The organism is Streptomyces sp. NPDC085524, from assembly GCF_044541755.1.
Classification (GTDB): domain Bacteria; phylum Actinomycetota; class Actinomycetes; order Streptomycetales; family Streptomycetaceae; genus Streptomyces.
Window position 1 is genome coordinate 1 of record NZ_JBITTH010000020.1, and the last position, 54,354, is coordinate 54,354.

Annotated in this window: 54 protein-coding genes (1 of these 54 only partly in view); 22 read left to right on the forward strand and 32 right to left on the reverse strand. The window is 74.4% G+C overall.

Going from position 1 to position 54,354, the window contains the following annotated elements; all coding sequences use genetic code 11:
- Positions 1 to 91: 91 nt before the first annotated feature.
- Positions 92 to 361 (reverse strand): hypothetical protein, encoded by a 270-nt coding sequence (locus tag ACIGFK_RS27545; protein ID WP_376655855.1) that lies wholly within the window; start codon positions 359 to 361, stop codon positions 92 to 94.
- A 79-nt stretch (positions 362 to 440) separates the two neighbouring features.
- Here ACIGFK_RS27545 and ACIGFK_RS27550 point away from each other — a divergent pair, with 79 nt between their 5' ends.
- The 5 genes from ACIGFK_RS27550 (at position 441) to ACIGFK_RS27570 (ending at position 3,345) form a co-directional block, all read left to right on the forward strand.
- Positions 441 to 782, forward strand: coding sequence for a thioredoxin family protein (locus ACIGFK_RS27550; protein ID WP_400053967.1), 342 nt, complete (start codon positions 441 to 443; stop codon positions 780 to 782).
- 130 nt (positions 783 to 912) lie between these two features.
- Positions 913 to 2,112 (forward strand): cytochrome P450, encoded by a 1,200-nt coding sequence (locus ACIGFK_RS27555; protein WP_376655853.1) that lies wholly within the window; start codon positions 913 to 915, stop codon positions 2,110 to 2,112.
- 20 nt (positions 2,113 to 2,132) lie between these two features.
- Positions 2,133 to 2,327: a ferredoxin gene (locus tag ACIGFK_RS27560; RefSeq protein WP_376655859.1), complete on the forward strand. Its 195-nt coding sequence runs from the start codon at positions 2,133 to 2,135 to the stop codon at positions 2,325 to 2,327.
- A gap of 96 nt (positions 2,328 to 2,423) precedes the next feature.
- A complete protein-coding gene (locus tag ACIGFK_RS27565; protein ID WP_386468027.1) occupies positions 2,424 to 2,777 on the forward strand; it encodes a DUF1304 domain-containing protein in 354 nt (117 codons plus the stop codon).
- A 4-nt stretch (positions 2,778 to 2,781) separates the two neighbouring features.
- Positions 2,782 to 3,345, forward strand: a complete 564-nt coding sequence (locus tag ACIGFK_RS27570; RefSeq protein WP_376655851.1) for a TetR/AcrR family transcriptional regulator — start codon at positions 2,782 to 2,784, stop codon at positions 3,343 to 3,345.
- Between the two features lie 88 nt (positions 3,346 to 3,433).
- Here the strand turns inward: ACIGFK_RS27570 and ACIGFK_RS27575 are convergent, their stop codons facing one another.
- Together ACIGFK_RS27575 and ACIGFK_RS27580 are read right to left on the reverse strand one after the other, a co-directional pair.
- Positions 3,434 to 3,640 carry a cold-shock protein gene (locus ACIGFK_RS27575; protein WP_376655850.1) on the reverse strand — a complete coding sequence of 69 codons (207 nt, stop codon included), beginning with the start codon at positions 3,638 to 3,640 and terminating at the stop codon, positions 3,434 to 3,436.
- A gap of 186 nt (positions 3,641 to 3,826) precedes the next feature.
- Positions 3,827 to 4,195 (reverse strand): HGxxPAAW family protein, encoded by a 369-nt coding sequence (locus tag ACIGFK_RS27580; RefSeq protein ID WP_400053969.1) that lies wholly within the window; start codon positions 4,193 to 4,195, stop codon positions 3,827 to 3,829.
- Positions 4,196 to 4,285: 90 nt separating this feature from the next.
- On the opposite strand from ACIGFK_RS27580, the gene ACIGFK_RS27585 reads away from it, so the two are divergent.
- Positions 4,286 to 4,780 carry a MarR family transcriptional regulator gene (locus ACIGFK_RS27585; RefSeq protein ID WP_376655848.1) on the forward strand — a complete coding sequence of 165 codons (495 nt, stop codon included), beginning with the start codon at positions 4,286 to 4,288 and terminating at the stop codon, positions 4,778 to 4,780.
- Between the two features lie 60 nt (positions 4,781 to 4,840).
- Positions 4,841 to 6,328 carry a DEAD/DEAH box helicase gene (locus ACIGFK_RS27590; RefSeq protein WP_400053972.1) on the forward strand — a complete coding sequence of 496 codons (1,488 nt, stop codon included), beginning with the start codon at positions 4,841 to 4,843 and terminating at the stop codon, positions 6,326 to 6,328.
- Positions 6,329 to 6,400: 72 nt separating this feature from the next.
- Here ACIGFK_RS27590 and ACIGFK_RS27595 read toward each other — a convergent pair whose 3' ends face one another.
- From ACIGFK_RS27595 to ACIGFK_RS27615, 5 genes are all read right to left on the reverse strand, one after another.
- The gene (locus ACIGFK_RS27595) at positions 6,401 to 7,330 is read right to left on the reverse strand and encodes a class I SAM-dependent methyltransferase (RefSeq protein ID WP_376655846.1); all 930 of its coding nucleotides are present in this window, start codon (positions 7,328 to 7,330) and stop codon (positions 6,401 to 6,403) included.
- A 151-nt stretch (positions 7,331 to 7,481) separates the two neighbouring features.
- Complete coding sequence (locus tag ACIGFK_RS27600) at positions 7,482 to 7,973, reverse strand: hypothetical protein (RefSeq protein ID WP_376655845.1); 492 nt, start codon at positions 7,971 to 7,973, stop codon at positions 7,482 to 7,484.
- A 156-nt stretch (positions 7,974 to 8,129) separates the two neighbouring features.
- Positions 8,130 to 8,813: a GNAT family N-acetyltransferase gene (locus tag ACIGFK_RS27605; protein ID WP_376655844.1), complete on the reverse strand. Its 684-nt coding sequence runs from the start codon at positions 8,811 to 8,813 to the stop codon at positions 8,130 to 8,132.
- Positions 8,814 to 8,935: 122 nt separating this feature from the next.
- Positions 8,936 to 9,439 carry an SRPBCC domain-containing protein gene (locus ACIGFK_RS27610; RefSeq protein ID WP_400053975.1) on the reverse strand — a complete coding sequence of 168 codons (504 nt, stop codon included), beginning with the start codon at positions 9,437 to 9,439 and terminating at the stop codon, positions 8,936 to 8,938.
- A 112-nt stretch (positions 9,440 to 9,551) separates the two neighbouring features.
- Positions 9,552 to 10,574 (reverse strand): NUDIX domain-containing protein, encoded by a 1,023-nt coding sequence (locus ACIGFK_RS27615; protein ID WP_376655842.1) that lies wholly within the window; start codon positions 10,572 to 10,574, stop codon positions 9,552 to 9,554.
- 272 nt (positions 10,575 to 10,846) lie between these two features.
- On the opposite strand from ACIGFK_RS27615, the gene ACIGFK_RS27620 reads away from it, so the two are divergent.
- Positions 10,847 to 11,302: a hypothetical protein gene (locus tag ACIGFK_RS27620; protein WP_400053978.1), complete on the forward strand. Its 456-nt coding sequence runs from the start codon at positions 10,847 to 10,849 to the stop codon at positions 11,300 to 11,302.
- A gap of 93 nt (positions 11,303 to 11,395) precedes the next feature.
- Positions 11,396 to 11,866, forward strand: a complete 471-nt coding sequence (locus ACIGFK_RS27625; protein WP_376655840.1) for a DUF2809 domain-containing protein — start codon at positions 11,396 to 11,398, stop codon at positions 11,864 to 11,866.
- Here ACIGFK_RS27625 and ACIGFK_RS27630 read toward each other — a convergent pair.
- Entirely contained in the window at positions 11,863 to 12,810 is a 948-nt protein-coding gene (locus ACIGFK_RS27630; protein WP_376655839.1) for a helix-turn-helix transcriptional regulator, read from the reverse strand. The genes ACIGFK_RS27625 and ACIGFK_RS27630 overlap by 4 nt on opposite strands.
- A gap of 126 nt (positions 12,811 to 12,936) precedes the next feature.
- On the opposite strand from ACIGFK_RS27630, the gene ACIGFK_RS27635 reads away from it, so the two are divergent.
- The 3 genes from ACIGFK_RS27635 (at position 12,937) to ACIGFK_RS27645 (ending at position 18,164) form a co-directional block, all read left to right on the forward strand.
- On the forward strand, positions 12,937 to 13,560 hold the full coding sequence (locus tag ACIGFK_RS27635) for a TIGR03086 family metal-binding protein (RefSeq protein ID WP_376655838.1): 624 nt from the start codon (positions 12,937 to 12,939) through the stop codon (positions 13,558 to 13,560).
- Between the two features lie 72 nt (positions 13,561 to 13,632).
- Entirely contained in the window at positions 13,633 to 15,372 is a 1,740-nt protein-coding gene (locus ACIGFK_RS27640) for an RNA ligase family protein (RefSeq protein ID WP_376655858.1), read from the forward strand.
- On the forward strand, positions 15,372 to 18,164 hold the full coding sequence (locus tag ACIGFK_RS27645) for a poly(A) polymerase (protein ID WP_400053981.1): 2,793 nt from the start codon (positions 15,372 to 15,374) through the stop codon (positions 18,162 to 18,164). Before ACIGFK_RS27640 ends, ACIGFK_RS27645 begins: the two co-directional genes overlap by 1 nt.
- Positions 18,165 to 18,534: 370 nt before the next feature.
- Here the strand turns inward: ACIGFK_RS27645 and ACIGFK_RS27650 are convergent, their stop codons facing one another.
- Together ACIGFK_RS27650 and ACIGFK_RS27655 are read right to left on the reverse strand one after the other, a co-directional pair.
- On the reverse strand, positions 18,535 to 19,452 hold the full coding sequence (locus ACIGFK_RS27650; RefSeq protein ID WP_376655857.1) for an NADP-dependent oxidoreductase: 918 nt from the start codon (positions 19,450 to 19,452) through the stop codon (positions 18,535 to 18,537).
- A gap of 127 nt (positions 19,453 to 19,579) precedes the next feature.
- Positions 19,580 to 20,656, reverse strand: a complete 1,077-nt coding sequence (locus tag ACIGFK_RS27655) for an RNA ligase (ATP) (RefSeq protein WP_376655836.1) — start codon at positions 20,654 to 20,656, stop codon at positions 19,580 to 19,582.
- A gap of 155 nt (positions 20,657 to 20,811) precedes the next feature.
- On the opposite strand from ACIGFK_RS27655, the gene ACIGFK_RS27660 reads away from it, so the two are divergent.
- Positions 20,812 to 21,555: an SDR family NAD(P)-dependent oxidoreductase gene (locus tag ACIGFK_RS27660; RefSeq protein WP_376655835.1), complete on the forward strand. Its 744-nt coding sequence runs from the start codon at positions 20,812 to 20,814 to the stop codon at positions 21,553 to 21,555.
- A gap of 165 nt (positions 21,556 to 21,720) precedes the next feature.
- Complete coding sequence (locus ACIGFK_RS27665) at positions 21,721 to 22,404, forward strand: alpha/beta fold hydrolase (RefSeq protein ID WP_400053982.1); 684 nt, start codon at positions 21,721 to 21,723, stop codon at positions 22,402 to 22,404.
- A 176-nt stretch (positions 22,405 to 22,580) separates the two neighbouring features.
- On the opposite strand, the gene ACIGFK_RS27670 is transcribed toward ACIGFK_RS27665, so the two are convergent.
- Together ACIGFK_RS27670 and ACIGFK_RS27675 are read right to left on the reverse strand one after the other, a co-directional pair.
- Positions 22,581 to 23,351 carry a peptidoglycan-binding protein gene (locus tag ACIGFK_RS27670; RefSeq protein ID WP_376655833.1) on the reverse strand — a complete coding sequence of 257 codons (771 nt, stop codon included), beginning with the start codon at positions 23,349 to 23,351 and terminating at the stop codon, positions 22,581 to 22,583.
- Positions 23,352 to 23,674: 323 nt separating this feature from the next.
- A complete protein-coding gene (locus ACIGFK_RS27675; RefSeq protein WP_400053984.1) occupies positions 23,675 to 25,012 on the reverse strand; it encodes an MFS transporter in 1,338 nt (445 codons plus the stop codon).
- A 199-nt stretch (positions 25,013 to 25,211) separates the two neighbouring features.
- On the opposite strand from ACIGFK_RS27675, the gene ACIGFK_RS27680 reads away from it, so the two are divergent.
- Positions 25,212 to 25,607 carry a hypothetical protein gene (locus tag ACIGFK_RS27680; RefSeq protein WP_400053986.1) on the forward strand — a complete coding sequence of 132 codons (396 nt, stop codon included), beginning with the start codon at positions 25,212 to 25,214 and terminating at the stop codon, positions 25,605 to 25,607.
- 94 nt (positions 25,608 to 25,701) lie between these two features.
- Here the strand turns inward: ACIGFK_RS27680 and ACIGFK_RS27685 are convergent, their stop codons facing one another.
- Positions 25,702 to 26,010: a hypothetical protein gene (locus tag ACIGFK_RS27685; protein WP_376655830.1), complete on the reverse strand. Its 309-nt coding sequence runs from the start codon at positions 26,008 to 26,010 to the stop codon at positions 25,702 to 25,704.
- Positions 26,011 to 26,124: 114 nt separating this feature from the next.
- On the opposite strand from ACIGFK_RS27685, the gene ACIGFK_RS27690 reads away from it, so the two are divergent.
- Together ACIGFK_RS27690 and ACIGFK_RS27695 are read left to right on the forward strand one after the other, a co-directional pair.
- Positions 26,125 to 26,580: a hypothetical protein gene (locus ACIGFK_RS27690; protein ID WP_376655829.1), complete on the forward strand. Its 456-nt coding sequence runs from the start codon at positions 26,125 to 26,127 to the stop codon at positions 26,578 to 26,580.
- Positions 26,581 to 27,014: 434 nt separating this feature from the next.
- Complete coding sequence (locus tag ACIGFK_RS27695) at positions 27,015 to 27,497, forward strand: GNAT family N-acetyltransferase (protein WP_376655856.1); 483 nt, start codon at positions 27,015 to 27,017, stop codon at positions 27,495 to 27,497.
- 67 nt (positions 27,498 to 27,564) lie between these two features.
- Here ACIGFK_RS27695 and ACIGFK_RS27700 read toward each other — a convergent pair whose 3' ends face one another.
- Positions 27,565 to 30,297 carry a DNRLRE domain-containing protein gene (locus ACIGFK_RS27700; RefSeq protein ID WP_400053989.1) on the reverse strand — a complete coding sequence of 911 codons (2,733 nt, stop codon included), beginning with the start codon at positions 30,295 to 30,297 and terminating at the stop codon, positions 27,565 to 27,567.
- Positions 30,298 to 30,442: 145 nt separating this feature from the next.
- The gene (locus tag ACIGFK_RS27705; RefSeq protein WP_400053991.1) at positions 30,443 to 31,090 is read right to left on the reverse strand and encodes a helix-turn-helix domain-containing protein; all 648 of its coding nucleotides are present in this window, start codon (positions 31,088 to 31,090) and stop codon (positions 30,443 to 30,445) included.
- Between the two features lie 77 nt (positions 31,091 to 31,167).
- On the opposite strand from ACIGFK_RS27705, the gene ACIGFK_RS27710 reads away from it, so the two are divergent.
- On the forward strand, positions 31,168 to 32,661 hold the full coding sequence (locus tag ACIGFK_RS27710; protein ID WP_400053993.1) for an MFS transporter: 1,494 nt from the start codon (positions 31,168 to 31,170) through the stop codon (positions 32,659 to 32,661).
- A gap of 5 nt (positions 32,662 to 32,666) precedes the next feature.
- Here ACIGFK_RS27710 and ACIGFK_RS27715 read toward each other — a convergent pair whose 3' ends face one another.
- Both ACIGFK_RS27715 and ACIGFK_RS27720 read right to left on the reverse strand, forming a co-directional pair.
- Positions 32,667 to 34,622, reverse strand: a complete 1,956-nt coding sequence (locus ACIGFK_RS27715; protein WP_400053995.1) for a helix-turn-helix domain-containing protein — start codon at positions 34,620 to 34,622, stop codon at positions 32,667 to 32,669.
- A 14-nt stretch (positions 34,623 to 34,636) separates the two neighbouring features.
- On the reverse strand, positions 34,637 to 35,482 hold the full coding sequence (locus ACIGFK_RS27720) for a class I SAM-dependent methyltransferase (RefSeq protein ID WP_400053997.1): 846 nt from the start codon (positions 35,480 to 35,482) through the stop codon (positions 34,637 to 34,639).
- Between the two features lie 212 nt (positions 35,483 to 35,694).
- On the opposite strand from ACIGFK_RS27720, the gene ACIGFK_RS27725 reads away from it, so the two are divergent.
- Both ACIGFK_RS27725 and ACIGFK_RS27730 read left to right on the forward strand, forming a co-directional pair.
- The gene (locus ACIGFK_RS27725) at positions 35,695 to 35,997 is read left to right on the forward strand and encodes a hypothetical protein (RefSeq protein ID WP_376655823.1); all 303 of its coding nucleotides are present in this window, start codon (positions 35,695 to 35,697) and stop codon (positions 35,995 to 35,997) included.
- A gap of 198 nt (positions 35,998 to 36,195) precedes the next feature.
- Entirely contained in the window at positions 36,196 to 36,657 is a 462-nt protein-coding gene (locus ACIGFK_RS27730; protein ID WP_376655822.1) for a Crp/Fnr family transcriptional regulator, read from the forward strand.
- Between the two features lie 13 nt (positions 36,658 to 36,670).
- Here the strand turns inward: ACIGFK_RS27730 and ACIGFK_RS27735 are convergent, their stop codons facing one another.
- Positions 36,671 to 39,139, reverse strand: coding sequence for an FtsX-like permease family protein (locus ACIGFK_RS27735; RefSeq protein ID WP_400054000.1), 2,469 nt, complete (start codon positions 39,137 to 39,139; stop codon positions 36,671 to 36,673).
- Positions 39,133 to 39,870 carry an ABC transporter ATP-binding protein gene (locus ACIGFK_RS27740; protein WP_376655820.1) on the reverse strand — a complete coding sequence of 246 codons (738 nt, stop codon included), beginning with the start codon at positions 39,868 to 39,870 and terminating at the stop codon, positions 39,133 to 39,135. Before ACIGFK_RS27740 ends, ACIGFK_RS27735 begins: the two co-directional genes overlap by 7 nt.
- 283 nt (positions 39,871 to 40,153) lie before the next feature.
- Between ACIGFK_RS27740 and ACIGFK_RS27745 the strand changes: the two genes are divergently transcribed.
- Entirely contained in the window at positions 40,154 to 40,633 is a 480-nt protein-coding gene (locus ACIGFK_RS27745; protein ID WP_376655819.1) for an SSI family serine proteinase inhibitor, read from the forward strand.
- Between the two features lie 84 nt (positions 40,634 to 40,717).
- Here ACIGFK_RS27745 and ACIGFK_RS27750 read toward each other — a convergent pair whose 3' ends face one another.
- Genes ACIGFK_RS27750 through ACIGFK_RS27760 form a run of 3 tightly spaced genes read right to left on the reverse strand, consistent with a single transcriptional unit; the run spans position 40,718 to position 42,991 of the window.
- A complete protein-coding gene (locus tag ACIGFK_RS27750) occupies positions 40,718 to 41,560 on the reverse strand; it encodes a GNAT family N-acetyltransferase (RefSeq protein ID WP_376655818.1) in 843 nt (280 codons plus the stop codon).
- Between the two features lie 21 nt (positions 41,561 to 41,581).
- Entirely contained in the window at positions 41,582 to 42,505 is a 924-nt protein-coding gene (locus ACIGFK_RS27755; protein WP_400054002.1) for an ATP-grasp domain-containing protein, read from the reverse strand.
- A gap of 42 nt (positions 42,506 to 42,547) precedes the next feature.
- Complete coding sequence (locus ACIGFK_RS27760; protein WP_386467991.1) at positions 42,548 to 42,991, reverse strand: hypothetical protein; 444 nt, start codon at positions 42,989 to 42,991, stop codon at positions 42,548 to 42,550.
- A 289-nt stretch (positions 42,992 to 43,280) separates the two neighbouring features.
- On the opposite strand from ACIGFK_RS27760, the gene ACIGFK_RS27765 reads away from it, so the two are divergent.
- Positions 43,281 to 44,006: an NAD-dependent deacetylase gene (locus tag ACIGFK_RS27765; RefSeq protein WP_376655815.1), complete on the forward strand. Its 726-nt coding sequence runs from the start codon at positions 43,281 to 43,283 to the stop codon at positions 44,004 to 44,006.
- 6 nt (positions 44,007 to 44,012) lie between these two features.
- Here ACIGFK_RS27765 and ACIGFK_RS27770 read toward each other — a convergent pair whose 3' ends face one another.
- From ACIGFK_RS27770 to ACIGFK_RS27810, 9 genes are all read right to left on the reverse strand, one after another.
- Positions 44,013 to 44,495 carry a VOC family protein gene (locus ACIGFK_RS27770; RefSeq protein WP_386467989.1) on the reverse strand — a complete coding sequence of 161 codons (483 nt, stop codon included), beginning with the start codon at positions 44,493 to 44,495 and terminating at the stop codon, positions 44,013 to 44,015.
- A 123-nt stretch (positions 44,496 to 44,618) separates the two neighbouring features.
- Complete coding sequence (locus ACIGFK_RS27775) at positions 44,619 to 48,200, reverse strand: CDP-glycerol glycerophosphotransferase family protein (RefSeq protein ID WP_400054005.1); 3,582 nt, start codon at positions 48,198 to 48,200, stop codon at positions 44,619 to 44,621.
- A 164-nt stretch (positions 48,201 to 48,364) separates the two neighbouring features.
- Positions 48,365 to 48,742, reverse strand: coding sequence for a hypothetical protein (locus ACIGFK_RS27780; RefSeq protein WP_376655812.1), 378 nt, complete (start codon positions 48,740 to 48,742; stop codon positions 48,365 to 48,367).
- A 110-nt stretch (positions 48,743 to 48,852) separates the two neighbouring features.
- Positions 48,853 to 49,272, reverse strand: coding sequence for a roadblock/LC7 domain-containing protein (locus tag ACIGFK_RS27785; protein WP_376655811.1), 420 nt, complete (start codon positions 49,270 to 49,272; stop codon positions 48,853 to 48,855).
- 86 nt (positions 49,273 to 49,358) lie between these two features.
- Positions 49,359 to 50,135, reverse strand: a complete 777-nt coding sequence (locus ACIGFK_RS27790) for a transcriptional regulator (RefSeq protein WP_376655810.1) — start codon at positions 50,133 to 50,135, stop codon at positions 49,359 to 49,361.
- Positions 50,132 to 50,536, reverse strand: coding sequence for a hypothetical protein (locus ACIGFK_RS27795; RefSeq protein ID WP_400054008.1), 405 nt, complete (start codon positions 50,534 to 50,536; stop codon positions 50,132 to 50,134). The genes ACIGFK_RS27790 and ACIGFK_RS27795 overlap by 4 nt, the downstream gene beginning before the upstream one ends.
- A 402-nt stretch (positions 50,537 to 50,938) precedes the next feature.
- A complete protein-coding gene (locus ACIGFK_RS27800) occupies positions 50,939 to 51,496 on the reverse strand; it encodes a TetR/AcrR family transcriptional regulator (protein ID WP_376655808.1) in 558 nt (185 codons plus the stop codon).
- A 142-nt stretch (positions 51,497 to 51,638) separates the two neighbouring features.
- Positions 51,639 to 53,564 (reverse strand): APC family permease, encoded by a 1,926-nt coding sequence (locus ACIGFK_RS27805; protein WP_400054010.1) that lies wholly within the window; start codon positions 53,562 to 53,564, stop codon positions 51,639 to 51,641.
- Positions 53,565 to 53,615: 51 nt separating this feature from the next.
- Positions 53,616 to 54,354: the end of a helix-turn-helix domain-containing protein gene (locus tag ACIGFK_RS27810; RefSeq protein ID WP_386467981.1), read on the reverse strand. Its footprint extends 743 nt past the window's final position; only the last 739 of its 1,482 coding nucleotides appear in the window; its start codon lies beyond the right edge, outside the window — the gene reads right to left on this strand; it ends in the stop codon at positions 53,616 to 53,618.

Sequence of the window (54,354 nt, forward strand, 5' to 3'; positions counted from 1 at the left end):
GGAGCCACTGCGGAGCATTGGCGACCGACGACAACGCGGCAAGCCGCGGTGCCAGGCGGGCCGGGCCCGGCCATGATCCGCCGGACACCCCCTAGCGGCTGTCGCCCGTCCAGTCCCAGTGGACCTGGTCCTGGGCGCGGCGGCGGTAGTGGGCGCGGCCGCCCGCCCCGTAGCGCCCTATCTCCGTCGGGAGGCGGGCCTCCTCGGCGAGCTGGGGCGCGCTCCAGCCCGTGATGTCGAGCAGGAGCCCGTCGAGCGGCCCGCCCACGAGCTCGCCGTAGACATGGCCGGGGCGCGGTCCGGGGTCGGGGTCTTCGTGGTCGGCGCCGTAGACCCGGCGCCGGAGCATCCTGTCGTCCATGGCCCCAGCTTCACAGGCACCACTGACAACGGGCGATGATGGCGCCGGAGGACACGCACGGACGAGGAGCGGAACGCACATGGCGGCACGTCGGGTACACCAGCCACTGGAGGACCAGGAGTTCGACTTCATCCTCTCGATGACGACGGGGCCGGTTCTCGCCTACTTCTGCGGGTCCTGGCCCAAGGCCCTCGAGGCCTGCCGCGCCATGGACGCGGTCGTCGGCGAACTGGCGGCGGAGTACGGGGCGCGGCTCACCGCCGTCCGCACCGACATAACCCGCTGCCCCGGTCCGACCAGGCGTTACGGAGTGACCGGCGCCCCGACCGCCGTGCTCATCGAGGGCGGCGAGGCGGTCGCGAGCCACGCCGGGCCCATGACGCGCGAGGAGCTCCGGGAGTTCCTGGACGCCCGCCTCTGAGCGGTGCGGGCCCCTGTTGGGCCCTGCGGGCGAACTCGGGCGATCTGGCCGAAAGTGGCATGGGAAGGATAGGTGCCCCAGGCATGTAATGGAGTCCGGCGAGACGGAACCACGGCTTGCGAGGTACTTCATGTCAGAGACTGTCGCCTTCCCCCAGGACCGAACCTGCCCCTATCACCCGCCGACCGCCTACGCACCGCTCCGGGAGGGCCGGCTGGCGGGGCGGCCGCTGTCCCGGGTCACCCTCTTCGACGGCCGCTCCGTATGGGTGGTCACCGGACACGCGGAGGCGCGCGCCCTGCTCTCGGACGGCCGGCTCTCGGCCGACCGCACCAACGCCGCCTTCCCCATGCCCACCCGGCGGTTCAAGGGGGTGCAGAACCGCCGGACCGCGCTGCTCGGGGTCGACGACCCGGAGCACAACACGCAGCGCCGGATGCTGATCCCCTCCTTCACCCTGAAGCGGACGGCCGCCCTGCGGCCCCGCATCCGGGAGACGGTGGACCACCTGATCGACGCGATGGAGGCCGCGGGGCCGCGCGCGGAGCTCGTCTCCGCCTTCGCCCTGCCGGTGCCCTCGATGGTGATCTGCTCCCTGCTCGGAGTCCCGTACGAGGACCACGAGTTCTTCGAGGGGCAGTCGAGGCGGCTGCTCCGCGGGCCGGAACCGGCCGATGTCGAGGAGGCCCGCCGCCGGCTCGACGCGTACCTGACCGACCTGATCGGGCGCAAGCGCCGGGAGCCCGGGGACGGGCTGCTCGACGAGCTGATCGCACAGCGCCTGGAGACGGGCGAGGTGGACGTGCCGGAGCTGATCGACCTCGCCCTGATCCTGCTCGTCGCGGGGCACGAGACGACGGCCAACATGATCTCGCTCGGCACCTTCACCCTCCTGCTCCATCCCGAGCAGCTGGCCGAGCTGCGCGCGGACCCGGCGCTGATGCCGACGGCCGTGGAGGAGCTGATGCGGTTCCTGTCCATCGCGGACGGCATGCTGCGGGTGGCCACCCAGGACATCGAGATCGGCGGGGTGACGGTGCGCGCGGACGACGGGGTGATCTTCTCCACCTCCGTCATCAACCGCGACCAGTCCGTCTTCGAGGATCCCGACGCGCTGGACTGGAGCCGGCCGGCCCGGCACCACGTGGCCTTCGGCTTCGGCGTCCACCAGTGCCTGGGCCAGAACCTGGCCCGCGCCGAGATGGAGATCGCCCTCGGAGCCCTCTTCGAGCGGCTGCCGGGCCTGCGGCTGGCCGCCGAGCCGGACCGGATCCCGTTCAAGCCCGGGGACACCATCCAGGGCATGGTCGAGCTCCCCGTGGCCTGGTGAGCGGCATGCCGGCGGCCCCGCTGCACATCGACATCGACACCGGCGTCTGCATCGGCGCCGGCCAGTGCGCGCTGACCGCGCCCGGGGTCTTCACCCAGGACGACGACGGCTTCGGCGAACTGCTTCCCGGGCGGGAGGACGGCGCGGGCAGCGCGCTGGTCCGGGAGGCGGCCCGCGCCTGCCCGGTCTCGGCCATCACCGTGCGGGAGGCGTAGGAGGGCACAGGCGGCTACTTCCTGTACAGTTGTCCAGGAAGTAGCCCACCACAGCCATCGATTCCCGTCCCCGGGCGATGGGGAACGGAGCCGGTCATGGACACGGTCGCCCTGATACTGATCGGCCTCGTGGCCGCGCTGCACCTGTACTTCCTGGTCCTGGAGATGTTCATGTGGCAGCGCCCGCCGGGCCGGGCGCTGTCCGGGTTCGACGCGGACACGGCCCGCCTGACGGCGACTCTCGCCGCCAACCAGGGGCTCTACAACGGCTTCCTCGCCGCGGGCCTGGTCTGGGGGCTGGTGATCGGCTCGCTCGCCACGCAGGTGTTCTTCCTCGTCTGCGTGATCGTCGCCGGGGTGTTCGGGGCCGCGACCGCCAACCGCCGCATCCTGCTCGCCCAGGCCCTGCCCGGCGCCCTCGCCCTCGGCGCCGCGCTGCTGGCCGCATGACCGCGTGAGCCCGGAGGACCCGCGCACGGCGCGCACGAAGGCGCGGCTGCGCGAGAGCCTGCTGGCCGAGTGCGCGGACCGGCCGCTGGCCGAGGTCAGCGTCTCGGCGGTGGTCCGCCGCGCCGGGGTCGGCCGTGCCACGTTCTACCTGCACTACGAGGACCTCCCCGCGCTCGCCGTGGACGCGTGCGCGGAGGTGGTCCACGCGGCGGTCGACGCCCTGCACGCCTGGCAGACCGGCCCGGGATCCCGGGCCCCGCTGCGGCCTCCGGAGGCGCTGGCCGGCTTCTTCGCGGACGCGGCCGCACACGCCCCGCTCTACCGCACGCTGCTCCTCCCGGGCGGCGGGGGGCCGCTGGGCGACCGGCTCCACCGGGAGCTGCGCGCCCGCGCACGCGCCGAGCGCGCGGCGGTGGGCGCCCCGCACGCGGACCTCGTCGCCTCGGCGGTCGCGGCCGCCTTCACCGGCGTCCTGGCGGACTGGCTGCACGGGCAGGTCCCGGCGAACCCGCCGGAGCTGGCCGACCGGGTGTGGTCGCTCCTGCTGGCCCTGCACCGGGCCGTATAGGGCGGCCGGACGCGCGCGAGCCCCGCCGGGCGGGCCGGCGGGGCTCGGTTCACGGCTGGGGCTCAGCGGCCCGGCGCGCGAAGCGGTACTACGTGAGGGGAACCACCCGCTCGGCCTGGGGGCCCTTGGGGCCCTGGGTGACGTTGTACTCGACCTTCTGGTTCTCGTCGAGCGACTTGAAGCCCTGCGTCTCGATCGCGGAGAAGTGCACGAACACGTCGGGGCCGCCGTCGTCCTGCTGGATGAAACCGAACCCCTTCTCCGAGTTGAACCACTTCACGATGCCTGTTGCCATCTGGCTGATCCTTCTCAACGTTCCACTGCGGGCCGCTGAACGCGGCCGTCTCGATCCTGCCCAACCGTCCCGTGCGGCACACGCCCAACGCGTCCAACCGTGGGCGTGCCGCGCATTCGAACTTCTGGCCGCCCTGTCCACGGAACGGGGGACCGCCGCCCGCGGAGGGCCTCGGCGCCCGGCCGTTCAGGCGCCGCCGTCCCCAGTCGGCAGCGCGGCGGCGGACCGCGGAGGCGGGGCCGATACGAGGGCCCGACGGGGGCCGCCGACCCGGCAGCCGAGGCAGTCCGCGTGCCCCGCATGGGCACGGGCGTCGCGCACGCGCCAGTCCCACTCGCTCGCGGGGCGGGGGCCGCTGGGCTTGCCCCACCCGGCGAGGTGCAGCAGCCAGGTGACGATCCCGGCCGCGACGACGAGGCCGAGGCCGAGCCAGATGCCGGGCGTCCAGGCCGTGCAGACGGACACGCCCGCTCCGGCGGAGCCCAGCAGGGCCAGGGCGGTGCCGGTCCAGCCGGCCACCGTGTGGCCGAGGTCGACGTGACCGTGAGCGCTCATGATTCTCCCTGGTCGGAGGGTCGGCAGTAGGCTCGGAGCAGGATGTTTTATCTCACGAGCTAAGTAACTTAGATGCTAAGGAGTATCTCCGTGCAAGGCAAGCCCCGCCCCCCGGCCACCGCCGCGGACGCGATCTCGCACATGGACCAGTTCGTCGCGCTGGGCATCGTCGGCCAGCAGGAGGTGGCGCAGCGCCTCGGGCTGAACGTCACCGACCTGACCTGCCTCGGGCACATCCTGGGCGCCGGGGACAGCCCGCTCGCCGCCGGCGACCTCGCCGGGCTGCTCGACCTCACCACCGGCGCCGTGACCGGGGTGCTCAACCGGCTGGAACGGGCCGGGTACGCCCGGCGCCGGCCCGACCCCGCCGACCGGCGGCGGGTGCGCGTCGTGCCCGATCCCGCGGCCGCCGCCCGGGTCGTCGCGGTCTACCAGCCCTTCTACGACCGGCTCGGCGCACTGTTCGCCGACTACACCCCCGACGAGATCGCCGTGATCACCGACTGGTTCCAGCGCGCCGCCGTCGAGGTGCGCGACCACTGCGCACAGGTGCGGGCGGGCGAACTGGACGCCGGAGGGGCATAGCCCCCGCTGGTACCATGGGCGGTTGACCATCTCGCTTTCCACTGCTTCGAAAGGTCCTGCATGAGGAACCAGTCGGCTCATGGCCGTTTCGGTGTGAAGGGCGGTGCCAGGCCCGGTGCGAAGACCGCCGCCAAGGCCCCCCGCAGCACCGGGCCCCAGGGTGAGTTCACGATGCACGAGCCGAAGGTGCCGGGCCTGGCGCCGGTGGCCTCGTTCTCCGAGCTGGACCTGCCCGCCGAGCTGGTGACGACCATGGCCGAGCTCGAGGTCAGGGAGCCGTTCCCGATCCAGGCCGCGACGCTGCCCAACGCGCTGGCCGGCCGGGACGTCCTGGGCCGCGCTCGGACCGGATCCGGCAAGACCCTCGCCTTCGGACTGGCCCTGCTCGCCCGCACCGCGGGGCAGCAGGCGGACCCGAAGCGCCCGCTGGCGCTGGTCCTCGTACCGACGCGCGAGCTGGCACAGCAGGTGACCGAGGCGCTGGACCCGTACGCCAAGGCCCTGAAGCTGCGGATGGCCACCGTGGTCGGCGGGCTGTCGATCGGACGTCAGGTGAGCGCGCTGCGCACCGGCGCGGAGGTCGTGGTGGCCACCCCCGGGCGCCTGAGCGACCTGGTCGGGCGGCGCGACGTCCACCTGGAGCGGGTGCGGATCACCGTGCTCGACGAGGCGGACCAGATGTGCGACATGGGATTCATGCCGCAGGTCACGGAGATCCTGGACCAGGTGCACCACGCGGGGCAGCGCATGCTGTTCTCGGCGACCCTGGACCGCAACGTGGACCAGCTGGTCCGCGGCTACCTCAAGGACCCGGTGGCGCACTCCGTCGACCCGCAGGCGGGCGCGGTGACCACGATGGACCACCACGTGCTGCACATCCACGCGGCCGACAAGTATTCGGCGGCGACGGAGATCGCGGCCCGCGACAACCGCGTGCTGATGTTCCTCGACACCAAGCACGGCGTCGACCAGTTCGTGAAGCACCTGCGCGCCATGGGCGTACGGGCGGAGGGGCTGCACAGCGGCAAGTCGCAGCCCCAGCGCACCCGGACCCTGGCCCAGTTCAAGACGGGGGCCGTCACCGTCCTGGTCGCCACCAACGTCGCGGCGCGCGGCATCCACATCGACGACCTCGACCTCGTGGTCAACGTGGACCCGCCCGCGGACCACAAGGACTACCTGCACCGCGGCGGGCGCACGGCCCGGGCCGGCGAGTCCGGCCGGGTCGTCACCCTCGTCACGCCCAACCAGCGCCGGGACATGGTCCGGCTGATGTCGGACGCGCGGATCCGGCCGACGATCACCCAGGTGCGGTCCGGGGAGGCGGCACTCAGCCGGATCACCGGCGCGAAGGCGCCCTCCGGGGTGCCGCTGTCCGGCGCCGCACCGACCGACGCCAAGGGCAGGCCCTCCGGCACGGAGCTCGGCTTCCGCGGGATGGGCACCCGGCCGGGGCGGCCGGGCCGGGGCAAGGAGTCCCGCAAGACCCTGGAGGCGCGGCAGCAGGCCGAGGCCCGCCGGGCGGCCCGGGTGCGCAAGGGCCTCTGACGCGCGTGCGCCGCGTGCGCCGGATCCCGCGGGGCGGGTCCGGCGCACGCGGCGACGGTCGTACGGTGTCGGTCAGCCGCGCCGGCTGCGGCGCCAGGAGACGATCGCGCGGGTGACGACCGGCGGCAGCAGGTCCTTGGCGAGCTTGCGCCACGGGGCGGCCGGCTTGCGGGCGGCAGCGGGAGCAGCGGCGACGGGGGCCTTCGGGGGCGCGGGGCGCAGCGGCTGCGGGAGCGCCGGCGGCCGGGCCCCGGCGTCCGATATCTGCACCAGGGACCGGTCCCCGATCACGTCCACGCCGTGCCCGAGGTCCGACCGGTCCTCCAGCCAGGCGAGGAGGGCCTTCTGGTGGTCTTCCGGGTCGCCCCAGGTCGCGTAGAGCTTCATGTCGGAGACGCAGATCGGGTTCAGCCCGCCCGAGACCACCGCCGACCAGACCGCGGCGGCGACGCCGGGACAGTGCGCGGAGCGGTAGTCGTCGAAGACCACCACCGCGTCCGGGGTCGCGACGAGCCGTGAGGACTCGATGTCCGTGACGACGTGCTCGTAGAGGTGCGAGGCGTCGATGTGTATGAAGCGGCAGCTCGCCGGGCGCACCTCGGCGCCGACGACGGAGGTCGGCGCCTGGATCACGGTCGGCAGGGCCTCGTGGAAGGCCAGGTAGTTCGTCTCGAACCCGCGCCGGGTGAGCGTGGGGTACGACATGCGGTTCTCCGCGAGGTTCGACTCGTCCACGGCGGGCGAGTCGAACAGGTCACAGACGGTGAACTCCTCGCCCTCCCGCAGGTAGCGGCCGAGGAAGATCGCGCTCTTCCCCATGAAAACGCCCAGTTCCAGAAGGTCGCCCGGGTGAGCGGCACCGCTGTTCTGGCGGGTCAGGAACCAGTCGAAGAGCACCTGGTCGGAGGCCGAGAACCAGCCGTTGACGTCACCGTAGGCGGTGGGTACGGGCAGGGCCTGCTCGTCGTCGGCGGTGACGGGAGCATGCGAAACGTGCGACACGGAGAGTCATCCTCCAGCGGAGTGGCATCGATCCAACGCTGATACCCGGCCGGGTTATTCGCACCTTAGACGCCCAACAGCCGCCTGACGAGCCTCTGATCGCACAAGCATGGAATTCCTGCCGTCGAATTCCGTGGTCACCGGACGTCGTTCAGCCGGAGGCCGCGGCGGCGGTACGGCGGCTCAGCCGGCCGGCGGCGGCGTTGCGCACGCGGCGGGTGCGGGCGTCGGTGGCGAGCAGGCCGAGGGCTTCGTACGAGGTCAGGAGCTGGGCGGCGGTGCGCTGGCACCAGTCCGAGGCGCCCACGAGCTCCGCGGCGGACCAGGGCTCGCCGCGGGTGATGGCCTTGAGCAGGGTCCATTCGCGCAGCCTGCGCTCGGGGAAGGCGCGGCCTGCGAGCACCCCGGTCATGGCCTGCGCCCAGGCGGGGAAGCCGTCGTCGGCCAGCAGCCGTGCCGCGCGCCGGTCCAGGTGGGTGACGACCGCGCTCTCGGCCATCACCGGGTCGGGGTCGCGCAGCACGACGGCCACGGCCTCGGCCTCGGCCCCCGCACCCCGCGCCCCGGCCAGGGCCTCGAGGTGGCGGCCGTACCGCCAGTGCTCGGGGGGCTCGGTGGCGCCGCCGGCGTCCGTGCGGCTCATCGGGCGCCGCCGAGGCCGTCCACGGCCCGGCCCGCTGCCGTGGGCCCGACCGGCACTCTCCGCGATATGCCGGTGGCGGACCGCTGCTTCGTCTTCCCTCTGCCCATGGCACCCATTCCACACGACCGCCGGAAGCGGCCGGCGCCCAGGGTCCCGCTACGACCGCCAGGAGGGGAGCAGCATGAGGGACTCGGCCCCGATCGGGCGGTAGCCCGCGGCCTGGAAGGCTCGGACGCTCCGCGCATTGCCGGTGGCCTGCTGTGACCAGACCGGTGCGCCGCCGGGGACGAGGTGGCGGGCGGCGAGGGCCAGTTCGCGGCCCAGTCCCCGGTGGCGGGCGTCCTCGTCCACCTCGATCGCCACCTCCCAGCGGCCCGCGACCCCCCTGCCGAGGACGAGCACCCCGCCGTGCGCCGCCCAGACCCGTACGTCGTCGCGGCGGATCAGGGCCCGTTGGACGCGGGGGTGGTCGGGGTCGTCGATCTCGCGCAGCTCCAGCGGGGGTGCGCCGGGCAGCGCGCCGGCGACCGTCAGCAGGTCGATCGTGTCGGTGCGGCGTCCCGTCCGGTCGAGGAGCGCGGCCAGGAACCGGGCGTTCATGGTGGCGGCGAGCGCGTCGGCGTCGATCGTGGCGAGGGTGGACCTCACCCAGTCCGGGTCCTCGTCGGTGAACACCACCGAATGGGCGGTGAAGGAGATGACGCCCGCGTCGCGCGGGTTCTGCTGCGGGACCACGGTCGTCCCGCCGTCCGGGGGCGGGAAGCGCCCCTCGGCCGCGGCGTCCAGGATCTCCCCCAGTGTCCGCGCGGATGTAGGTGCCGGTGCAGGTGTCGGGCCCATGCCGCCTGTCCCCCCTCGTGACGTGTGGTCGGGGAAGATCGTCTCATCTGCGGGGAACGCCGTTCGGGCAGGCCGTGCGGAGAGCCGGATCCGGCACGCGCACCGGCTCTCCGCGGCCGCGGTCAGCCGCCGGCGCCCGGCCCCTCCGGCCGGGGCAGCGGAGCGCCCGTCTCCAGGAGGGTCTTGAGGCTGGAGGCGAGCATCGGCCAGGCCCGACCGCACATGCCGATCAGCGTGCCGCCCGGGGTGAAGCCCTCGTGCTTGATGGTCAGCCGGGCGAGGGTGTCGCCGACCGGCTCGATTTCGTACGTGACCTTCGTGCGCGGCTCCTCGGCCAGTTCGGCCCGCAACTCCTCGCCGATCCCGGCCGAGGCCGCCCACTGCGGGGTGAACGTGTGCCAGGTGTAGGAGAGCAGCCGGTCCGGGATGCAGTCGAGGACCACCTGCTCGGGGTCACTGGTGCGGGCACCGCGCTCGACCCAGGCCATCACCGAGCCCACCGCCCAGTCGGTCTCGAAGCTCAGCCCCCAGTAGCGGCGGGTGAAGGCCGGCTCGGTGAGGGCCTGCCAGACTCGGGCGGGATCGGCCTGGATGTACACGGTGTAGGTGATCGCACTGTCGCTCATGGCCCCATGCTGCGGGACCGTGCGCCGCGGACGCCGGATTTACCGGTCACGGCGCCGCCCCGGCCGGGCCCGGTACCGCTCGTACCGGGGCCCGGGTCCCGCTCCCCCGTGGTCACCAGCGCACGCCCTCCTCGGGGAGTTCCGTGGCGGGGGTGCGGGCGGGGGCGGGGAGGGCGAGGCGGGTGCGGGCCGTGTGGGCCGCGGCGAGCTCCCGGGCGCCCTCCGGGCCCCAGTCGCTCAGCTCGCGGACCTGTTCCGGGGTGGCCAGCAGCCGGGCGTACGCCGGGTCCGCCGCCGGGGGCAGGCAGGTGAGCCGGGCGGCGGTGCGGGCGTGGGCGCCCTCGTCGCCGTGCCGGTAGCCGAGCGGGGCGGCCCCCGTGGTGGGGGCGGCCGTCGGAGACGGGAGGTGGACGGCACCGGTGGCCCGCGCGACCAGGACCAGGACCCGGCCGTCCGGAGCGAACAGCCAGCCGCAGCGGTCCCGTACCGGCAGGTGCGCGGGGACCGGGCCCGGGTGCCAGGTGCCGCGCTGCGGGGTGCGGCGGGTGCGGAGCACGCCGAGCCGGTCCAGGGCGGTGGGGGCGGTGGGGCGGCCGTCCTCCAGCAGGGCGGTCCCGGAGCCGTTGACGCGGGCGCGCAGGGCGGACAGGGCGCGGCGGGCGTCGCCCGCGTCCATCAGGTCGGGCAGGTCGGCGGGCTCGGCGAAGTGGATCCCGGTGACCTCCTGGGCGGGGAGCCGCACGGAGTCGATCCGCTCCGGGGTCCAGGTCCCGCCGTCGTAGACGTGCAGGACCTCCCCGGGGAACCGCATCTCGGGCGGGAAGCCGGGGGTGTCGGCGGGGATCCAGTCCACGGCGAGCCCGCGGGGGTAGCGGCCGTCGACGCCGAGCTCCTCGCGCATCTCCCGGGCCGCCGCCGCGGAGGGCGCCTCCCCGGCGTCCACGGCTCCGCCGGGCAGCAGCCGGTCGGCGCGGTAGTCGACGCTCTGGACGAGGACCCGGCCGTCGGCGTCGGTGACGAGGACGACGGCCGCGGTCCACACCGCGGCGCGCGAGGCGCCGTACGCGGCGGGGGTCATCCAGGTCCCGGCCCCCGTCCGCGCCTGCTCCTGCACCTCGTCGGTCTGCTGCGACATCCGAACTCCGTTCACCGTGGGTGGCCCGCCGGCCTGTGCAACCGCGGGCACGGCCCCGTGGTTACGGCGGCCCCGGGACCGGCGCCGACCGCACCCGCTTTACTCTCCGCATACCTCCCATACCTCCTTATTACCCTGTTACGTCGATCTTGGTACGGTCCCCTGGCGGACTGGCGGCGTGAAAACCCCCGGTCCGACCACGTCCGCCGGGCTGCTCCCGGCCGGTGAAGAGGGTGGGGGCACCCGTAGGGGTGACGGGTTCGGTCCCGGCGGTGTCCGTGCGGCAGGGTGGGCGGATGCTGCTGCGCCGGGCCCTGCCCCTGACCCTTGCCGCGCTCGTCATGGCCACCGGGTGCGTGACCGTGCACCCCTCCCGCCCACTGGAGCCGCGGCCCCTGGAATCTGCGGCGGCCCGTACCGAGTACGCCCGGCCGACGACGCCCGCGCTGCCGTTGGGACCCCTGCCCGGGGCGCCGGAGTCCGGGGCGCCCGAATCGGGGTCCGCCGCGCCGGCGGCGGCGCGCGGCCCGGCGCCAACCGCCTCCCGGCCGCAGCGGGTGAAGCCCGAGGGGCACGCCCCGAAGAAGCCGGCGCCCGGGAAACCCCGTCCGCGGAAGCCCGCCGCCGCGAAGGGCCGGCCCGCGCCGCTGCGGACGTACGACATGGCCCCCCTGTGCGCCGCGGCCAGGGGCACGGTCTCCCCGGACATCCTGGCCCTCTGCCGCTAGGGGCTGTCCGACCCTGATCCGCCGGACACCCCCTAGCCTAGGTCCTGACAGGCCCCGGACGGGCCCGGCCCGGGCATCCGGCACCATGGCCCGATGGCCTGCGCACCCACGAACCCCGACCGCGGGACCACGGACCCCGCCGCACCGGACCGCGCCCCCGCCCGGCCCGCCCGGACGGTCCGGACCCGCGCGGCGGCGGTGGCGGCCGCCGCGCTGACCGTCGGCGCGGGGCTGGGGCTCAGGGCGGTGGCGGCCGGGGACGTGGCCAAGTACGGCGGCGACGCGCTGTACGCCGTGCTGCTCCTGGCGCTCGTCGTCGCGGCCGCCCCGCGGCTGTCGCCCGCGCGGGCCGCCGCGATCGCGCTCGCCGCCAGCTGGGCGGTCGAGTTCCTCCAGCTCGGTCCGGTGCCCGCGGAGCTCTCCCGGCGCAGCACCCTCGCCCGTCTCGTCCTCGGCTCCACCTTCAACGCGCCCGACCTGGCCTGGTACGCGGTCGGCGCCGCCGCGGGCTGGCTGGTCCACTCCGCGCTGCGGCGGTCCCGGCGCAGCACCGGGACGCGTTAGGGCGTTCCGTACAGGGCGGTGAGTTCGGCGCCCAGGCGGGCCAGCCACTCGCGGACCTCCGGCGGCTCCAGCACCTCCACGCGGCTGCCCAGTCCCGACACGTGCGCGGCCAGCGCCCGCGGTGCCGGGCCGTCGATCCAGACCTCGGTCCAGCCGTCGGGGAGCAGCTCCCCGACGCGCAGGCGGCCGCCGGAGAGCCGGGCCAGCCGGGGCAGAGCGTCGGGGGCGACGCGGGCCCGGGCCGTCACCGCGTAGAGGCGCTCCTCCATGGCTCCGGCCAGTTCCCGCCAGGCCGTCGCGAGGTCGAAGTCCGGCGGCCGGTGGGCCGGTTCGCCGGTCGGCTCGACCGAGACGACCCGGCTGAGCCGGAAGGTGCGCAGCCCGTCCTCCGTACCGGCGACCAGGTACTCGACGCCCGCCTTGGCGACGAGTCCGAGCGGATCGACCACGCGCACCCGGGCCGGCTTGCCCACGCCCTCGTACCCGAGCCGGATCCGCTCACCGTCCACGGCGGCCCGCTGGAGCGCGGAGCGGTGCGGGGTGGCGGCCGTGACGGGGGTGCGCGACCAGTCCGTGCCGTCGACGGCGGCGGCCCGGGAGGCGGCCTCCGCGTCCCCGCGGAGCGTGGCGGGCAGGGCCCGGACCAGTTTGCGCAGGGTGGTGCGCAGTTCGGGGGTGGTCGCCAGCGGGCCGGTGAGGAGGAACAGGGCCCGGATCTCGTCGGCGGTGAGGCCCGTGAGATTGGTACGGGCGCCACCGACCAGGGACCAGCCACCGCCCCGGCCGCGCTGCGCGTACACGGGAATCCCCGCGGCGGCCAGGGCCTCCAGGTCGCGCCGTGCCGTCCGCTCCGACACGTCGAGCTCCGCGGCGACCTCGGCGACGGTGACGCGTCCCCGCTCCTGGAGGAAGAGCAGGGTGGCCACCAGCCGGTCAGCCTTCACGGGAGCCGGTCCGCAGGGCGCTCGGCCGGGTGGTCGGGAGGGTGTTTCGCAGGGCGTTCGGCATGGGGGGAATTCTCCCTGGAAAACAGGCCAGAAGGTGGCCACTTTGACCTCCAGGATGAGGTCATGACCGAAACGAAGCAGTTCACCGCAGCCCAGTCCCCCGCAGCGCAGTCCCCCGCCGTCGACACCCGCCCGGATCTGGCGGCGGCCATCGCCCTCGCCGGGCGCACCCTCGCCGCCGTCCGGCCCGACCAGTACGACGCCCCCACCCCGTGCACCGACTTCGACGTCCGGCGGCTGTCGAGCCACCTCGTCGGCGTACTGCGGCGGATCTCGGTCATCGGGCGCGGCGAGGACCCGTTCAGCGTCCCCTCCTTCGCCGACGAGCTCGCGGACGGCGCATGGGCGGCGGCCTGGGGGCCGGCGGCCGAGGAGGCGGCGAAGGTGTGGGCGGATCCGGAGATCCTGGGCCGCGACCTGCACCTGCCGATCGGCGTGAAGCCGGGCGCGGTCGCGGCGACCATCTACACCAGCGAGCTGACCGTGCACACCTGGGACCTGGCCACCGCGACCGGGCAGCACCCGCAGTGGGACACCGGCCTGCTGGAGCGGCTGCTCGAGGTCATGCGCCGGGCGCTGCCGGCGGAGGCCCGCGGCGGGCGGATCCCCTTCGGCGAGGTCGTCCCGGTGGCGGAGGACGCCTCCGCCCTCGACCGGCTGGTGGCCTGGTCGGGCCGCCGCCCCTGAGTTATTCGATGGATGGGTCCGCCCCGCATACCTACAGTGACGAGGCACCACGTCGTCGAGCAGGAGCGGATCATGCGCACCCACTATCCCCGTACGCCGCACCTGCCCTGGTCCCCCGGGGCGGCGGCGGACGACGTGCGGGCCGCCGGACTGGCGGGGCTGGCCGGGCGCGAGGTCGTGGTGACCGAGAAGCTCGACGGGGAGAACACCACCCTCTACTCGGACGGCCTGCACGCCCGCTCGCTCGACTCGGCGCACCACCCCTCGCGGGCCTGGGTCAAAGGGCTCCAGGGCCGGATCGGCGCAGGGATCCCGGACGGCTGGCGGGTGTGCGGAGAGAACCTGTACGCCCGCCACTCGATCCCGTACGAGGACCTCGACAGCTGGTTCTACGGGTTCTCGGTCTGGGACGGGGAGCACTGCCTGGACTGGGACCGGACCGTACGGTTCCTGCGCGGCCTGGGCGTGCCCGTTCCGCGCGTGCTGTGGCGGGGCGTCTTCGACGAACGCGCGCTGCGCAAGCTGCGGCTCGACACCACGCGGCAGGAAGGCTACGTCGTGCGCACCACGGCGGGCTTCGCGCGCGGGGACTTCGGGCGCCGTGTGGCCAAGTGGGTGCGCGGCGGACACGTACAGACCGATACGCACTGGATGTTCGCGCAGGTCGTGCCCAACGGGCTCGGCCCGGCCGCCCCGTTGTGGGCGGTTCGGTCCGGGGCCGAGGCGGACGCGGCGGGGCTGTGCACGGCCGTGGGCATGACCGCGTCTCCCGATCCGGACGAGGTCGCCCTGGCGGCCGCCCGCATCGACGGGGCGGGGCGGACCGGGGACGACCGGCTGGCCGGCGTACTGGCCGCCGTGCTGCGCCGTGAACCGCGGGCCGGGATCATGGCGCGGCTCGCGGCGGGACCCCTCGGGATGCGGCTCGCACGGCAGGTGGGCGACCTGGTCGGGCTGTACCCCTACCTCCAGCGGCCGTTCCCTGACGCGGAACGGCGGGCCGGGCTGGTCCGGATGGCCGCCGCGGCCGACCTCGGGGTGCTGCACGCGCTCGCCGGGGCGCTGGCGGACGGCCCCGAGGCGCTGGAGCACGCCGAGTGGTCCGCGCTCTGCGCCGAAGAGGCCGGGCTGCTCGGCGCCGACCCGCTGGGAGCCCTGCGCACCGGCCTGCGGGAGTCCCTCGCCGGGCTGGACGCGGAGGCCGCCGACCGGTGCTGGGCGGAAGCCCGTCGCGCCTTCGGGCAGGGCCGGATCAGCGGCGCCGCCGTCGAGGAGGCGGTGGCGGCGACGTGGCAGTGGCGTGGAGGGGCGTTCCCCCGGCTGGTGCAGCTCTGCGGCCCCTCGGGCAGCGGGAAGAGCACCTTCGGCCGCGCCCTGGCGGGCGTGGACGCGTACGTCGCGCTGGACGACCTGCGTGCCGCACGGGGCTCCCGCGCGGACCAGCGGGCCAACGCGGAGGTGCTGGGCGAGGGCCTGGACCGGCTGGACGCCGCGCTGGCCCGCGGCGGCACGGTGGTGTGGGACGCCACCTCGCTCACCGACCAGCAGCGGGGCCTGGCCGGCTCCGTCGCCCGCCGCCGGGACGCGCTGGTCACCCATGCCGTGCTGCTGGTCGGCGAGGAGGAACTGGGCCGCCGCAACGCAGTGCGCCCGCATCCGGTGCCGGCGGCGGTCCTCACCTCCCAGCTGCACCGGTTCAGCCCGCCGTATCCCGGTCAGGCACACCGCACGTGGTACGTCGGCGCGGACGGCAGCGTCGCGGACGGGGCGGGCGGCCTGGCCGGACCGCACGGAGAGGGCGGGGGCTCCTGATGCGCACCAGCGAGCAGCTCTACCACCAGGTCCGCTGGGACCCCCGGTTCGACCCGGCGCGGTTCGTCCTCGGCCTGTTGCAGCGCGGCGCCGCGCCCAAGCGGGTCCCGCTGCCCTCCTTCGTGCCCGGCGGCGACATCCCCTGGCACCGGGTGCTGTTCGTCGAGGCGGACGGCGAGCTGGTGTGGGACCGGGCCTCCGGAGTCGACCGGATCGACCTGACCGAGGCGGGCCGCGTCCGCGCACCGCGCCTGCTGCGCGCCCCGTTCTTCACGGCCCGCACCCCGCACGCCTGGGACCCGGCGGGCGCCGCCTGGCGCCCGGCCGAGGCCCGCACCGCGCCTGACGGCGCCCCGGCCGACGTGCGGCTGCTCACCTGGAACACCCTCTGGGACCGCTACGACGCCCCGCGCATCGCGACCGCCCGGCGCAGGCCCCTGCTGCTGGCCGAGCTGGCGGCCGCCGATGCCGACGTCATCGCGCTCCAGGAGGTCGAGCCCGGCCTGCTCGGCATGCTGCTGGCGGCGGAGTGGGTGCGTGCCGGGTACACCATCGGCACGGATCCGCGCGGCCGGGACGTCCCCGAGTGCGGGCTGCTGGTGCTGAGCCGACTGCCGGTGCGGGAGGCCGGGCTGCACGTGCTCGGCCCGCACAAGGCGGTCACCGCCGTGACGGTGGACACCGCGGGCGGACCGCTGGTCGTCGCCGCGACCCACCTGACCAGCGATCACACCGAGCGGGGGGACCTGCGGAGGGAGGCCGAACTGGCCCGGCTCGCCGATGGCCTGGGCGGCATCGAGGCCTCCGTGGCTCTGCTCGGCGACTTCAACGACGGCCGCTCCGGAGCCGAGGGGCCGGCGGCCGCACTCGGCATGCGGGACGCGTGGAACGACGTGCACGGGGCGGCCGACGCCACACCGACCTTCGACCCTGCGGCCAATCCGCTGGCCGCCGTCGGTTCCCTGACCGGCCGGGCCTCCCGGCTGGACCGGATCCTGCTGCGCGCGGCCGGAGCCCGCGTCGCACGAGCGGCGCTGCGCGGCGACTCACCCGACGCCGAGGGCCTGTTCCCCTCCGACCATTACGCGGTGGAGGCGGCGCTCGGCTTCGGCGCAGCGCGCGCCGGGCTGGACGTACCGGCGACGGCACGCACGGCGGTGGCCTGGCTGCCACCGCACCTCCCCGGGGCCGTGGCCGACCTGCGGCGCGAGCACGACCCGCAGGCCGGCCGCTGGCCCGCACACGTGAACCTGCTGTTCGGCTTCGTCCCGGAATCCTCCTTCTCGGAGGCCCTGCCCCTGCTTTCCGAAGTCGCTTCGGGAACCGCCCCCTTCACCACCGAACTGGGCGGTGTGTACGAGTTCGGGCACCGCGAGGAAGCCACCCTCTGGCTGGACCCGGCCGCGGCCGGTGACGCCCCCTGGCAGGAGCTGCGCCGATCCCTGGCGGAACGGTTCCCCCCCTGCCGGGGCCGGGCCGAGGGCTACACCCCGCACCTGACGCTCGGCCGCAGCCGCGACCCGCGCCGCGCCGCGGCGGAGTTCGCCGCCCGGCTCGGCCCCGCCCTGTCCGTGCGGGTCGGGGAACTGGCCGTGCTCTCGCGGCGCGGGGACGGCCCGATGCGGGTGCGGGCCACCGTGGCCCTGGGCACCGGCGAGGTCCGGTGGGTCCCGGAGCACGCGGCCGAACACGCACCCACCCCCGCCGGCCCGGTGACCGAGCGGCTGCGCGCCGCTCTGCCCGAGGCGGAGCTGCACGTGGCCGGCTCCCGGCGGATGGGCTGCGAACTGCCGACGGCGGACCTCGACCTGGTGGCGGCCCTGCCCGATGCGGCCGGCCTCGGCGACCGGGTGGCCGCGGCGCTGCCGGAGGCCCGGCGGCTGCGCGAGGTGACCGGAGCACGGGTGCCGGGGCTGCGGTTCCGCGTCGGCGCCCTCGACGTGGACCTGGTGGCCGTCGCCACCGGCGCCCAGGACCCGGCGCAGGCCGTGTCGCGCCGCTCCGAACTGGGCGAGGCGGCGGCCCTCGCGCTGAGCGCGGTGAGCGACGCCGATGCGGTACGGCGGTACGCGGGCGCGGAACACGAGGCCTTCGCGGGCCTCGCCCGGCAGGTGAAGGCCTGGGCCCGGGCCCGGGGCCTGGACTCGGCCCCGTTCGGCGGGCTGCCGGGGCTGGCCTGGTCGGTGCTGGCGGCGCGTACCGTCCGCGAAGCCGCCGACCGCTCCCCCGCCGGCCTGCTCCTGGACTTCTTCGGCACCTGGGCCGCCTGGGACTGGCGCACCCCGATCGCCCTGTCCCCATCCCCCTCCCCGTCACCCCCGGCCCCGCTCACGATCCTCACCCCGTCCCCTCCCGTACGCAGCTGCACGGCCCAAGTGGGCCCGGGCATGCGGGAGCTGCTGGTCCGGGAGCTGTACGAGGCGTGGGAGCTGCTGTCCGCCGACGCGACGGCCGCCACCACCGCCGCGCCCCCGCTGCACCGCAGGCACGCCGCGTGGGCGGTGGTGACCGTACGGACGCCCCCGGGCGGGGAGTTCGAGGAGGCCCTGGGCCGGATGCGGGGCCGGCTGCGGGTGCTGCTCGGCGGCCTGGAGGAGGCCGGGGTCCCCGACGCCCACGCCTGGCCCCGGCCCTTCGAGTCCGGCCCGGGCCTCGCCCGCTACGCGATCGGGCTGGGCCTGACGCCGCCGGATGCCGGGGGGCTCGCCGCGGTGTCCGCCGGCTGGGCCCGGGGCCTGCCGGGCGTCGAAGTCACCCACGCCCCGGGCGGCGAGGTCCCGGACCTCCCCTGAGCCCTGGGGCCCGCCGAGGTCGCGTATGCCGGGGTGCCCCGCAGCCCGCGCTCCCGCGCCGCCGGGGTCGGGTGTGCGGCGGGGTGCCCCGCAGGGCGTCGAACGCAACCACCCTCTCCGTCTCCGACCCCGTGGAAACGTTCGACGGCCGAGGAGGTGCCCGGCGCGCGCCCGGGCCCGGCGGCCCCCACGATGCCGCTGCGCGGAGCCGCTCCCCGCCCCGCCCTTCCACCGTTCCCCGGGCTCCGCCCGGACCCTCCCCGAGCTACCGCTGGGGGTACCCCCTGCCGCAAACGCCGGACGGCTGGATGGCGCGGCCGGGCCGGACAGTGCCGGCCAGTGGGAGGGGCGGGCGGGGTGCCACCCCCGGTCAGACCTCGATGACGATCTTGCCCGCCGTGTGTCCGCCCCGGCTCAGTTCGAACGCCGCGCCCAGTTCCGCCAGCGGAAACGTCCGCGCGATCGGTACCGTCAGCTGCCCGCTGTCCGCGAGCCGTCCCAGCTCCGCCAGGTCGCTGCCGACCGGCCGGACCCACATCCATTCACCGCCGGCGCCCGTCACGGTGGGGTCCGCGATGGAGGCGTGGCGGCCGTCGTAGTGCAGGACTTCCCGCGTGACCCCGAGGACCCCGCCGACGAAGTCGGCGACGACCGTCGGCCCGTCGGGGACGAGGGCCCGTACCCGCCCGGCCAGCCCGTCGCCGTATGCGACGGGCTCCGCACCCAGGCCCCGGACCCGGTCGTGGTTGCGCGGGGAGGCCGTCCCGATGACCCGCGCGCCCATCGAGCGGGCGATCTGCACGGCGAAGGAGCCGACCCCGCCGGCCGCACCGTGGATGAGCACGGTGTCCTTCGCACCCGTCCCGAGCCGCGTGAGCACCTGGTAGGCGGTGAGCCCGGCGAGCGGCACTGCGGCGGCCTCGGCCCAGTCGAGCGAGGCGGGCTTGCGCGCCAGGGTCCGTACCGGCACGGACACGAACTCGGCGAAGGTCCCGCCGTGCACGTAGTCCTTCCGGGCGTACGCGAACACCTCGTCGCCCTCGGCGTACTCGGGAGCGTCGATGCCCACCTGCTCCACGGTCCCGGCCACGTCCCACCCGGGGACCACGGGGAAGACGACGTCCATGAGCCCGTCGAGGCCGCCTGCCATGATCTTCCAGTCGACGGGGTTGACGCCGGCGGCCTTCACCCGGACGAGGACTTCTCCCGGCCCGACCTTCGGCATCGGCAGCCGCGTGTCGGTGAGCACCTCCGTCCCGCCGTACGTCTCGTACGCCATCGCCCGCATGGTGTCCTGGGACATGTACCGATACCGACCTCTCCGCGACGCAGTGGTGGAACCCCGCCCCGGGGCCCATCCCACCACGTACTGCGCCCGGCCCGCGGCAGGCGGCCCCGCAGGCGACCCCGCCGGATCACTCGTACTCGGTGCCGCCCTTGCGCGTCAGGTACGCCGGGCTGACCGCCTTGGCGATGGCGCGGCCGCCCACGACGGGGCTGTACCGCTCCGTCGCGGACCGGATGACGACGCCCTCGCGCAGGTGCAGGGCCTTGCCGGACACGGTCTCGCGGCCGCTCGCCCACTCCAGGACGGTGTCGAGGGCGTACGGGCCCTCGTACAGCCGCGGCACCAGCGGCAGTTCGCCGCCCGCGAGGAGCTCCGCCGGGTCCAGCCAGCGGACCTGACCGTCGATCTCCGCCGATACGTCGAACACGGCGAGGCCGGGCGGCGCGTCGGCGGTGCGCACGTCGGTCCCGTAGGCGAGGTCCTGGACGCCCGCCCCGTACACCTCGCCGAAGATGCCGACCCGGCTCGCGCCGAGCCGGGCGGCGAGTTTCTCGGCGACGGCGGGCACGTCGTGGCCGCGTACGGCCCGCCAGTAGAGGTTGCGGTCCTCCTCCTTGAGGGCCAGCCCCTTCGAGCCGAACCCCTTCGAGGTGACGATGCTCCGCCCGCCCTCCACGACGTACGTGAACAGGCAGGCCGTGCCGTGCAGTTTCTCGGTGAGGACGACCGGCTCGCCCTCCTCGAAGATCTGCGGATAGCGCTGCAGGTTCTCGATGTCCACCCAGGGCAGCAGGTCGGGAGCGGCTTCGACGTCCCCGCTCATGCTGGTGGGTATCGGCGGGGCCCACTTCGTGATGCCGAGCAGCTCCGCGAAGTCGGTACCCTCCTCGGCCGCCTTCACCAGGTCGACGCCGGCGAGCGCCCGCGGCCGGCACACGAGTCCCTGCGAGAGCTCGCCCCGCAGCCGGACGGCCTTGACCCGGTCGGCGGAGCTGCCGGCGAGCCGGCCGGTCAGGCCCAGCTCCTCGATCAGCTCGGCGGGCAGCACGGCCTGCTCGGGGATGTAGACGGCGAACTCACCCGTGCGGTAGGCGCCCTTGGCGATCACGGCGCGGTAGAGGCCCACTTGGGCCAGCTCCAGCGCGTCGGCGTTCGGGTGCTCGTGGACGGTCAGCTCTTCGGCGGTGACTCTCAATGTCGACATGGGGCAGCTCCTCGTGCGGATGGTTCCTGCTCGGACCTCACTCTCGGCGCCCGGATTTCCGCTGGTCCAGCGGAAATCCGGGTGTTAGCCTGCCGCGCCGCCGCACCCGGCTGCATGCACCGCGCATTGCGTTCCCCCGCACCCTGGAGGCCCCCATGGCACGTCGTCCCGTCACCGTCGTCACCGGCGGAAGCAGGGGCATCGGCGCGGCGACCTGCCTGCGGCTGGCCGCCGACGGGCACGATCTCGCGCTGGGGTACGTGCGTGACGCGACGGCTGCCGAGGCCGTCGCCGCGCGCGTACGGGCCGTGGGGGCGCGGTGCGTGACCGTACGCGGCGACACCGCCGGGGAGGACGGCGTGGAGCGGCTCTTCGACGTCGCCCGGGCCGAACTCGGGGCGGTGACCGGCCTGGTCAACAACGCCGGGGTGACGGGCCCCCTGGGCCGGCTCGCGGACGCCCGGACCGAGGACCTGCGGCGCGTGGTCGAGGTGAACCTCCTCGGGTACCTGCTGTGCTGCCGCCGGGCGGCCCGGGACATGGCGGAATCGGGCGGCGGGGCCATCGTGAACGTGTCGTCGGCGGCCGCCACCCTCGGCAGCCCCGGGGACTACGTCCACTACGCGGCGACGAAGGCCGCCACGGACGCGCTGACCGTGGGCCTCTCCAAGGAGCTCGGCCCGGACGGGATCCGGGTCAACGCGGTGGCCCCCGGCATCATCGAGACCGGCATGCACGCGGCGATGGGCGACCCGGGGCGCCCCGCCCGCGCCGCGGCCGGCATCCCGCTGGGCCGGCCCGGGCAGCCGGAGGAGATCGCCGGGGCGATCGCGTGGCTGCTGTCCCCGGACGCCTCGTACACGACGGGGACGGTCCTGCGGGTCTCCGGGGGACGCTGAGCGCGCGCGTCCCCGCCCGACGAGGCGCATCGCAGGCGGGACGGCGGCACCCGGGTGGGTCTGCCGGGATGCGGCCCGCAGGGCACCGGTGTGGACTCTGGAAGGCCGAGTGGCCCTCGTGGACAGGGACCCGTGGGCCGCGCTACCGACTGGAGGAACACCCCGATGGCGCCGAGCAAGCCGAGCATCGTCTTCGCCCACGGCCTGTGGGCCGACGGATCCTGCTACAGCAAGCTGATCCCCGTCCTCCAGCGCGAGGGCCACGAGGTGGTGTCGGCGCAGAACAGCCTGGATTCCCTGGAGGGGGACGTGGACGCCGTCCACCGCGCGCTGGGACGGGTCGGCAGCCCGGCCGTCCTCGTCGGCCACTCCTGGGGCGGCTACGTCATCACCGCCGCCGGCACCGACGACCGCGTCGCCGGACTCGTCTACGTCGCCGCTCTCGGCCCGGACGCCGGCGAGACCCCGCAGGAGCTGATCGGCAAGTTCGACATGCCCCCGCTCTTCTCCCACCTCGACACCGAGGACGGACGCATCTGGATCGCCCGTGACGGCATCTCCGACTTCTGCGGCGACCTGCCGGAGGAGGAGCAGATGCTGGTGTGGGCCACCCAGGGCGCCCCGCGCGCGGAGGTCCTGGGGTCGACGCTCGACACTCCGGCCTGGCGGTCCAAGCCCAGCTGGTTCCTGGTCACCACGCAGGACCACGCCGTGAACCCCGAGCTCCAGCGGTTCGGGGCCCAGCGCATGGGTGCCACCGTCGCCGAGGTCGCCTCCGCCCACGTCCCGATGCTGTCCCAGCCCGAGGCCGTCCTCGACCTCATCCGGAAGGCCGCCGCCTCGGTGTAGTGCTGGGGGCTGTCGTCGAAATCCCGTCGTCGCCCGGAGGGCGGCCCCGCGGCGTCCGGTGCGTGCTCTCGGCGTGCCGGGCGGAAGCCCGCGTACTGGACGTACTTGGCTTTCGCCTGGTGCGGCGAGAGCGCGTGCCAGGCGTCGCGGGGCAGACGGGAGTTCGACGACAGCCCCTATTCGAGGGCGGCCTGTGTGGCGGGGCCGTAGATGCCCTGCGGGTCGCCCTTGATGTCGCGGTCGCGCTGGAGCTGGCTGACACCGCGCTTGGTCTGGCCGTCGTAGACGCCCGTGACGGACACGTACGTGAATCCCTGCCCGAACAGCAGCTCCTGCAGGGCGCGCACTTCCGGCCCCTTGTCCCCCATGCGCAGCGGCCCGGCGGGCACGCCCGCCCTGCCGGCCGACGCGCTCGCCGACGGCGTCGGCTTCGGGGCCTGGGTGGTGGGCGGGGCGGAGGACTGGGACGCCGACGGGGAGGGGGTCGGGCGCCCGGACGGTTCCGGCGACCCGGTCGGCCCGGTCGGCTCCCCTCCGGACTCCGGGGCTCGGCCCGGGAGTCCGGGCACGGTCAGTCCGGTCGGGGCCTTGGCCCGGGGTGCCTTCGGCTCGTCGGGACCGGTCAGCATGAGCACCATGCCCCCGGCGGCGCCGAGTCCGAGCAGGGTGAGGACGGCGACCATGAGCGGGTCCGCGCCGCGGCGCTCCCGGCGCTCCCGGCGGTGCCCGGCGACCGGAGCCGCGGCGGTGGCCCGTACGGAAGCGGTTCCGTGGTCCGGCGCGGGCTCAGGCTCCTGCGCCGGGTGGGGATCCACGTCCTGGACGGGAGCCGGCTGCGGCCACGGGGGCGTCGGCCCGGACGGCCAGACCGGGGACGGGGTCACGTACGGGTGCACGAACGGGCGTGCGCCGGGGGCGGCGCCGTTCTCATCGGTGTCGTGGGACATGGTTGCTCCCGGCGGGGACGGGGGCCGGCGCGGCGGTGCGGTGCCGGCCCCCACCCGGCCGGTCAGGCCCTGCGCCGCCGGGCGGTCGGGGCCGGTCCGGGCGTACCGGGCGTGCGGGAACCGCCGGAGCCGGCCGGGGCGAGCGATGAGCGGACGGACGCGGGTCTGGACATCTGCGGGTCTCCGGGGTGCGGCTCAAGCGGTGCGTCTGCGGGGGTCATGCGGCGGTTCTGCAGTGACTCTGAGGTGGTTCTGAGGTGGTAGGGCAGTACTTCCGTGGTGGTTCTTGATCGGCGCACTCTTGCCCTCCGGGGCGGGCCCGGTCAAGCCGGGTGTCCGGTCTGCCCCGGGGCATCCCCTCTGTCGGGTCGGCGCCGGATCGCCGTGGCCCACACCGTGACGGCGGCCGCCAGCATCAGGACCGCTCCGCCGAGCGGGGCGGCGGGGGCGGACAGCCCGTCGACCGCGAGCCCGCCGAACAGGGCGCCGGCCGCTATCGCCAGGTTGAACATGGCCACCATCAGCGAGGACGCGGCCTCCGCGGCGGTCGGAGCCGCCTTGATCATCCACTTCTGCACGCTCACGGAGACGCCCCCGTACACGAGCCCCCAGGCGAGCAGCAGGGCGGTTCCGGCGACCGCTCCCGGCAGGACCGCGATGAGCGCGAGGACGACGGTCAGGAGGGAGCTGATCAGGAGCAGGTTCCGGTACGCGTCGCGCGCCCCGGCGAGGAAGTTTCCGGCGACACCCGCGAGTCCGTAGCCGAGCAGCAGCATGCTGACCCGGTCGGCGCTGATGCCGGAGACGTCCTGGAGGATCGGGCGTACGAACGTGTAGGCCGCGAACTGCCCGGTCACCACCAGGAAGGTGACGATCACGCCCGCACGCACCGCGCGGTTCCGGCGGAGCAGGGCGGGCAGTTCGCGGAAGGCGATGCGCTGGGTCGGCGGGAGCGGGGGCAGGAGCAGCAGCAGGGCGGTGAGCGTGACCAGCCCGAGGCCGCCGACCGCCGCGAAGGCGGTGCGCCAGCCGCCGAGGTCGCCGAGCAGGGTTCCGGCGGGGACGCCGAGCACGGAGGCGGTGGGGACTCCGCTGAACACGAGCGCGGTCGCCCGGCCGACGTGCCGTTCGGGTACCAGGCGCCCGGCGAGCCCGCCGGCCATCGCCCAGAATCCGCCGACGCTGACGCCGACGAGCAGGCGGGCGGTGAGGAGGACGGTGAAGTTCGGGGCGAGGGCGGCGGCGAGGTTGGCGGCGGTCATCAGGGCGATGAGCACGCAGAGCACGTACCGCCGGTCGAGCCGTCCCGCGCCGACGGTGACGAGCGGGGCGCAGACTCCCGCGATCAGCCCGGGCACGGTGACCATCAGCCCTGCGGTGCCGTCGGAGACCCCGAGGCCGGCCGCGACGGGGGTGAGCAGGCCGACGGGCAGCAGCTCGGAGGTGATCAGGCAGAAGATCCCGAGGGAGACGGCGCACACCGCCGCCCAGCCCTTCCACGGAGCCGGGCCAGGAGCAGGAGCAGGGGCGGAGGCAGGGGCGGAGGCAGGGGCGGAGGCAGGGGCGGGGACGGGACCGGATCCGGCAGCCGGCGCGGGGCCGGGCGGGGTTTCCAGGTCGGGGGCGGGCGCGGGGTCGCCGGGCGCGGCAGGTGCGGTCATCGATCGGTACTCCGTACGAGGCGTGCTGCGGGCAGGGCTCGACAGCACGGGGTGCCGGGGGCGCGCCTCCCCCGTCACCCGCACTGCCGTTCCGAACGCCCGGTCCCCCACTCGTTCCCACGCTCTCCGCGCGTCCTGCATCACTCGGACGCGTGAGGTGGAGCACCGGGTCCGCCGCAGGGTACGGCACAGTGGTCGAATGCAGTTACGCCGGGCCCTGCCCCTGTCCCTCGTCGCGCTCCTCGCGAGCGCAGGCTGTGTCTCCGTGGGTCCGGAGGCTTCGGTTCCGGCGCCCGCGCGCGGTTCCGTACCGCCCGCGGACGCGCCTGACGTGCCGCTCTCCCTCCCCCTCGGGAAGCTGCCGGCCCCCTCCGCCCCCGACCCGGACGCGGATCCGGATCCCTCTCCCGCCCGCTCCGGGAAGGCGCCGGCCCCGCCCCGGCGGGCGCGTACGCCGGGGCCCGCGACCGCCCGCCCGCGCCGCAAACCCACGCCTCCCCCGCACCCGCCGCGCATGGACGAACTGTGCACGGCCGCGGAGGGCTCCGTACCGGGGTCCATCGTGGACCTGTGCCTGCGGCAGTACGGGCGCTGACCGGGGGATGTGAGGCTCACCAGTCGGGTCAGCGAAATGTGGCGGTCCTTCGGCCGCAGGACGCCGGCCTGCCCGGAGGACCGGGAGCAGTGGGTCACCGAGTTGCAGGAGCCGCTCGCCTGAGGCGGCGCGGGGCTGCCGTGCGGCGGACGGCGCGCAGCCGGCACATGGTGACGTGGCCGCGCCGCCGCCATTCGGCGCGCGGCAGGCCCGCGCGGTGGCCGCCGCCGGAGATGAGGGCGTTGACCGGGGTCATCGGGTCGGCGCCCAGCCCCTTGGCGACGAGTACCCCGACCACGAGCGGAGCCAGGGCGACGGCCAGGGCCGTCCCGGCGGTGGTCACGTGCTGCCGGGTCGGCCGGAGTGCGGCGGCCGTCGTACCGCGGGGGGTCTCGGAGGTCATGCCCCCATTCGACCAGCGGCGGCGCCGCGGGGAATCGGGGCGGATACTCAGGCCGTTGGGTACGACGTACTCAGACGGGCGGGGCGGGCACGGCGGGCGGGGCGGTGGGTGACGGTGGGACAGGAGCAGGGCCGGGGCTTCGAGCCGGCGACCGGGGACGGTCCGGAGCCGCCTGCGTCGGGGCGGGCCGCCGAGGTGGGCACGGCCTACGAGGGCCTGCTGCAGATCCGCCGCCTGGTGGGCGGCCCCGCGGGCGCCTCGGTGCCCGCTCCCTGGGAGGTACGGCAGACTCCGCGCGCGGTGGCCCTGGTCCTGGAGGCCGCGGGCATCCCTCCCTCGGCGCTGGACGCGGAGGGGCGGCGCACGCGGACGGGCTACCGGGTGTCCGCCGCGGCGGAGCCCGGGCGCGCGGAGGTGACCTGGGCCGGCCCACCGGGAGCCGGGGCGGCCGGGGAGGAGCAGGAGCGGCTGGCGGACTGCGCGGCCGCACTGGAACGGGCCGGGTGGGTGTGCCTGTTGTACCGGGGGCCGCGCCGCCGCCGGTTCCTGGAGGTGGAACCGCCGCGCTGAGGGCCCGGCCGGGGGAAATCCGCTGGCCCGCCCTCCGCCCGCACGGGCAGACTCGCCGGATGGGCATGCTCGATGTGATGGCGGACCGGCTCGGCCGGGGCGAGACCGTGGAATTCAGGCCGACCGGCGACTCGATGGTGCCGCTGGTCCGCAGCCGGCAGAAGGTCCGGGTCGCGCCCGCCGACCCGGCGCTCGTCGGGGTCGGCGACATCGTCCTGGTCCGCGTCTCGGGCACGGTGTGCCTGCATCTGGTGTCGGCCGTGGACGGGCCCCGCCGTCGCGTGCAGATCAGCAACAACCGGGGCCGCGTCAACGGCTGGGCCGGCCACGACCGGGTGTTCGGCATCTGCCTGACGGTGGACGGCGTCCCGGTCCCCGGTGCGGACGCCAAGGTCCGGAAGCCCGCGGCCGGGCCGGTCGTCCGGCCCCGCGTTCTGAGCACCGCGCGGCTGGACCTCGTACCCCTGCACCCCTCGCACGCCGCGGAGATGGCCGGTGTACTGGCGGATCCCGCCCTGCACTCCTTCATCGGCGGTGAGCCCCTGGCGCCCGATGCGCTGCGTGCGCGCTACGAGCGGCTCGCCGCCGGGTCCCCCGATCCGGGGGTGGTCTGGTGCAACTGGGTGCTGCGGCTGCGCGCGGGGCGGGAGCTGGCCGGTACCGTCCAGGCCACCGTCGAGCCGACGCAGGGCCGCGCCGAGCTGGCCTGGATCGTCGGTACGCCCTGGCAGGGCCGCGGGCTGGCGGCGGAGGCCGCCCGGGCGCTCGCCGGCTGGCTGCGGGAGCTGCCCGTCGGCCTCCTCGTCGCGCACGTGCACCCGGACCACGCCGCCTCCGCCGCGGTGGCCGCGGCCTGCGGGCTCCGGCCCACCCCGCACCGCCAGGACGGCGAGGTCCGCTGGGAGTCCGGCGCCTAAGCCGGCTCCGCCGTCTCCGGGCCGTACGGCCCGGGCGGGCGCCCGGGTCGTACGGCCGCTCCCCCGGTCAGGGTGCGCCGAAGGTCAGCGTCAGCTGCGGCGTGCCCTCGGCCGCCTGGGCCTCCGAGGACCACAGCCACAGGGCGTCCGTCCCGGTGCTGCTCAGCGCCAGCGCGTAGCTGCCGCCGAGCGCTGCGGAGACGTTCGCCGTGGTCAGCGCGGCGGTGTGGACCGCCGAGCCGTCGGGGATCCCGGCGAAGCCGCCGAGCGCCGGAGCGCCCAGGCCGGGGCGGTTGTTGTACGTCGTCCCGGTCTCGGTCCAGGCCCCGGTGACGGGCAGCACCGAGACGCTGTCGGCCGTACCGGCGCCGCTCATGGTGCTGGTCTTGACGCTGAGGACGGCCGACTTGAGCACCGTCCCGGCGGGTGCGGCGGGCAGGTTGAAGCGCAGGTAGCTCGCGTAGAAGGAGGTGCCGCGCACGGCGAGGGAGCTGGAGGTCCCGTAGTTGGTGTCGGGGGCACCGGCGTTGGCGTAGGTGTCCTCGGCCGCGGTCACCTGGAGCACCTGGTCCGCCGGGGCGGTGGCGAGGGCGTAGTGGTTCTGGACCTGCGCCGCGCTCAGGACGGTCGGGTAGACGGCCGTCTCGTCGAGCTGTCCCGCCCAGTACTCGCTGATCGGGCGGTCGGGCCAGCCGCCGAGGCTGTCGCCGCCGGCGTGCCAGTAGCCGGAGAAGTTCTCGTGCGTGGTGACGGCCAGGGTGCCCTTCTGTACGCCGTCCACGTAGAGGGTCATCCCGCCGGGGCCCTGGGTGGCGACGACGTGGTGCCAGGCGTTGTCGTTGTAGGTGCCGGAGGTGGTGACGGTGCGGGTCGCTCCGGTGTAGACGCCGAAGACGAGCCGGCCGTCATTGGTCATGTAGAGGTGCTTGTCGTACTGATTGCTGCCGCGGGCCTGGTTGTTCCCGAAGCCGAAGAGCTTTCCGCCCCGGGTGGTGTTCGTCCTGAACCAGGTCTCGATGGTGTAGGCACTGCCCACGGTCTGCCGTTCGTCCCCGTACACCTGGGTGTCCGTGCCGTTGAAGCCGATCGCGGTGCTCGCGCCGGAGACCGCGCCCGGGGTCTGCCGCAGGGCGGGGGCGTTCAGGTGCACGCCGCTCTTGTTGCCGGAGACGGAGGAGTCGGCGACGAAGGGCAGGGTGGACTCGTCGTAGCGCCAGTACTGCCGGGCCCCGTCGGCACGCACCTGGTTCGGGTAGGCGTCCGTCTTCGTCGGGACGGTCACGCTCGCCGTCGCCGACAGGGCGCTGGTGTTGCCGGCCGCGTCGGTGGCCGTCACCCGGTACGTGTACGACTGGCCGGCCGTCACGGTCGTGTCGGTCCACGAGGCCTGCGGGCGCCGGAAGAACAGCGAGTCGGCGGTGACCGTCGCGACGGGCGTGGCCGCGCCGTTGCGGTAGACCTTGTAGGTCAGCGCGCTGTCGTCGAGGTCGAGGCTGGTGCGCCAGCGCACCTGCACCTCGCCGGGCTTGAAGCTGACCGCGCTCGCGACGGGCACGCTGGGCGCCCCGGTGTCCCCGGTGGAGGCGAAGCGCGTCAGACTCTGCTGCGCCGCACCGTTGACGGTGGTGAACTCCCCGCCGACCCACAGGTACTGGACGCCGTCCTTGGAGCCGACGGTCATCACGCGCGGGCCGATGCCCTCGCCGATGCCGTCGTTGGTGTCGGGGGCCCAGCTCAGCTTGCCGGTGCCGGTGGTGGGCTGGGCGAGCAGGTGGTGGCGCTGGCCGTCGGGGAACTCGCCGACGCTGGAGCAGTCGTGCGCGTGCGAGGCACTGTAGAGGACGCTCTGGTAGGGCAGCACGGCCTGCGTGGCGCCGAGGCAGGTGTCGCGCCAGCGCTGGTTGAAACCGGCGAGGTCGAGCGCGATGCGGCCGTCGAAGACGCCGCCGCCCGTGCCCTCGTTGGCGGTGTAGAAGCCGGTCGCGTCGGTCGCGATGTCCTTGACCACCGAGTTGGTCTCGATGAAGCCGGGATAGGACTTGGTGAGCGCGCCGCTCGTCGCGTCGACGACGGCCAGCGCGTGGGTGTTCGTGCCGTTGACCGTGAAGAAGTCGCCGCCGAGCAGGACGCTGTTGCCGTCGGGGGTGACCTCGATCGCGCGCCCGGGCTCGTCGGCGTCGGCGGTGAAGGGCTTGAGGGCGCCGTCGGTCGCGCCGACGGCGGCGAAGCGCTGCCGGGGCTGCCCGGCGACGGTGAGGAAGTCGCCGCCCGCGTAGACGGTGTCGCCGGTGACGGCGAGGGCCCTGACGGTGGCCGCGAAGGCGGGGCGGAAGTCCGTCTTCACCGTGCAGCTCGCCACGTCCACGGCGGCGAGGCTGGAGACGGCGGTGCCGTTGACGGCGCCGAAGTACCCGCCCGCGTACAGGGTCTTCTTGTCCGGGGAGAGGGCCAGCGCACGGACGGTGGCGGTGCCGGAGGGCACGGTGAAGGACAGGGTGCAGGAGGTCGGTGCGCCGGTGGCCGCGTCGAGCGCGACGAAGTTCACGGCCGGCTGCTCGCTTCCGGCGGCGCCCGCGGGCGGGCGCACGGCGGAGAAGGTGCCGCCGACGAAGACCCGCCCGGCGGCCTCGGCGAGGGCCCAGACCACGCCGTTGGGCTGCCAGGTGGGCAGCGGGTCGGCGGTGAAGACGACGGGCGGGGTGACGGCTGCGGCCTGCGGGACGAGGCCGAGGCCGAGGCCGGCGCCGGTTCCGGCCAGGGACAGGGCGACAGCGGCCGCTAGCCCTCTGGATCTACGCATGAACCCCCCAAGTTCTGTGTGCGGTGTGACCGTACGGGCGCACCCTAGGGCGATTCGGTGTTCTGTTCACGCCAATTGGCGGATCGGATACCGATTCGCACCGGAACGTTTCACGGGCCCTTCCTCCGCTGCGCCCCCGCCGGGTTCAGCGCGGCTTCGCCCGGACGTGCATCCGCTCCCCCTGCCTGCCGAAGAGGCTGAGGATCTCCACGGGCCGGCCGTCCGCGCTGGTGAACCAGTGCGGCAGCCGGGTGTCGAACTCGGCCACCTCCCCCGGACCGAGGACGAGGTCGTGCTCGGCGAGGACGAGGCGCAGCCGGCCGTTCAGCACGTACAGCCACTCGTAGCCCTCGTGGGTGCGGTGGTCCGGCTCGGAGCCCCGGTCGGTGATGATCATCTTGTACGCCTGGAGCGGGCCCGGCGTCCTGGTCAGGGGTACGAACGTCCCGCCGCTGGGCAGCGGGTGGGGCGTCAGCCGGACCCGGGGGTCCCCCACTTCGGGGGCGCCGACCAGGTCGTCCAGCGGCACGCCGTACGCCCCGGCGAGCGGCAGCAGCAGTTCCAGGCTGGGGCGGCGCCCGCCCGACTCCAGCCGCGACAGGGTGCTCTTCGAGATGCCGGTCTCCTCGGAGAGCGCGGCCAGGGTGAGGCCGCGGGCGGCGCGCAGCCGCCGGAGCCGGGGGGCGACCTGGTCGAGGACGGCCTGGTACGGCCCCGGCCCGGGCTCGTCCGGCGCGGTGTCCGGTTCGGTGTCCGGTTCGGCGTCCGGCGGGGTGTCGGATGAGGAGTTCATGCGGGCATTCCACCCCTCCGTCCCGGAAACGGCAACAAGAGTTGCCACCGCACATCCGCGGGCGCACGCTCCGGCCCATGAACCCACACAGAGACACGACCCCGGTCGGCGCAGGACGGCGAGACGGCGAGCACCGGGAGGCGGCGCGGGGTGCGCGGCGCCCGGTCCCGGTGCCATGGGCGCTCGCCGGCCTGTCGCTGTCCATGCTGCTGTCCTCCCTCGGCACGAGCATCGCCAATGTCGGGCTGCCGACGCTGGCGCGGGCGTTCGACGCCTCCTTCCAGCAGATCCAGTGGGTCGTCCTCGCCTACCTCCTCGCCATCACCACCCTGATCGTCGGCGCCGGCCGGCTCGGCGACCTCTTCGGCCGCAGAAGACTGCTGCTGGGCGGTGTGCTCCTGTTCACGGCCGCCTCCGCCCTGTGCGGGGCCGCGCCCTCGCTCCCGTGGCTGATCGCCGCCCGCGCGGTGCAGGGCCTCGGAGCGGCCGTCATGATGGCCCTGACCATGGCGTTCGTCGGCGAGACGGTGCCGAAGGAGCGGACCGGCAGGGCCATGGGGCTGCTCGGGACGATGTCCGCGGTCGGTACGGCTCTCGGGCCCTCGCTGGGCGGCGCGCTCATCGCGGGACTCGGCTGGCGGTCCATGTTCCTCGTCAGCGTGCCGCTCGGCCTCCTCACCCTCCTCCTCGCGCACCGCTTCCTGCCCGCCGACCGGCAGCGGGAGCCCGGGGCCGCGCGGCCCGGCTTCGACCGTGTGGGCACCCTGCTGCTCGCCCTGACGCTCGCGGCCTACGCCCTCGCCATGACGGTCGGACACGGCGGCTTCGGTCCGCTCTCCCTGGCGCTGCTGGTGGCGGCCGCCGCCGGTGCCGGTCTCTTCGTACGGGTCGAGGCCCGGACGGCGTCACCGCTGGTCGCCCTCGCGACCCTGCGCGATCCCGTGCTCGGCGCGGGCCTCGCGATGAGCGCCCTCGTCTCGACGGTGATGATGGCGACGCTGGTGGTCGGCCCGTTCCACCTCTCCCGGTCGCTCGGCCTCGACGCGGCGCTCGTCGGGCTGGTCCTGTCGGTCGGACCGCTCGTCGCCGCACTGTCCGGCGTACCGGCCGGGCGGGGCACCGACCGGTTCGGCACGCGGCGCACGACCCTCACCGGGCTCGCCGCGATGGCCGCGGGCTGCGCCCTGCTGACCCTGCTTCCGGCAACGCTCGGCGTCTGGGGCTACGTGCTCCCCATCGCGGTGGTGACCGCCGGCTACGCGCTCTTCCAGACGGCCAACAACACGGCCGTCATGGCGGAGGTGAGGCCGGATCAGCGGGGCGTCGTCTCGGGCCTGCTCAACCTGTCGCGCAATCTCGGGCTCGTCACCGGCGCCTCCGTCATGGGTGCCGTCTTCGCCTTCGCGTCGGCGGCCGCCGATGTGGCGACGGCGTCCCCCGGGGCCACGGCCACCGGCATGCGGACCACGTTCGCGGTCGCGGCGGTCGCGATCTGCCTCGCGCTCGCCCTGGCGTGGAAGCTCGCACCCGAGCCTCCCGCGCCTCCCGCGGCGCCCGCCGGGCGCGGGTGAGGGCGTCAGTCCGCCGCGTGGACCTGGTGGACCCGGAGGGCGAGCTGGAGTTCCAGGGAGCGCTCCGGGCGCTGCCAGTCCGCGCCGAGCAGCCTGCCTATCCGGTCCAGGCGCTGCACCACCGTGTTGATGTGCACATGGAGCGCGTCTCGGGCCCTGGACTGGTTCATGCCGGCCTCGAAGTACACGGTGAGGGTGCGTACGAGGTCGGTGCCGCGCTGGGCGTCGTACTCGAGCAGCGGGCCCAGGGTGCGGTGGACGTAGCCGCCCAGGTCCGTCGGGTCGCCGAGCAGCACGCCGAGGAAGCCCAGGTCGCGCAGGTCGGCCCCGGTGCCGGACCGGCCGAGCGCACGCAGGGCGGTGCGGCAGCGGCGGGCCTCGGCGTAGGCGGCGGCGAACGCCGCGTGGCCGGTGGCCGGGCCCGCGGCGCCGACCGTGACGGGTGCGGCGAGGGCCTGGCCCAGTTCGTTCGCGAGGCCGGCCGCGCAGGCGCTGGGGGTCTCGGAGGGGCAGATGAGGACCACGTCCCCGTGGTGCACCCCGGCCAGGCCCTTGCGGGCGTGCGCGATGCGGGCGGCCGCCGCCGGCAGCCGCGGCCGCGACGCCGTCCCGGGGCGTCCCGGCCCGGAGGCCAACGGCCCGGGGAGCTGCGGGGCTTCGGGGTGCGGGGGCTCGGGGTGGAGGACGAACACCGCGTGCGGGTGGTTCAGGTTCACGCCGAGGCGGCGCGCGCGGGTGGCCAGTGCGGCCGGGTCCGCGGCCCCGCCGAGGAGGTCGCCGAGCAGTTCGCCCCGTACGCGGTCCTCGGCCTCGGCCACCGAACGGCGCAGGAGCAGCAGCAGGGCCGTGACCACTCCGGCGCGTTCGAAGAGGCGGCGGTCGGCGTCGTCGAGGCCGGCGCGGCCGCTCAGGGCGATGCTGCCGAGCAGTTCGGGTCCGGCGAGGACCGCGCACACCCAGGTGCCCCCGGCGGGTACGGCCCGTCCGTCGGCCCGGGAGGCGGCGACGGCCTGGGCCGGCGGAGGCTGCGGGTCGGTGCCCGCCCTGGCGAGTTCGATGCCGTCGGCGTCGTGGATGAGGGTGCCGCCCCGGAGCAGGGCGCCGATGGCGGTGGCGACGTCGGTGACGTCCCCGCCGCGCAGCACCAGGTCCGTCAGCCGGTCGTGGGCGTCCTCGGCGCGGCGGATGGCCTCGCTGTGCGCCTCGATGGTCTGCGAGGCCGCGTTCAGGTCGACCAGCGCGGTACGCGTCTCGTCCAGCAGCCGGGCGCCGTCGATGGCGATGGCCGCGTGGTCGGCGAGGGAGGACAGCAGCGCGACCTCGTCCGGGGTGAACGCGCGGGCCGTGCGGTCCGCGGCGAAGAGGACGCCGATCACCTGGGCGCCCAGGCGCAGCGGTACGCCGAGGATGGCGCGCAGCCCTTCCTCGGCGACGGCGTGGTCGATGGTCGCGGTGTGCCGGAACCGGGGGTCGTCGCGGTAGTCGCCGGTGGTGTACGGGCGGGCGGTCTCCGCGACGAGCCCGCCCAGGCCCTCGCCCATGCCGAGGCGCACCTGCTGGAACGCGGCCGACACCGAGCCGTCGGTGACGCGCATGTAGGTGTCGCCGGCCTCGTCGTCGTTGAGGGACAGGTACGTCACGTCGGTGCCGAGGAGCAGTTTGGCCCGGTGGACGATGGCCTTGAGTACGGCGTCCAGGTCCCGTAGGCCCGCGAGGTCCCCCGCGGTGTCGAAGAGGGCGGCGAGCTCCGCCTCGCGCCGGCGGTGCTGGCTGAGCGTGCGGCGGATGCGCAGCGCGGTCCGCGTGGCGTCGGCCACCGCCTCCGCCTCCGCCTCGGAGAGGTCCGCGCCGCGTCCGGCCGGCAGCGTGAAGCTCTCCGCGGGTGCGCCTTCGGCCAGCAGGTTCAGCAGGTCCAGCACATGGCGCAGCGCGGTGTCGGGGTGGTTCCCGGGGGTGGGCATGGGGGCGCTCTCCGTCAGCTCCGCGCGCACAGCGAGTAGAGGACGGGCAGGTGGGTGTCGCCGAAGGGGAGCCGGTACAGGCCGTCCTGACCCCGGCTCAGGATGCCCCGGGGGTCGAATGCGGCGGCGGTGTGCTCGCCCAGGTGCTTCACGGTGAGTCCGGCGTCGGCGACGGCGCTGACGATGTCGCCGAGGGAGTGCGGGTACTGGACGGTGTCGTGCGCGGCCACGGCCATGCCCGGCTCGGCGTACGTCCCGGTGACCGTCTCGCGCTGCGGCTCTCCCCCGCCGTAGGGCCAGTCGGCGACGAGCGGGTCGACGGTGGCGATCGTCTGGAAGGCGGGGTGCAGGTCCACCATGACCAGGCTGCCCCCGGGCCTCAGCGCCATGGCGGCGCCCCGGGCCCAGGCCTTGACGTCGGCGATCCAGCACAGGACCCCGTAGGTCGCGACGACGAGGTCGAAGCCGTCCGCCAGGTGCGCGGGCAGCTGCTGGGTGTCCGCCTCCACGAAGGTGGCGGCCAGGCCGGTGCGTGCGGCGAGCGCGCGGGCCCGTTCGACGGCCGCCGGGGAGAAGTCGACACCGGTGACCCGGGCGCCGAGCCGGGCCCAGTTCAGCGTGTCCATCCCGAAGTGGCACTGGAGGTGGAGCAGGTCCTTGCCCGCCACGTCCCCCGCCAGTTCGCGTTCGAGCGCGTAGAGGGTCTGGCGCCCGGCGACGAAGGATTCGACGTCGTAGAACCTGTCGGTGGAGGTCGAGCCGTGGATGCGGGCCCGGGTGTCCCACAGCGCGCGGTTGAGCGCGAGTCCTTCTTGGCGGCCGGACGGGGCTTCGGGGGCTTCGGGAGTCTCTTCGGGCATGCGCCGAGCATGCCACGGGCCTCGGCCGCCCGGGGCCCGGCCCCGGTTCCCGCCCGGGCACGGGAACGATCGGGCACGCATCCGCGCCGACGGGAACCGGCCGCCGCCGCACGATCACACAGGGTCACCCGCGCGAAACCGCCCCGGACGGGGCCACGTCCCTCTACCGTGCCCTCAGGCAATGGGCGCGGCAACCAGAAGGGATGGGGCGGATGAACGACGAGGAGGACATGCGACTGGCGGGGATGACCCCGGAGATCTCGCTGCGCGCCCTCACGATGCTCCGCGGCCTGGTGGGGCTGGAGCCGCCCGAGCAGGTGCCCGAGGACGCGATGGAGGTCGCGGACGCGATCCTGGCCCGGCACGGCACCGACGGGCTCCGGGTGCTGGCGATGACCCTCGCCGCCTGGGCGACGGCGCAGATCGAGAACGTCGCCGAGCTCAGCGGGCGCAGTCACGAGGCGGTGCTGGACGCGATGGAGCTGGCCTGTCTGGAGGCGAACGCCGACGACTGACCGGGACGGTGCGGGGCCGGGGGCGCGGCGGTCCCGCACCGGCCGCGCACCGGCCCCGCACGGGCTCTGCACCGGCCCCGCACGGGCTCTGCGCGGACACCGCCGAAGAAGCCGCGCCCGATCCGGTTGGCATCGGGCGGGTGTCGGCGACACTGGGGAGAGCAGGAGCGTCGAGGGGGGTCGTGATCGGAGGCCGTCGTGAGCACACCTTCCCCCATCCGGATCGCTGCCGTGCTGTCCGCGGAGCACCGCGGCCGGCTGATGTCCCAGGCCCGTGAGGTCAACTTCGAAGAGGGTGCGCGGATCTTCGAGGAGGGTGCGCGCGCGGAGTCCTTCTGGATCGTGCGCTCGGGCACCGTGACCCTGCAGATCCCCATGCCCGGCGTCCGGCGGCCCGCTTCGGTGGAGAGCCTGGGACCCGGCGAGCTGGTGGGCTGGTCCTGGCTCTTCCCGCCCTACGTCTGGCAGTTGAGCGCGGAGGCGATGACCCCGGTCCGCGCGTACGAGTTCGACGGGGTCACCGTACGGATGCTCATGGACTCCGATCCCGCGTTCGGGTCGGCCATCGGGCACTGGGTCGGCCGGGTCCTCGCGCTCCGGCTCCAGCAGACCCGCACCCGTCTCCTCGACCTCTACGCGCCGCGCATGGCGGCCGGCTAGCCGGCCTGCGCGGCTATTCGCGTACGCCCGCCAGCTCGACCGCCGGGCGACGCAGTGACACCGCGGCGGAGGCGGCCGCGGAGAGCACCGCCAGGGCCGCGCAGGCGGCGGAGCTCGCGCCCAGGACGTCCCAGGGGATCACCAGGGGGCTCCGGACTCCCAGGAGCCCCAGGGCCGCCCGCATCCCGCCGAGGTTGAGGGCGGCGACGAGGGTTCCGGTGACCGCGCCGGCGAGGACGACCAGCAGGGCCTCCCACGCCACCAGGCGCAGCACCTGCCACCGGGTGGCTCCGGCCAGGCGCAGTACGGCGAGGTCGCGGGCCCGGTCGGAAGTGGCCATGACGAGGGTGTTGGCGAGGGCGATGCCGGTGTAGAGCAGGGCGATGCCGAGGACGAGCAGGAAGCCCAGCCGGGTGGTGCGCGTGGTCCGGGGGGAAGTGGCGGCCACCCACTGGTCCTTGGTGAGGACCTCGGCCCCGGCCTGCCCGGCCGCCCTGGCCAGCCCGGCGCCGACGGTGGTCGCGTCCGCGCCCGGGGCGAGGCGTACGTCGATGCGGTCCACGGGCGCACCGGGGGCGTTGGCCGCGGTGACGTAGACCCCGTTGTTGCCGGTGCCGATGCTCATCACGCCCGCGATCCGCAGGGACTTGCGGGTGCCGTCGCCGAGCCAGAGGTCCACGGTGGAGCCGACGGTGTGCCGCTCCCATTCCTCGGTGACGATGATCGAGCCGTCGTCGAGGCCGGCCACGCTGCCCGCGGTGAGGGGCAGTTCGGCGGTCCGGGCCAGGGCCGCCGGGTCGACGGCGCGGGCGTCCGAGCGGATCAGCGCCACGCCCTCCTCGAGGACGTGGACGGCGGTCCCGGCGGTCGCGGAGACCTCGGTGCCGGGGACGGCCCGTATCCGTTCGACGGCGTCCCGGTCGAAGCCCCCGGCCCCGCCCGTGATCACGAAGTCGGCGGTGGTGCGCTGCCGGATCTCGGTGGCCCTGGCCTCGTTCAGGGTGGCGGTGGCTCCGAGCAGGGAGCCGGCGAGGGCCACGGTGACGAGCACGGGCGCGGCGATGGCGGCGGTGCGCCGGAGTCCGGCCGCCGCGTTCTCCCGCACCAGCATCCCGCCGGCGCCGGGCAGCCGGGCCGGGAGCCAGGCGAGGAGCCGGACCAGCGGCCGGACGAGCACCGGGGCGAGCAGCGCGAAGGCGACGATGAACAGCATCGGGCGGCTGGTGTAGGTCTTGCGGTGGAGCAGGTCGGACGGATCGGCGAGCAGGGCGACGGCGAGGGTGACGAGCCCGGTCAGCAGGAGTCCGGTGCCGAGGATCCAGCGCCCCCGGGTCATGGTGCGGGTCTCGACCGCGGCTTCGCGCAGCGCCTCGGCGGGCCCCACCCGGCCGGCCCGCCGGGAGGCGGCGGCGACTCCGGCGAGGGCGACGAGCAGTCCGGTCCAGAAGGCCAGGTGGTAGGGCCAGGTGGCATCGCCGATGGCGAACCAGCGCGGCGCGAGGTCACCGTCCACGGACCAGCGGGCGACCAGGGGCGCCCCGTACGAGCCGAGGAGGCAGCCGGCGGCGGAGGCCACGGCGCCCAGCAGCAGCGCCTCGGTGAGGACCGTGCGGCGGATCTGCCCGGGGGTGGCCCCGGCGGTGCGCAGCAGTGCGAACTCCTTGCGGCGCTGGGCGACGGCGAAGGCGAACGTGGAGGCGACGACGAAGACCGACACGAAGCCGGTGACCCCGCCGGCGGTGCCCAGCATGGCGTTCACCGCGAGCAGGGCCTCGCTGTCGCGCTCCGGGTCGGGGTCGGCGTAGCGGATGTCCCGGCCGGCCAGGACCCGTACGTCCGGGTCCTGGCCGACGGCGGCCCGTACGGCGGCCGGGTCCGCGGCCACGGCGAGCTGGTCGACGGCGGGCGAGATGCGGGCCGCCCGGGCGTCGGTCCAGAAGACGGCGTCCTCGAAGCCGGGGAGGTGCGGGGCGCCGGGGTGGGAGACGGTGCCGACCACGGTGGCGGGGCCGCGGTCGGTGGTCAGCCGGTCCCCGGGCCGGGCCCAGCCGGTGGTGACGACCTCGCCGTCGGACTGCGGGGCCCGGCCGGTGTCGAGGGTGTACGGGGCGAACGCGGCGACCGACCAGGGGTGGCCGACGAGGCGCCGGGGTCCGCCTTCGGCGCGGACGGGGAAGGAGCGGTCCTCGGTGACGGGGCCGAGGGCGGCGAGCCGCCGGGCGAGTTCGGGGGTGACGGGTTTGGGGTGGGCCAGTGCGCGGGTGCGCTCCCCGGTCGGGGTCGCGACGCGGAGGGTGTCGTTGCCCTTGACGACTACGGTGGCGCGGGCCAGGCGTTCGGGCTGCCGCTGCGGGGCGTCGAGGGTGGCGGCGAGGGCGAGTCCCATGGTGGCGATCAGGCCGACGCCGAGGGCGAGGGCGACGAAGCTTCCGGCGAAGGTGACCCAGCGGGTGCGCAGGGTGTGCAGGGCGACGCTCAGCACGGCACGGTCTCCAGCTTCGTCATGCGGGCCGCGATCTCCTCGGGGCGGGCGCCGGCGAGTTCGCCGCTGAGCCGGCCGTCGACGAGGAAGACGACGCGGTCGGCGTAGGAGGCTGCGAGGGGGTCGTGGGTGACCATGACGACCGTCTGGCCCTCGGTGTCGACCATGGTGCGGAGCAGGGTGAGCACCTCCCGTCCGGTCCGTGAGTCCAGTGCGCCGGTGGGCTCGTCGCCGAAGAGCACGTCGGGGCGGGTGATCAGGGCGCGGGCGAGGGCGACGCGCTGCTGCTGGCCGCCGGACATCTCGGAGGGCCGGTGCCGGGCCCGGTCACCGAGGCCGACCCGGGTGAGGACCTCGCGGACCTCGGCCTTGGCGGGGCGGCGGCCGGCCAGGCGGAGCGGCAGGGAGACGTTCTGTTCGGCCGTCAGGGAGGGCAGCAGGTTGAAGGCCTGGAAGACGAAGCCGATCCGGTCCCGGCGCAGCAGGGTCAGCCGGGTCTCGCTGAGCCCGGTGAGCTCGGTCCCGCCGACGGTCACGGTGCCGGAGGTGGGCCTGTCGAGGCCGGCCGCGCACTGCAGCAGGGTGGACTTGCCGGAGCCTGAAGGGCCCATGACGGCGGTGAAGGTGCCTCGGGGGAAGTCGAGGGTGACCTGGTCGAGGGCGGTGACGGCGTGCTCGCCGGTCCCGTGGAGGCGGCTGACGTCCCTGAGTTGGATCGCGTCGTTTTCCATGCCCCCAGCCAACCGTCCGGGGCGGCCCGGCACAGCGGGGCCAGAGGGCGTTCCGGGGGTAGGGCCGGCCCTACCTCCGGAGGTTTCAGGGGTGTCTCCCCGTCGGTGTTCGGCCGATTCCGCGGCGTGCTCCCGCACAGGTCAGAGCCTTGGCCAACGCTGCTGTCTGCACTCATTCGTACACGATCGGTGACGGAAAACAGGGGTGGGAACGGGCGTTCACGCCCCGTGTGGGCAAGACTGCGTCCGCTATCCGAAACAACGACCCAAGGGAGTGTTCGAAATGCGGTCCATCGCAAGGAGTCTCGGAATCGGATCCGCCGCCATGGCGCTCACGGCGCTGACCGCGCTGGCCTGGCCCGGCGCGGCCGGCGCCGCCCCTGTCGCCACGGCCGCGCAGACCATAGACGCCGCCCCGGCCGGCACCACGAGCCTGTACGCGCCTTCGGCCCTGGTGCTCGGCGTGACCTCCGGGGACGACGCCCGCCGGGGTACGGTGCTGCGCGCGGTGACGCTCGTATGCGCGCCGGCGCCCGGCGGTACGCACCCGGACCCCGTCGCCGCGTGCGGCGAACTGCGCCGCCACGGCTCCCAGTTGGACGCGCTGACCGTCCCGGCCGCCGACACGGCGTGTACCAGGGAGTGGAAGCCGATGACGGTCACGGCCGACGGGGTCCTCGACGGCCGCCGCCTCAACTACGCGCACACCTTCGCCAACGCGTGCGGCCTGCGGAGCACCGAGGGGGTGCTGTTCGACTTCTGACCCGTGCGAGGGGTGGGGAGGGGAGGGGGAAGGGCCGGCCGGGCGGCGCCGTGCGACCGCCGTCCGGCCGGCCGGCCCCCCGTCTCAGCCCAGTTCGAGGCTGGTCACCCCGAACAGTTCGGCCAGGGGCAGTTCCGGGGCCGGGCCGGTGTACATGCGGGCGGTCTCGAAGGTGGGCTCCAGGCCCAGCGCCTCGAACAGCCCGGCGGCGTGCGGGTTGGCGTCGGGGGCGTCCACCGCGACCGCCGAGCCGGGCGCGGACCGGGCGAGGCCCCGCAGCAGCGCCGCCGCCACCTCCGGGCCGGCGGCGTAGAGCGGGCCGATCCGGTGGGCGGCGCTGCTCGGGCGGATCACGCCGAAGCCCTCGATGCGGCCGTCGCGCACCGCGGCGAGCGCCGTACGGCCGGGCAGGGCGGTCCAGGCGGACAGGAAGGCGTCCCGGGGCTCGGGGAAGAACCGCCGGTCGTAGGCGGCGAGCGCGGCGAACGGCAGCGAGGCCGCGTCCACGATCTCGACCCGGCCGTCGTCCCCGCCCCGGGGCACGCCCTCGTAGCGCATGTTGTTCCAGGCGTGGCGGAACCCGGACTTGCGGTAGTTGTCCTGCTGGGCGACGACCCCGTCCAGGCCGATCAGCCGTCCGTCGAGCCGGCGCATCGCGGCGTCCCACATCCGGATGCCGTACCCCTGGCCGCGGTGGGCGGGGCGGGCGATGTAGAAGCCGATGAAGCCGAAGCCGGCTCCGTAGCGGACGGCGGAGACGCAGGCCACCGGCTCGCCGTCGAGCCGGCCGACGAGGAAGCCCTCCGGGTCGGCGACGGCGAACGCGAACCGGTCCGAGTCCCCCGGGTTCCAGCCCTCCTCGTCGGCCCAGCCACGGATCAGTTCCATGTCGGCGGCGCTCGCGCCGGTGATCTCGAATGTCGTCATGACCGGTGTTGTACCAGACCGTCAGGAGGCGGCAGCGGTCTGACCATCCGTCAGGAGGGCGGTGAACAGTGCCGGATCGACCTCCCGGTGCAGGTCGCTCACCTGCCCGTCCCCGACCTCCACCACCCGCCACGCCCCGTCCGCGCGCAGCGCGAGGTCGGTGGTCACGAAGGGGCAGTCCAGTGCCCGTACGGCGGCCCGTACCGGTTCGAGGTCCCGCGCCGGGATCTCGGCGACCTCGGTGACGGGGCTGTCGGGGTGGGCGGTGAACAGCCGGGGCTCCCCGTCCCGCCACCAGACCCGGATCTCCGCCGCCGCGCCGCCGGGCGCGACGAAGGACTCGAAGGCCCTGAGCACCACCCCGCCCGCCAGGAACCCGTCCTGGAGCTCCACGAAGCGGCTCACCACCCGGTGCAGGGCTGCCGGGTCGCCGTGGTCGGGGATGTGACAGGCCTCGTGCCACTCGTGCTTGCGGGACTTCACGTAGTCCTTGACCACGGCCGCCCCGGGTGGCAGGCCGGCGGCGAGGGCGGCGAGCCGCTCCCCGTCCGGGGCCTCCCCAGGAGCCGTGGGCAGCCAGACGCTGGCCGGGGTGAGGGCGGCGAACGTCTCGTACCAGCCGGGGAGTTCGTGCGCGCGGCGGTACTCCTCGGGACCGGTGCACAGTTCGGCCCCGCGCCGCCGAAGGGCCCCGTCCAGCTCGGCGTACCGGGCGGTGGGAACCATCCAGCCCCGGTAGCGGACGCCGCCCGCTGCGGCGGGGACCCGGGCCACGGCCGCGTCTGCGTCCCCGGCGAGCAGCGCGTCGTGGTCGACGAGGGCGACCGTCGCCCCCTGCGCACGCAGCGCGCGGGCCTCCGCCGCGAAGTGCGGGTCGGTGCGGCGCGCGTTCAGCGGGTCGGCGCAGTACAGGATCGTCGTGGCGGGCACGGTGGTCATGGGCATGACGCCAGACTACTGAGCGCTCCGAGCAGGCGGCCGGGGATTTCAGCCCGCGCAGATCACGTCGTCGAGGCGGATCGGCTCGGAGTCCAGCCGTACGTACGCGGTGAAGGTGTCCGTGGTGTCGGAGCCCCAGTGCGTGGTGACGGTGGCCCAGCCGACCCCGGCCGCCTGGGCGACGGTGACCGGGCCGATGCCGATGCCCTCGGGTTCGTTCTCGGCGCAGAGGAGGACGTCGGCGTCCTCGTTCTCCTTCTGCTTGTCCTTGAGGACCTGCGAGACGTACTTCTCTCGTCCGTCCTCGGAGGGACCGTGGTCACCGTAGAACTCCCTGAGGAAGCGGGCGATCTCGGCGGCGGTGTGCCCGCCCGGGGCGGGCGCGGGGGCTGTGCCGTCCCCGTCGGCGGGGGCGGCGTGGCCGGGCGTCGGGGCCAGCAGGGCGAAGAGGGTCAGCGGCAGGACGCCGAGGCTGTACGGCATGAGCTTCATATCCGATATGTAACCCTCGGCCCCTGTCGGCGCGCCCCGGTGCATCGCGTGTCCCACTCCCCTGGAGGGCTCGATTCACCGCAGAAACGACACTTCGGGGCCGTTCCCCACCCCGGATTTCCGTGGGCTCCGGCCCGGACGGCCCGCTCGCGGGGACGGCGGGAGGAGGAGTGCGACAGCGGCGGAACGGCATGCTCCGGATGGTGGATCCGGCCGCGGGCCGGCCCGCGGAAGCCGGCAGCGCGAAATGGGGTCGCGGGCACGGGGGGCGCGTCCGTAGGGTCGGCGCATGGGAAAGCCGCTCGTCGCCGTGTTCAGTGGGGCAGGAATGTCCACCGATTCCGGGATTCCGGACTACCGGGGCCCGCAAGGCCTGTGGCGCCGGGAGCCCGACGCCGAGAAGCTCGTGACGTACGAGTACTACATGGCCGACCCGGAGATCCGGCGCCGCTCCTGGCTGATGCGGGCCGAACTCGGCGCGGTCGGGGCCCGGCCCAACGCGGCGCACCTCGCCATCGCCGAACTGGAACGCGGCGGGACGCCGGTGCGGGTCCTCACCCAGAACGTGGACGGGCTGCACCAGCTCGCCGGCATGCCGGAGCGCAAGGTGTTCGAGCTGCACGGCACCGCCCGGGCGGTGGTGTGCACGGCCTGCCACGCCCGGTCGGACATGGACGAGGCGCTGGCGCGGGTCGCCGCCGGGGAGCCGGATCCCGCCTGTCTGGCGTGCGGCGGGATCCTCAAGGCCGCGACGGTGATGTTCGGAGAGCGGCTCGACCCCGTGGTGCTGGGCCACGCGATGGCCGTCGCCAAGGGCTGCCAGGTGTTCATCGCCGCGGGATCCACCCTCCAGGTGCAGCCCGCGGCCTCGCTCGCGGGCATGGCCGCGGAGGCGGGGGCCCGGCTGATCATCGTGAACGCCGAGGAGACCCCGTACGACTCCCTCGCCGACGAGGTCCTCCGCGAGCCGATCGGAACCGCCCTCCCGGCACTGCTGGCCCGGATCGCCGGCTGAGACGGGTCAGGCGGCGTCGGCGGCCCGGCGCATCTCCGCCACGTCCAGCTTCTTCATCTTCATCATGGCGGCGGTGGCCCGGGCGGCCCGCTCCGGGTCCGGGTCGGTGACCAGGTCGATGGCCCCCGGCGGGATGACCTGCCAGGACAGGCCGAACCTGTCCTTGACCCAGCCGCAGGCCGACTCCTCGCCGCCGTCCTTGGTGAGCGCGTCGTAGTAGTAGTCCGACTCGGTCTCGTCGGCGCAGTGGATCTGGAAGGAGATCGCCTCGGAGAAGCGGAACTGCGGTCCCCCGTTGAGGCCGACGAACTTCTGCCCGTTGATCTCGAACTCGACCACCATCACCGATCCGGCCGGCCCGGGGCCCGCCTCGTTGTAGCGGCCGATCCGGCCCAGCCTGCCGTCCTTGAACACGGACAGGTAATAGTCGGCCGCCGCTTCCGCGTTGCCGTCGAACCACAGGCACGTGGTGAACCCGTTGCCGCTCATGACTGCCTCCAGGCGAGTGAGTGCGTGCGCGTGCACGTCCTCGAATACAGACCGGCCCCGGGCCCGAAATTCATCGGTGGCCCGGGGCCGGTCCGCGTCGGGCCCGGAATCGACCCGTACGGCCTACTTCGTGCCGGCCTCGTTCATCGCGAGCATCCGGTCGACGACGCGCTCGGCGGCGTGGCCGTCGTCCAGGTCGCAGAACTCCTCGCGGAAGGCGGCCCGCGCCCCGGCGTACTCCGCACCGATCGCGTCCACGTTGCGCACGGCCTCGATCAGGCTCGCCGAGTCCGCGAGCAGCGGGCCGGGCGCCTTGGCCTCCAGATCGAAGTTGAAGCCGCGCAGCGTGCCCTTGTAGTGGGCCAGGTCGTACGTGAAGAGCAGGATCGGCCGGTCGGTGAGCGCGAAGTCGAACATCGCGGAGGAGTAGTCCGAGATCAGCACGTCGGCGACGAGCAGCAGGTCGGTCGCGTCGGCCCAGCGGGAGACGTCGACGACGAATCCGTCGCGGCCGGCGTCGCGGACCTGCTCGGTCACGTGGTGGTGGCCGCGGATCAGCAGGACGTGGTCCTCGCCCAGCTCGCGGCGGGCCGCGTCCAGGTCGATCCGCAGGTCCAGCTTGTAACCGCCGGAGAAGCCCTCGCAGTTCTCGCGCCAGGTCGGCATGTAGAGGACGACCTTCTTGCCCTCGGGCAGGCCGAGCCTCCGCCGGACCTCGGCGATGCGCTCCGCGTCGGGCCGCACCAGCGCGTCCGTGCGCGGGCTGCCGGCCTCGATGACCTCGCCGTCGTAGCCGAGGGCCCGCTTGAGGAGCGGAGTGGCGTACGAGCTGGGAGAGGCGAGGAGCGACCACTGGGCGCTGTCGTGCTCCAGGCCCTCCAGGATCTCCGGGCTCGTGTAGTAGTCGTGCACGAAGTCGTGCCCGATCTGCTTGATCGGCGTGCCGTGCCAGGTCTGTACGACGATCTGGCCGGGGCGGCGCTGGAAGTGGCGCGGCACGTTGTCGTTGGTCACGTAGTAGCGGGCCCGGGCCATGACGTCCCAGGACTCCACGCTGCCGTACTGCACGGCGCGGGCGGTCGCGGGGACCTCGGCGCGGCCGTCGCGGACCAGCCAGATGTGCTCCAGCTTCTCGCCGCGGCGCAGCAGTTCCTCGTGGATGGCGCGGGGCGAGTCGCCGGCGCCGTTCCCCTGGAAGGTGTCGTAGACGACGATGTCCTTGACCGGCAGGGCACGCTGCGCCGGGTAGGTCTCGTAGCGGGCGACGCGCTGGGCGTAGTTGGAGCGGTCGTGCGGGCTGATCAGCGGGTCGGCCACCAGCACCATGCGGTCGTGGAAGCGGGTCTCGATCCGCATCCGGCGGCCCTCGACGGTGAAGGGGTGCGGGCCGGCGAACAGCATGCCGGTGCTCATCTGCACGGGCGCGCCGCGGTCCACGCCGAGCAGGCCGGCGGTGGTGCCGCCCTGGGCGGCCGGGCGCAGGGTCGGCCACCAGCGGCCCTCGGGGAGCGTGGTGCGGCCGGCGTACGCCTCGGGGAGCACCGGCTCGAACTCGGCGGTGAAGCGCTCGCCGTCACGGGTGACGGGGTAGCTGAACTCCATGCCGTGCGCGTTGTGCAGGACGAGCTCGTACGGCTCGTCGGTGGGCGCGACGAAGCGGCCCTGCAGGGCGACCTTGCCCTCTACGGCGGTGACCCCGTCGATCAGCGGCGGGGAAGGCTGCACGGAGAGCGTCAGGTGTCCGGTGTTGCCGCGCTTCGCGAAGAGGGTGCGGCCCTCGTCCGTGCCGGGCAGCGGCACGGCCAGGCCGTTGAAGCCGCCGCGCTCGTCGTGGGCCAGGCGGTGCTCGGTGCCGTCGGCGCCGAGCACGGACAGGCTCCAGGGCTCCGGGGTCCACTCGCCGGGCTCGCACTCGGCGTCCGGTACGGCGGCCAGCTCGGCCAGCGCCACCCGGGCGGTGAAGGGGACCCGGCCGCCGTCGGCCGCGGCGCCCGTCTCCAGCGGGAAGGTCACGGTGGTGCCGGTGGTGACGTGGACGGCCTGGAGGCCGGTGGGGACGCCGACCGCGGCCGCGAGTTCACCGGTGATCTCCACGGCGTCCTTGCCGGCGGGACGCACGTCGAGGGCGCGGGCCACCACGACCTCCACCTGGACGGTGAAGGCTCCGGAGACGGTGGGGACGATGCGGACGTCCGGGGCCACCCAGTGCGGGGGCGGGTTCTGGCCGGTGTCGTGCTCGCCGCCGCGGAGGCGGGCGCGGTGCAGGCCGCCGGCGCCGGTGACGGCGACGGAAGTCGTCCATATCCCGTCGCGCCACTTGCCGCCCGACTGGAAGATCGAGGGGTCGATGACGGCGGTGAAGCCGGCCCAGTCGGCGTGCCGCAGGGCGAGGTGCGGGGACTTCACGGTGGCCATCGGGGAGGCGACCGTACGGGTGCCGACGACGGAGCGGCGACGCTTGCCGCCCTCTCGGAAGACCAGCATCTTGCGGGAGCCGAGGCGGCTCTCCGCGCCGAGGTGGCCCGGGAGGGCGTAGCCGCGCAGCATCAGCTTGCCGTCGGACCAGGCCGCCTGCTCCAGCCGGCTGACCACGCGGAGCTCGCGCGGACCGAGGGTGAGGATCTTGGCGGGGACCGGCGGGCGCCCGCGCAGGAAGGGGTAGTCCGCCTGCGGGCGGGCGAGTCCCTTGACCGGCACGCTGTAGTGGTAGTCGCGCTGGTGTTCCGTGAGGGCGATGAAGTCCTCGACGCGGCCTTCGCCGGCGAGGTAGGCCTTGAGCCGGTCGGCGACGGTCAGGTCGGACCAGGGGGCGGTGCCGATCTCGCGGATGAGCCCGCCGACCTCCTTGACGAACGCGGCGCGGAAGTCCGGGCCGCCCTCACCGACGTACTTGTAGATGAGCGGAAGCTCCTCGCTCAGCACGTTGTAGTCGTAGTCGCGGAGGTAGCGGACGTACTTGGCGCCCTGCTTGGCCTTGAGGGACTCGCGGACGAGGCGGACGGACTTCACGCGGTCGATGAGCGAGATCGGGTCGGTGGAGCGCTGGGTGATGGAGCGCTCGCCCGTCTCGCGGACGCGCCAGTGGTAGACGCAGTCGCTGAGGATGTCGACGCTCGCGGCGAAGTAGTGCGCCGGGATGCTGACCGGGGCGTCCTCGTAGAGGATGCCCTCCGGGTACTGGAAGCCGTGCCGGTCCCAGAAGGAGCGGCGGTAGACCTTGTTCCACGCGGTGCGGTCGGTGACCAGCGCCGGGAACTTGGAGATGTGGGTCTTCAGCTGCGTCCTGGCGAACGCGGCCCGGTGCCCCCAGGACTGCTGCATGCCGACGGAGCGGAAACGCTTCACGTTGCCGCCGGCGAAGTCGGAGCCGGTCTCGTCGAGCATGGCGATGAGGCGCTCGTACGCGTAGTCCGGCATCGTGTCGTCGCTGTCGACGAAGGCCAGGTACTCCGCGTCCTTGTCGGCATGCCGGGCACCGACGTTGCGCGCGGCACCGAGGCCCGCGTTCTCCTGCATCACGACGCGGAAGCGCTTGTCCTTGGCGGCGAACGCCTTGGCTATGACTGCGCTGGTGTCCGTGGACCCGTCGTCCACGAGGATGACCTCGAAGTCCTCGAAGGTCTGAGCGGCGATGGATTCCAGGCACTCGTCGAGATAGAGCTCGACGTTGTAAACGGGGACGACGATGCTCAGGCGCGGGGGCATGGGTGGCGGGTTCTCCAGCGTTATGCTTTATCGATGATCAGCTGCTCACAGCATCCTACTCTGTAACAGAATCATAAACTCCGCCCATATGGGGCAAACGAAGCCGATCGCCGGGCGGACGGCAAGAATTAAACCGTCCGCCACCTCGACGACGCGGTCCTGCGTCAGATCTCCAGGTCCGATTCGATCTTCTTCAGCTGGTGACGGGCCATCGCGAGATTGGCGCGGCCCTTGTCGAGCACCAGGTAGAGGAAGAAGCCGGCCGCGGATCCCCGGGTGCGCATCAGCCGGATCAGGTGGTACTGGGTGCTGAGGGTGATGAGGATGTCCTCGATCTCGTCCTTGATGCCGAGCATCTCCATCGTGCGGACCTTGGCGCGCACCACGTCCGTGTTGCCGGCCGCGGCGACCGTGAGGTCGAGGTCCTTGCCGCCTCCGATGGTTCCGAGGGCCATGCCGCTGCCGTAGTCGACGAGTGCGGCGCCGACGGCGCCCTCGATGAGGGTGGTGGCTTCCTTGAGCGCGGTCTCCACGTTCGCCATGAGTCGTTCCTCTTTCTCGTTCGCTGTTGATGTCGCTGGTGTTGTCTGTCGCGGTGTCTCTGTCAGGTGCGCCGGTACGGGAAGGAGCCGTTACGGGCGGCGGTACGGCTTCACCCGGGCCCTGCGCCGGGACCCCGGCGGCGTTCGAGGGGCTCGACGAGTTCGGCTATCCGCACGCTGGAGCGGCGGGCCTCGAGATGGAGGCGACCGACGTTGATGCGCGGCTCCGCCGTCAGGGTGAGGACGGCGGCGTCGCCCGCGGCGTAGGTCGCCACGTACCCCTGCTCGCCCCGCACCAGCAGCTCGCGGAACACGCCCTGGCCGGTGCAGTCGCTGAGCCGCTGGGCCACCCCGAGGGCGGCCGCGGTCAGGGCCGCGACGGACTCGGCCTCGGTGGCGGCGCTGTCCTGGGCGAGGACCAGGCCGTCGGTGCTCGCGGCGAAGGCGCCGGTGAGCTGGGGTACACGGGACCGCAGCCTGCGGAGCTCGGCGAGTATCTCGGCCTCCGCCTCCGGGGGCACCGTACTCATGTCGGACTTCCTCCTTTCGGCCGCCCTCGGATCGGGCTGCCTCCGCTCGGAGCGGTCGGTGCGCAGGACCGGTCGCAGCGGGAGCCTCACAGACTTGCCTCCAGTGCGTCGCGTAACCGGCGGAGCAGCGCCACGTCCGGGGATTGGTCCTGGGTCATCCAGTCGGGCAGGGGTGCCGCGGGCGGCTGCGGGGCCGGCGCGTGCGGCGTCTCGACCAGTCCGGCCGCCGCGAGGCGCCGTACGTCGAGCAGTGTGTGGAAGGCCGGCCGGCCCAGTACCCAGGCGAGGTCGGCCGGGGTGCGGACCCCGTCGGCGTGCTGCAGCAGGATCCGCTGCCGGGAGGTGACCGTCTGACCGGGTGCGGCGGGCCGGGGCACCACCGGGGCGGTGTCGAGCTGCGGGTAGGGCCAGACCGCGTCGAGCAGTTCCCTGCGCCGGCAGGTCTCGCGCTCGACGGCGGCGGCCGGGACCGAGCGGACGGAGCCGATCCAGTGGGTGGCTCCGCGGCGGAACCGGGAGGGGCCGCTGCCCGGGGAGAGTGCGAAGAACGCGGCGTCGAAGATGGCGGCCAGATGGCATATCTCCAGCTCTCCGCCCGCGAGGCCGCCGCTGTCCACGAGGAAGCGGGCGACCTGGCGGCGGGCGCCGGCCCGGTCGACGGCCTCGCGCCAGCGCTCGGGGGCGAGGCCGCCGCCGGTGGTGAGCAGTACGTCGAGGCCGGGGGTGGCCGGGCTCTCCGCGTGCACGATGCGGCCGTCCTCCAGGAAGAGGGTGCCGCGGTCGCGGAGCAGGGCGCCGGTGGCGCGCTCGGCGGCGAGCCGGGTGAGGAGGGGGGACACGGCGGTGGCCGTGGTGACGGTCATCTGAGCACCAGCCCCTCGGCCAGGCTGCGGAGCCTGTGGCGCGCGAGGGCGAGGTTGCCGTCGGTCCGGTCGAGCCAGAGGTGCAGGAAGACGCTGCTGTCGAAGCTCGTCTCGACGAAGCGCAGTACGTGGTAGCCGGTGCGGGTCGTGACGATCAGGTCCTCCACGGGCGGGCCGGCCGCCTCGCCGCCTAAAGCCGCGGTGGCCACCGGGGCGAAGGACTCGTACTCGGCGGCCGCCCGGGCCAGCTCGGCGGTCTCGGCTGCGGTGGTCTCGTGGTCGCCCACGGGCGATTCCCCCGCGGTGCCGAGGGCCAGTCCGCTGCTCCAGTCGACCAGCGCGGCCCCCCGCGCACCAGGCAGGGCCATGGCTTCGAGCAGGCATTCGTCGATCCCGGGCACGCGGGCTCCCCTCCCGGCCGGACGTGCTGAGTGCACGGTCTGCGGCGCGACAGGAGGGAACTTACTCAAGTTCCACACTGCGGAAGGGGGTTCTGGCATTTTCCGCTGGAACATGCGCCAAAGCACATCCGACCTTGGCCGGATCGCTTCGACTTTTGATCAAGATGCGAGCGATAGATCGCCGGCGAGCCGAAATGCGCCGCCCTCGCGCCGCACGTAACCCGTCACGGGTATAGGGTGCGCGGCACGTGGTAAACGATGGGCAAGGCAATCCCGCCGATCCGGGAGAGCCTCTTCGCCGTCGCCCCGCCTTCGGTATACATCGCTTCCACGAGGCGCAGGGCGCACTGCACGGAACCGATCAGCGTGGGGCGTGCCGTCCAGTGCGAGCGCGCCCGCCGGCTACTCCCCGTCCGGGAGCAGCCGCTCGACCATGGTGTCGATGAGGGCGTCCACCGGGTGGGCCTGCAGGATGGCCGGTGCGGTCAGGTCGTCCACGATCAGGCCCAGCATGGCCAGGTACAGCAGCGCCACGCCCTGCCGGTCCCCCGGGAGGCCCGACTGCAGGTGCCAGTCGATGTTCGCCTCCAGCTCGGCGGCCTGGAAGCCGGCCAGCTCCGTCTGGAGCTCGGGGCGGCGGGTGCCTTCCAGGCGCAGCTCCAGCATCGCGATGTGCACGCTGCGCTCGCGGCGCATCCGTTCCACGAGCCGTTCGAGCAGCACCTTGGTGTCGAGCGGGCCGGCCAGGTCCTCCGCGTCCGGTACGAGCCGCTCGCGCGTGCGGTGGAGGATCTGCACGAGCAGCTGGGCCCGGTTGGCGAAGTAGTTCGAGGCGGTGCCGGTGGGCACTCCCGCCTCCGCGTCCACCGCGCGCAGGGTCAGCCCGCGCGAGCCCTCGCGCGCCAGGACTTCGATGGCGGCGTCGAGCAGGGCGGCGCGGCGCTGCGGATTCTGGCGCATGGACGGTCCTCGGATCGGGGTGGGTGCGGCTGCGGCTGCCGCCCGCGACAGTGAGCACTGCAGATGCAGTGCTTCGCTCACAGTAGCGGATGGGGCCGGTCCGCTCCGGGCCCGGCCCGGCCCCGGCGGGCGGCCGGACCCGCTACCGGTGCTCCCTGCGCGCCGACTCCAGCAGGTAGGGAACGTCGATGACCGCGACTCCGGGGGTGAACAGCAGCCGCGCCTTGAGGCGCAGGGCGTTCTGGTTGTGCAGGGGGTGTTCCCACCAGTTCCCCACGACGTACTCCGGGATGACCACCGACAGGATGTCCGTCGCGGAGTCCTGCGCGAGTTCCTCGACGTGGGCCTGGATCGGGCCCACGACCTCGCGGTACGGGGAGTGCAGGATCTTCAGGGGGACCCCCGGGTCGTGCGCGGTCCAGGCCTCGCGCAGCCGGTTCGCGTCCTGTTCGTCGGCCGCGACGGTGACGGCGGTCAGGGTGTCGGGGCGCAGGCCCTGCGCGTAGCCGAGGGCGTTCAGCGTGGGGGCGTGCACGCTGGCGACCAGGACCAGGACGTGGTGGCGGGCGGGCCTGCGCGGCTTCGCGTCGGGGGCGACGGCCACCTGCTGCGCGACCCGGTCGTAGTGGCGCCGTACGCCCAGCATCCCGAAGAAGAGCACCGGCATGGCGATGACGACCAGCCAGGCGCCGTGTGTGAACTTGGTGATGAGGACGATGACCAGGACCAGGGCGGTCAGGACGGCGCCGACGGCGTTGATGGCGCGTCGGCGGTGGATGTGGACGCGCTCCTCGCGCCGCGTCTCCGGGGAGGCGAGCTCCTTGTCCCAGTGCCGGACCATGCCGGCCTGGGAGAGGGTGAAGGAGACGAAGACGCCGATGATGTAGAGCTGGATGAGGCGGGTCAGGTTGGCGTCGAAGGCGACGATGAGCCCGATCGCGACGAGCGCGAGCAGCACGATGCCGTTGGAGTAGACGAGCCGGTCGCCGCGGTTGTAGAGCTGCCTGGGCGCGTACCGGTCCTTCGCCAGGATCGAGGCGAGCATCGGGAAGCCGTTGAAGGCCGTGTTCGCGGCGAGGATCAGCACGCCGGCGGTGACGGCCTGGAGCAGGTAGAAGAGGAAGTGCCAGTCGCCGAAGGTGGCGCGCCCGATCTGGGCGAGGGCGGTGGACATCGGGGTGCCGGGCGGCAGGCCCAGTTCGGTGGGGTCCTCGGCGACGTGCACCTGGTACGTCATGGCGAGCGCGGTGATGCCGACGAACATCGTCACGGAGAGGAAGCCCATGGCGGCGAGGGTCGTCGCCGCGTTCTTGGCCTTGGGCTTCTGGAAGGCGGGTACGCCGTTGCTGATCGCCTCGACGCCGGTCAGGGCGGTGCAGCCGGAGGCGAAGGCGCGCATCGCGAGGAACACCAGGGCGATCCCGGTGTAGGTGCCGGTCGCGGTGATCGGCAGGTCGGCGGACTCGGCGCGGATGGTCTCGCCGGTGGCCAGCCGTACGGCCGCGAAGGCGAACATGAGGTAGATGACGAGGACGAACCCGTAGGTGGGGACGGCGAAGATCCGGCCCGATTCGCGGACGCCGCGCAGGTTCATCACGGTGAGCAGCACCACGAAGCCGACCGACAGGACCACTTCGTGGTCGCTCAGCGCGGGGACGGCGGACGTGATGGCCGAGACCCCGGAGACGACGGAGACGGCGACGGTCATCACGTAGTCGACGAGCAGGGCGCTGGCGGCGGTCAGCGCGGCGGTCGGGCCGAGGTTCTCCTTGCTCACGACGTACGCGCCGCCCCCGCTGGGATAGGCGTGGCAGGTCTGCCGGTACGAGGCGATGACCACCACGAGCAGGAAGACGATGGCGGCGGCCGCGTACCAGGCGAGGTGGAGCAGGGCGACCCCGCCGAGGGCGAGGATCAGCAGGATCTCCTCGGTGGCGTACGCCACCGACGAGAGGGGGTCGCTGCAGAAGATCGGCAGGGCGAGCCGTTTCGGCAGCAGGGTCTCGCCCAGGCGTGCGGTGTCGAGGGGTTCACCGACCAGCACGCGCTTCGCATTGATACGCCTCATCCAGGCATGATCGTGCATGTTTCACACGATTCTTCCCTTTTGGGGAGGGTGTCATCCGGCGAGCTCCTCCGCCCGGTGCGCCAGCCACAAGTCGTGCCGGGCGCTCGGGGACTGGAGCAGGGAGCGCTCCAGCAGCGCCTCCACGCGGGTCAGTCGCTTGCGGGCCCCCGGTACGGAGATCCCCAGCGCGGCGGCCGCCGGGACGAGTTGGGCGTCGTGGTCCAGCCAGACGCGGACCGTGGCGCGGGCTCCCGGCGGGGCGTCGGGCCCGGTCAGCGGGCGCAGGTGGGCGCGGGCCCAGTCGGCCAGCCGGGGGTCGCTCAGCACGTCGTCGAGGCCGGCCGCCCGGCCCGCGAGCGCGTCAGGGGCGAGCCCACCGGGGGTCAGCCGCAGGGCGAACGAGAGGGCGGACTGGTCCGCGAGGCGCGCGAGGTCCAGGCCGAGCAGCGCCTCGATCAGCTTGAGCCGGCCGGCCAGGGTGTTGCGGTGGATCTTCAGCAGGCGGGTGGCGTGCGAGGTGAAGTTGAGCCAGGCGTGGGCGGTCGCGCGCAGCTCCTGCGCTCCCGGGTCCTGGGCCCGCTTCGGTGCGTACCCGTGCAGCGGGGCGAGGAAGGCCCCGGCCCAGCCCGCGCCGGCTCCGTGGGCGGCGAGGGCCAGCTCGGGGCCCGGCCCGAACCGGGCGTGCCGCTCCCCCCGCCCGCGGGCGACGGCCAGGGCGTGGAAGGCCTGGGTGTAGGCGGCCGGGGCTTCCCGCAGCGGCGCCTCGGCGCTGACCCCGACCACGGCGTCC

Coding starts and splice junctions, on each gene's coding strand:
- ACIGFK_RS27790 (WP_376655810.1), bottom strand. CDS start 50,135: ATGACCGTCACCACGGCCACCGCCGTGTCCCCCCTCCTCACCCGGCTC.
- ACIGFK_RS27720 (WP_400053997.1), bottom strand. CDS start 35,482: ATGCCCGAAGAGACTCCCGAAGCCCCCGAAGCCCCGTCCGGCCGCCAA.
- ACIGFK_RS27665 (WP_400053982.1), top strand. CDS start 21,721: ATGGCGCCGAGCAAGCCGAGCATCGTCTTCGCCCACGGCCTGTGGGCC.
- ACIGFK_RS27715 (WP_400053995.1), bottom strand. CDS start 34,622: ATGCCCACCCCCGGGAACCACCCCGACACCGCGCTGCGCCATGTGCTG.
- ACIGFK_RS27750 (WP_376655818.1), bottom strand. CDS start 41,560: ATGACGACATTCGAGATCACCGGCGCGAGCGCCGCCGACATGGAACTG.
- ACIGFK_RS27765 (WP_376655815.1), top strand. CDS start 43,281: ATGGGAAAGCCGCTCGTCGCCGTGTTCAGTGGGGCAGGAATGTCCACC.
- ACIGFK_RS27700 (WP_400053989.1), bottom strand. CDS start 30,297: ATGCGTAGATCCAGAGGGCTAGCGGCCGCTGTCGCCCTGTCCCTGGCC.
- ACIGFK_RS27785 (WP_376655811.1), bottom strand. CDS start 49,272: ATGAGTACGGTGCCCCCGGAGGCGGAGGCCGAGATACTCGCCGAGCTC.
- ACIGFK_RS27705 (WP_400053991.1), bottom strand. CDS start 31,090: ATGAACTCCTCATCCGACACCCCGCCGGACGCCGAACCGGACACCGAA.
- ACIGFK_RS27775 (WP_400054005.1), bottom strand. CDS start 48,200: ATGCCCCCGCGCCTGAGCATCGTCGTCCCCGTTTACAACGTCGAGCTC.
- ACIGFK_RS27590 (WP_400053972.1), top strand. CDS start 4,841: ATGAGGAACCAGTCGGCTCATGGCCGTTTCGGTGTGAAGGGCGGTGCC.
- ACIGFK_RS27805 (WP_400054010.1), bottom strand. CDS start 53,564: ATGAGGCGTATCAATGCGAAGCGCGTGCTGGTCGGTGAACCCCTCGAC.
- ACIGFK_RS27640 (WP_376655858.1), top strand. CDS start 13,633: ATGCGCACCCACTATCCCCGTACGCCGCACCTGCCCTGGTCCCCCGGG.
- ACIGFK_RS27725 (WP_376655823.1), top strand. CDS start 35,695: ATGAACGACGAGGAGGACATGCGACTGGCGGGGATGACCCCGGAGATC.
- ACIGFK_RS27675 (WP_400053984.1), bottom strand. CDS start 25,012: ATGACCGCACCTGCCGCGCCCGGCGACCCCGCGCCCGCCCCCGACCTG.
- ACIGFK_RS27760 (WP_386467991.1), bottom strand. CDS start 42,991: ATGAAGCTCATGCCGTACAGCCTCGGCGTCCTGCCGCTGACCCTCTTC.
- ACIGFK_RS27800 (WP_376655808.1), bottom strand. CDS start 51,496: ATGCGCCAGAATCCGCAGCGCCGCGCCGCCCTGCTCGACGCCGCCATC.
- ACIGFK_RS27555 (WP_376655853.1), top strand. CDS start 913: ATGTCAGAGACTGTCGCCTTCCCCCAGGACCGAACCTGCCCCTATCAC.
- ACIGFK_RS27655 (WP_376655836.1), bottom strand. CDS start 20,656: ATGTCGACATTGAGAGTCACCGCCGAAGAGCTGACCGTCCACGAGCAC.
- ACIGFK_RS27610 (WP_400053975.1), bottom strand. CDS start 9,439: ATGAGCGACAGTGCGATCACCTACACCGTGTACATCCAGGCCGATCCC.
- ACIGFK_RS27780 (WP_376655812.1), bottom strand. CDS start 48,742: ATGGCGAACGTGGAGACCGCGCTCAAGGAAGCCACCACCCTCATCGAG.
- ACIGFK_RS27685 (WP_376655830.1), bottom strand. CDS start 26,010: ATGACCTCCGAGACCCCCCGCGGTACGACGGCCGCCGCACTCCGGCCG.
- ACIGFK_RS27745 (WP_376655819.1), top strand. CDS start 40,154: ATGCGGTCCATCGCAAGGAGTCTCGGAATCGGATCCGCCGCCATGGCG.
- ACIGFK_RS27550 (WP_400053967.1), top strand. CDS start 441: ATGGCGGCACGTCGGGTACACCAGCCACTGGAGGACCAGGAGTTCGAC.
- ACIGFK_RS27660 (WP_376655835.1), top strand. CDS start 20,812: ATGGCACGTCGTCCCGTCACCGTCGTCACCGGCGGAAGCAGGGGCATC.
- ACIGFK_RS27580 (WP_400053969.1), bottom strand. CDS start 4,195: ATGAGCGCTCACGGTCACGTCGACCTCGGCCACACGGTGGCCGGCTGG.
- ACIGFK_RS27615 (WP_376655842.1), bottom strand. CDS start 10,574: ATGTCGCAGCAGACCGACGAGGTGCAGGAGCAGGCGCGGACGGGGGCC.
- ACIGFK_RS27545 (WP_376655855.1), bottom strand. CDS start 361: ATGGACGACAGGATGCTCCGGCGCCGGGTCTACGGCGCCGACCACGAA.
- ACIGFK_RS27755 (WP_400054002.1), bottom strand. CDS start 42,505: ATGCCCATGACCACCGTGCCCGCCACGACGATCCTGTACTGCGCCGAC.
- ACIGFK_RS27680 (WP_400053986.1), top strand. CDS start 25,212: ATGCAGTTACGCCGGGCCCTGCCCCTGTCCCTCGTCGCGCTCCTCGCG.
- ACIGFK_RS27710 (WP_400053993.1), top strand. CDS start 31,168: ATGAACCCACACAGAGACACGACCCCGGTCGGCGCAGGACGGCGAGAC.
- ACIGFK_RS27670 (WP_376655833.1), bottom strand. CDS start 23,351: ATGTCCCACGACACCGATGAGAACGGCGCCGCCCCCGGCGCACGCCCG.
- ACIGFK_RS27635 (WP_376655838.1), top strand. CDS start 12,937: ATGACCGAAACGAAGCAGTTCACCGCAGCCCAGTCCCCCGCAGCGCAG.
- ACIGFK_RS27650 (WP_376655857.1), bottom strand. CDS start 19,452: ATGCGGGCGATGGCGTACGAGACGTACGGCGGGACGGAGGTGCTCACC.
- ACIGFK_RS27575 (WP_376655850.1), bottom strand. CDS start 3,640: ATGGCAACAGGCATCGTGAAGTGGTTCAACTCGGAGAAGGGGTTCGGT.
- ACIGFK_RS27770 (WP_386467989.1), bottom strand. CDS start 44,495: ATGAGCGGCAACGGGTTCACCACGTGCCTGTGGTTCGACGGCAACGCG.
- ACIGFK_RS27565 (WP_386468027.1), top strand. CDS start 2,424: ATGGACACGGTCGCCCTGATACTGATCGGCCTCGTGGCCGCGCTGCAC.
- ACIGFK_RS27645 (WP_400053981.1), top strand. CDS start 15,372: ATGCGCACCAGCGAGCAGCTCTACCACCAGGTCCGCTGGGACCCCCGG.
- ACIGFK_RS27625 (WP_376655840.1), top strand. CDS start 11,396: ATGGCCTGCGCACCCACGAACCCCGACCGCGGGACCACGGACCCCGCC.
- ACIGFK_RS27740 (WP_376655820.1), bottom strand. CDS start 39,870: ATGGAAAACGACGCGATCCAACTCAGGGACGTCAGCCGCCTCCACGGG.
- ACIGFK_RS27605 (WP_376655844.1), bottom strand. CDS start 8,813: ATGGGCCCGACACCTGCACCGGCACCTACATCCGCGCGGACACTGGGG.
- ACIGFK_RS27600 (WP_376655845.1), bottom strand. CDS start 7,973: ATGAGCCGCACGGACGCCGGCGGCGCCACCGAGCCCCCCGAGCACTGG.